General features: G+C 57.3%; 58 protein-coding genes and 1 tRNA gene (2 of these 59 only partly in view). 16 read left to right on the top strand and 43 right to left on the bottom strand.

The annotated features are described in order from the left end of the window. From QQG91_RS01130 to QQG91_RS01065, 14 genes are all read right to left on the bottom strand, one after another. On the bottom strand, window positions 1-491 hold the 5' portion of the coding sequence (locus QQG91_RS01130; RefSeq protein WP_285772298.1) for a DMT family transporter. 388 nt of this gene lie to the left of the window's left edge; only the first 491 of its 879 coding nucleotides appear in the window; it begins with the start codon at window positions 489-491; its stop codon lies off the left edge, out of view. Between the two features lie 127 nt (window positions 492-618). Next, window positions 619-4,845 (bottom strand): DNA-directed RNA polymerase subunit beta', encoded by a 4,227-nt coding sequence (gene rpoC / locus QQG91_RS01125; protein WP_285771149.1) that lies wholly within the window; start codon window positions 4,843-4,845, stop codon window positions 619-621. Window positions 4,846-4,893: 48 nt separating this feature from the next. After that, a complete protein-coding gene (rpoB, locus tag QQG91_RS01120) occupies window positions 4,894-9,033 on the bottom strand; it encodes a DNA-directed RNA polymerase subunit beta (protein WP_285772297.1) in 4,140 nt (1,379 codons plus the stop codon). Between the two features lie 238 nt (window positions 9,034-9,271). Continuing rightward, a complete protein-coding gene (gene rplL / locus QQG91_RS01115; protein WP_285771148.1) occupies window positions 9,272-9,646 on the bottom strand; it encodes a 50S ribosomal protein L7/L12 in 375 nt (124 codons plus the stop codon). A gap of 70 nt (window positions 9,647-9,716) precedes the next feature. Further along, window positions 9,717-10,229 carry a 50S ribosomal protein L10 gene (gene rplJ, locus QQG91_RS01110; protein WP_285771147.1) on the bottom strand — a complete coding sequence of 171 codons (513 nt, stop codon included), beginning with the start codon at window positions 10,227-10,229 and terminating at the stop codon, window positions 9,717-9,719. Window positions 10,230-10,677: 448 nt separating this feature from the next. Next, window positions 10,678-11,376, bottom strand: coding sequence for a 50S ribosomal protein L1 (gene rplA, locus QQG91_RS01105; RefSeq protein ID WP_285771146.1), 699 nt, complete (start codon window positions 11,374-11,376; stop codon window positions 10,678-10,680). A 1-nt stretch (window position 11,377) separates the two neighbouring features. Beyond that, window positions 11,378-11,803, bottom strand: coding sequence for a 50S ribosomal protein L11 (rplK, locus tag QQG91_RS01100; protein ID WP_285771145.1), 426 nt, complete (start codon window positions 11,801-11,803; stop codon window positions 11,378-11,380). Window positions 11,804-11,908: 105 nt separating this feature from the next. Beyond that, entirely contained in the window at window positions 11,909-12,442 is a 534-nt protein-coding gene (nusG, locus tag QQG91_RS01095; protein ID WP_285772296.1) for a transcription termination/antitermination protein NusG, read from the bottom strand. Window positions 12,443-12,654: 212 nt separating this feature from the next. Beyond that, complete coding sequence (gene secE / locus QQG91_RS01090) at window positions 12,655-12,855, bottom strand: preprotein translocase subunit SecE (RefSeq protein ID WP_285771144.1); 201 nt, start codon at window positions 12,853-12,855, stop codon at window positions 12,655-12,657. Between the two features lie 58 nt (window positions 12,856-12,913). After that, entirely contained in the window at window positions 12,914-13,756 is an 843-nt protein-coding gene (locus QQG91_RS01085; protein WP_285771143.1) for a hypothetical protein, read from the bottom strand. A 113-nt stretch (window positions 13,757-13,869) separates the two neighbouring features. Beyond that, window positions 13,870-13,945, bottom strand: a tRNA-Trp gene (locus tag QQG91_RS01080). A 139-nt stretch (window positions 13,946-14,084) separates the two neighbouring features. Further along, complete coding sequence (gene tuf, locus QQG91_RS01075) at window positions 14,085-15,260, bottom strand: elongation factor Tu (RefSeq protein WP_285771142.1); 1,176 nt, start codon at window positions 15,258-15,260, stop codon at window positions 14,085-14,087. Between the two features lie 91 nt (window positions 15,261-15,351). Further along, on the bottom strand, window positions 15,352-15,981 hold the full coding sequence (locus QQG91_RS01070; RefSeq protein ID WP_285771141.1) for a hypothetical protein: 630 nt from the start codon (window positions 15,979-15,981) through the stop codon (window positions 15,352-15,354). Window positions 15,982-16,055: 74 nt separating this feature from the next. Beyond that, a complete protein-coding gene (locus QQG91_RS01065; RefSeq protein WP_285771140.1) occupies window positions 16,056-18,380 on the bottom strand; it encodes a DNA topoisomerase IV subunit A in 2,325 nt (774 codons plus the stop codon). A 198-nt stretch (window positions 18,381-18,578) separates the two neighbouring features. Here QQG91_RS01065 and QQG91_RS01060 point away from each other — a divergent pair, with 198 nt between their 5' ends. The 6 genes from QQG91_RS01060 (at window position 18,579) to QQG91_RS01035 (ending at window position 22,729) form a co-directional block, all read left to right on the top strand. After that, a complete protein-coding gene (locus QQG91_RS01060; RefSeq protein ID WP_285771139.1) occupies window positions 18,579-19,136 on the top strand; it encodes an SH3 domain-containing protein in 558 nt (185 codons plus the stop codon). Window positions 19,137-19,172: 36 nt separating this feature from the next. After that, entirely contained in the window at window positions 19,173-20,000 is an 828-nt protein-coding gene (locus tag QQG91_RS01055) for an SDR family oxidoreductase (protein WP_285771138.1), read from the top strand. Window positions 20,001-20,061: 61 nt separating this feature from the next. Continuing rightward, complete coding sequence (locus QQG91_RS01050) at window positions 20,062-20,259, top strand: twin transmembrane helix small protein (RefSeq protein WP_285771137.1); 198 nt, start codon at window positions 20,062-20,064, stop codon at window positions 20,257-20,259. Between the two features lies 1 nt (window position 20,260). Continuing rightward, window positions 20,261-20,833, top strand: coding sequence for a cob(I)yrinic acid a,c-diamide adenosyltransferase (locus QQG91_RS01045; RefSeq protein ID WP_285771136.1), 573 nt, complete (start codon window positions 20,261-20,263; stop codon window positions 20,831-20,833). Window positions 20,834-21,044: 211 nt separating this feature from the next. Then, entirely contained in the window at window positions 21,045-21,803 is a 759-nt protein-coding gene (locus QQG91_RS01040) for an electron transfer flavoprotein subunit beta/FixA family protein (RefSeq protein WP_285771135.1), read from the top strand. Next, entirely contained in the window at window positions 21,803-22,729 is a 927-nt protein-coding gene (locus tag QQG91_RS01035) for an FAD-binding protein (RefSeq protein ID WP_285771134.1), read from the top strand. The genes QQG91_RS01040 and QQG91_RS01035 overlap by 1 nt, the downstream gene beginning before the upstream one ends. Before the next feature lie 5 nt (window positions 22,730-22,734). Here the strand turns inward: QQG91_RS01035 and QQG91_RS01030 are convergent, their stop codons facing one another. Next, entirely contained in the window at window positions 22,735-23,574 is an 840-nt protein-coding gene (locus QQG91_RS01030) for a DUF6473 family protein (RefSeq protein ID WP_285771133.1), read from the bottom strand. A gap of 160 nt (window positions 23,575-23,734) precedes the next feature. Between QQG91_RS01030 and QQG91_RS01025 the strand changes: the two genes are divergently transcribed. After that, window positions 23,735-24,610, top strand: a complete 876-nt coding sequence (locus QQG91_RS01025) for a 3-hydroxybutyryl-CoA dehydrogenase (RefSeq protein ID WP_285771132.1) — start codon at window positions 23,735-23,737, stop codon at window positions 24,608-24,610. 9 nt (window positions 24,611-24,619) lie between these two features. On the opposite strand, the gene QQG91_RS01020 is transcribed toward QQG91_RS01025, so the two are convergent. From QQG91_RS01020 to QQG91_RS00995, 6 genes are read right to left on the bottom strand one after another with little or no spacing between them, the layout of a single operon-like run. Continuing rightward, window positions 24,620-24,889 carry an HPr family phosphocarrier protein gene (locus QQG91_RS01020; protein WP_285771131.1) on the bottom strand — a complete coding sequence of 90 codons (270 nt, stop codon included), beginning with the start codon at window positions 24,887-24,889 and terminating at the stop codon, window positions 24,620-24,622. Next, complete coding sequence (locus tag QQG91_RS01015) at window positions 24,889-25,293, bottom strand: PTS sugar transporter subunit IIA (protein WP_285771130.1); 405 nt, start codon at window positions 25,291-25,293, stop codon at window positions 24,889-24,891. Before QQG91_RS01015 ends, QQG91_RS01020 begins: the two co-directional genes overlap by 1 nt. Beyond that, on the bottom strand, window positions 25,290-26,234 hold the full coding sequence (gene rapZ, locus QQG91_RS01010) for an RNase adapter RapZ (protein ID WP_502881582.1): 945 nt from the start codon (window positions 26,232-26,234) through the stop codon (window positions 25,290-25,292). Before rapZ ends, QQG91_RS01015 begins: the two co-directional genes overlap by 4 nt. Before the next feature lie 2 nt (window positions 26,235-26,236). Beyond that, a complete protein-coding gene (locus tag QQG91_RS01005; RefSeq protein ID WP_285771128.1) occupies window positions 26,237-26,653 on the bottom strand; it encodes an HPr kinase/phosphorylase in 417 nt (138 codons plus the stop codon). A gap of 17 nt (window positions 26,654-26,670) precedes the next feature. Then, window positions 26,671-28,389, bottom strand: a complete 1,719-nt coding sequence (locus QQG91_RS01000) for a sensor histidine kinase (RefSeq protein WP_285771127.1) — start codon at window positions 28,387-28,389, stop codon at window positions 26,671-26,673. Between the two features lie 3 nt (window positions 28,390-28,392). Beyond that, the gene (locus tag QQG91_RS00995) at window positions 28,393-29,094 is read right to left on the bottom strand and encodes a response regulator transcription factor (RefSeq protein WP_285771126.1); all 702 of its coding nucleotides are present in this window, start codon (window positions 29,092-29,094) and stop codon (window positions 28,393-28,395) included. 298 nt (window positions 29,095-29,392) lie between these two features. Here QQG91_RS00995 and QQG91_RS00990 point away from each other — a divergent pair, with 298 nt between their 5' ends. After that, a complete protein-coding gene (locus QQG91_RS00990; protein ID WP_285771125.1) occupies window positions 29,393-30,991 on the top strand; it encodes a phosphoenolpyruvate carboxykinase in 1,599 nt (532 codons plus the stop codon). 56 nt (window positions 30,992-31,047) lie between these two features. On the opposite strand, the gene QQG91_RS00985 is transcribed toward QQG91_RS00990, so the two are convergent. Then, on the bottom strand, window positions 31,048-31,815 hold the full coding sequence (locus tag QQG91_RS00985; RefSeq protein ID WP_285771124.1) for a sulfite exporter TauE/SafE family protein: 768 nt from the start codon (window positions 31,813-31,815) through the stop codon (window positions 31,048-31,050). Between the two features lie 145 nt (window positions 31,816-31,960). Here QQG91_RS00985 and QQG91_RS00980 point away from each other — a divergent pair, with 145 nt between their 5' ends. Continuing rightward, on the top strand, window positions 31,961-33,646 hold the full coding sequence (locus tag QQG91_RS00980; RefSeq protein WP_285771123.1) for an acyl-CoA dehydrogenase family protein: 1,686 nt from the start codon (window positions 31,961-31,963) through the stop codon (window positions 33,644-33,646). A 48-nt stretch (window positions 33,647-33,694) separates the two neighbouring features. Here QQG91_RS00980 and recO read toward each other — a convergent pair whose 3' ends face one another. From recO to folK, 12 genes are all read right to left on the bottom strand, one after another. After that, window positions 33,695-34,423 carry a DNA repair protein RecO gene (gene recO / locus QQG91_RS00975; RefSeq protein ID WP_285771122.1) on the bottom strand — a complete coding sequence of 243 codons (729 nt, stop codon included), beginning with the start codon at window positions 34,421-34,423 and terminating at the stop codon, window positions 33,695-33,697. Continuing rightward, complete coding sequence (locus QQG91_RS00970) at window positions 34,420-34,746, bottom strand: DUF1491 family protein (protein WP_285771121.1); 327 nt, start codon at window positions 34,744-34,746, stop codon at window positions 34,420-34,422. Before QQG91_RS00970 ends, recO begins: the two co-directional genes overlap by 4 nt. A gap of 61 nt (window positions 34,747-34,807) precedes the next feature. Then, the gene (era, locus tag QQG91_RS00965; protein ID WP_285771120.1) at window positions 34,808-35,722 is read right to left on the bottom strand and encodes a GTPase Era; all 915 of its coding nucleotides are present in this window, start codon (window positions 35,720-35,722) and stop codon (window positions 34,808-34,810) included. Beyond that, a complete protein-coding gene (rnc, locus tag QQG91_RS00960) occupies window positions 35,719-36,399 on the bottom strand; it encodes a ribonuclease III (RefSeq protein WP_285771119.1) in 681 nt (226 codons plus the stop codon). Before rnc ends, era begins: the two co-directional genes overlap by 4 nt. Next, window positions 36,396-37,436: a signal peptidase I gene (lepB, locus tag QQG91_RS00955; RefSeq protein ID WP_285771118.1), complete on the bottom strand. Its 1,041-nt coding sequence runs from the start codon at window positions 37,434-37,436 to the stop codon at window positions 36,396-36,398. Before lepB (QQG91_RS00955) ends, rnc begins: the two co-directional genes overlap by 4 nt. A 12-nt stretch (window positions 37,437-37,448) precedes the next feature. Then, a complete protein-coding gene (lepB, locus tag QQG91_RS00950; protein ID WP_285771117.1) occupies window positions 37,449-38,291 on the bottom strand; it encodes a signal peptidase I in 843 nt (280 codons plus the stop codon). Window positions 38,292-38,356: 65 nt separating this feature from the next. Beyond that, window positions 38,357-38,764, bottom strand: a complete 408-nt coding sequence (acpS, locus tag QQG91_RS00945; protein WP_285771116.1) for a holo-ACP synthase — start codon at window positions 38,762-38,764, stop codon at window positions 38,357-38,359. Between the two features lie 2 nt (window positions 38,765-38,766). Beyond that, a complete protein-coding gene (locus QQG91_RS00940) occupies window positions 38,767-39,513 on the bottom strand; it encodes a pyridoxine 5'-phosphate synthase (protein WP_285771115.1) in 747 nt (248 codons plus the stop codon). A 27-nt stretch (window positions 39,514-39,540) separates the two neighbouring features. Beyond that, complete coding sequence (locus tag QQG91_RS00935) at window positions 39,541-40,197, bottom strand: DUF2062 domain-containing protein (protein ID WP_285771114.1); 657 nt, start codon at window positions 40,195-40,197, stop codon at window positions 39,541-39,543. Window positions 40,198-40,212: 15 nt separating this feature from the next. Continuing rightward, window positions 40,213-42,339 (bottom strand): RelA/SpoT family protein, encoded by a 2,127-nt coding sequence (locus QQG91_RS00930; RefSeq protein ID WP_285771113.1) that lies wholly within the window; start codon window positions 42,337-42,339, stop codon window positions 40,213-40,215. Between the two features lie 33 nt (window positions 42,340-42,372). Then, a complete protein-coding gene (gene rpoZ, locus QQG91_RS00925) occupies window positions 42,373-42,726 on the bottom strand; it encodes a DNA-directed RNA polymerase subunit omega (RefSeq protein ID WP_285771112.1) in 354 nt (117 codons plus the stop codon). A gap of 98 nt (window positions 42,727-42,824) precedes the next feature. Next, window positions 42,825-43,409 carry a 2-amino-4-hydroxy-6-hydroxymethyldihydropteridine diphosphokinase gene (gene folK, locus QQG91_RS00920; protein ID WP_285771111.1) on the bottom strand — a complete coding sequence of 195 codons (585 nt, stop codon included), beginning with the start codon at window positions 43,407-43,409 and terminating at the stop codon, window positions 42,825-42,827. 94 nt (window positions 43,410-43,503) lie between these two features. Here folK and QQG91_RS00915 point away from each other — a divergent pair, with 94 nt between their 5' ends. Next, window positions 43,504-44,079, top strand: a complete 576-nt coding sequence (locus tag QQG91_RS00915; RefSeq protein WP_285771110.1) for a LabA-like NYN domain-containing protein — start codon at window positions 43,504-43,506, stop codon at window positions 44,077-44,079. A gap of 38 nt (window positions 44,080-44,117) precedes the next feature. On the opposite strand, the gene QQG91_RS00910 is transcribed toward QQG91_RS00915, so the two are convergent. After that, window positions 44,118-44,615, bottom strand: a complete 498-nt coding sequence (locus QQG91_RS00910) for an anthrone oxygenase family protein (RefSeq protein WP_285771109.1) — start codon at window positions 44,613-44,615, stop codon at window positions 44,118-44,120. 83 nt (window positions 44,616-44,698) lie between these two features. Between QQG91_RS00910 and QQG91_RS00905 the strand changes: the two genes are divergently transcribed. The 4 genes from QQG91_RS00905 to rnhA are packed head-to-tail and all read left to right on the top strand — an operon-like array spanning window position 44,699 to window position 47,174. Further along, a complete protein-coding gene (locus QQG91_RS00905) occupies window positions 44,699-45,262 on the top strand; it encodes a TetR/AcrR family transcriptional regulator (protein ID WP_285771108.1) in 564 nt (187 codons plus the stop codon). Next, window positions 45,259-45,702 carry a YqaA family protein gene (locus tag QQG91_RS00900; protein ID WP_285771107.1) on the top strand — a complete coding sequence of 148 codons (444 nt, stop codon included), beginning with the start codon at window positions 45,259-45,261 and terminating at the stop codon, window positions 45,700-45,702. Before QQG91_RS00905 ends, QQG91_RS00900 begins: the two co-directional genes overlap by 4 nt. A gap of 54 nt (window positions 45,703-45,756) precedes the next feature. Then, window positions 45,757-46,707, top strand: a complete 951-nt coding sequence (gene ispH / locus QQG91_RS00895; protein ID WP_285771106.1) for a 4-hydroxy-3-methylbut-2-enyl diphosphate reductase — start codon at window positions 45,757-45,759, stop codon at window positions 46,705-46,707. Then, window positions 46,704-47,174, top strand: coding sequence for a ribonuclease HI (gene rnhA, locus QQG91_RS00890; protein ID WP_285771105.1), 471 nt, complete (start codon window positions 46,704-46,706; stop codon window positions 47,172-47,174). The genes ispH and rnhA overlap by 4 nt, the downstream gene beginning before the upstream one ends. A 61-nt stretch (window positions 47,175-47,235) precedes the next feature. Here rnhA and xylA read toward each other — a convergent pair whose 3' ends face one another. Together xylA and xylB are read right to left on the bottom strand one after the other, a co-directional pair. After that, a complete protein-coding gene (gene xylA, locus QQG91_RS00885) occupies window positions 47,236-48,537 on the bottom strand; it encodes a xylose isomerase (protein ID WP_285771104.1) in 1,302 nt (433 codons plus the stop codon). Between the two features lie 22 nt (window positions 48,538-48,559). Then, complete coding sequence (gene xylB, locus QQG91_RS00880) at window positions 48,560-49,999, bottom strand: xylulokinase (RefSeq protein WP_285771103.1); 1,440 nt, start codon at window positions 49,997-49,999, stop codon at window positions 48,560-48,562. A 237-nt stretch (window positions 50,000-50,236) separates the two neighbouring features. Between xylB and QQG91_RS00875 the strand changes: the two genes are divergently transcribed. Then, window positions 50,237-51,502 carry an ROK family transcriptional regulator gene (locus QQG91_RS00875; protein ID WP_285771102.1) on the top strand — a complete coding sequence of 422 codons (1,266 nt, stop codon included), beginning with the start codon at window positions 50,237-50,239 and terminating at the stop codon, window positions 51,500-51,502. Here the strand turns inward: QQG91_RS00875 and fmt are convergent. From fmt to def (QQG91_RS00860), 3 genes are read right to left on the bottom strand one after another with little or no spacing between them, the layout of a single operon-like run. Then, window positions 51,499-52,398 carry a methionyl-tRNA formyltransferase gene (gene fmt / locus QQG91_RS00870; protein ID WP_285771101.1) on the bottom strand — a complete coding sequence of 300 codons (900 nt, stop codon included), beginning with the start codon at window positions 52,396-52,398 and terminating at the stop codon, window positions 51,499-51,501. The two genes, QQG91_RS00875 and fmt, sit on opposite strands and share 4 nt — an antisense overlap. Window positions 52,399-52,407: 9 nt before the next feature. Continuing rightward, a complete protein-coding gene (gene def, locus QQG91_RS00865) occupies window positions 52,408-52,905 on the bottom strand; it encodes a peptide deformylase (RefSeq protein ID WP_285771100.1) in 498 nt (165 codons plus the stop codon). 18 nt (window positions 52,906-52,923) lie between these two features. Continuing rightward, window positions 52,924-53,445 carry a peptide deformylase gene (gene def, locus QQG91_RS00860; protein ID WP_285771099.1) on the bottom strand — a complete coding sequence of 174 codons (522 nt, stop codon included), beginning with the start codon at window positions 53,443-53,445 and terminating at the stop codon, window positions 52,924-52,926. A gap of 110 nt (window positions 53,446-53,555) precedes the next feature. Between def (QQG91_RS00860) and QQG91_RS00855 the strand changes: the two genes are divergently transcribed. Further along, entirely contained in the window at window positions 53,556-54,725 is a 1,170-nt protein-coding gene (locus QQG91_RS00855; RefSeq protein ID WP_285771098.1) for a MalY/PatB family protein, read from the top strand. Here the strand turns inward: QQG91_RS00855 and QQG91_RS00850 are convergent, their stop codons facing one another. From QQG91_RS00850 to cobJ, 3 genes are all read right to left on the bottom strand, one after another. Further along, complete coding sequence (locus tag QQG91_RS00850; protein ID WP_285771097.1) at window positions 54,726-55,079, bottom strand: hypothetical protein; 354 nt, start codon at window positions 55,077-55,079, stop codon at window positions 54,726-54,728. It lies immediately after the preceding gene. Window positions 55,080-55,174: 95 nt separating this feature from the next. After that, window positions 55,175-55,948: a precorrin-4 C(11)-methyltransferase gene (gene cobM / locus QQG91_RS00845; RefSeq protein WP_285771096.1), complete on the bottom strand. Its 774-nt coding sequence runs from the start codon at window positions 55,946-55,948 to the stop codon at window positions 55,175-55,177. A 38-nt stretch (window positions 55,949-55,986) separates the two neighbouring features. Next, on the bottom strand, window positions 55,987-56,632 hold the final stretch of the coding sequence (cobJ, locus tag QQG91_RS00840) for a precorrin-3B C(17)-methyltransferase (RefSeq protein ID WP_285771095.1). 1,166 nt of this gene lie beyond the right edge of the window; the window shows 646 of its 1,812 coding nt (coding positions 1,167-1,812); the start codon falls outside the window, past its right edge; the stop codon is at window positions 55,987-55,989.

Genomic DNA, 56,632 nt, shown 5'->3' with positions numbered 1-56,632 from the left:
CGCGAGCAAAGATCACGGACGGCAACCGTGATTACCGTGGCGACGACCAAAAGGGAATAGATATTGAAGTCTTCCCCACCCGGCTGAATGATCATCATGACCCCGATGAAGCCGATGACGATTGCGATCATCCGCTTCCATCCTACTGCTTCTTTGAAGAAAAGCGCTCCTCCAAGTGTCACAGCCAGTGGAAGCGACTGCATGATCGCGCTCGCATTTGCGATCGACATTTTGAAAAGAGCCGGAAGGAACAAGAGCGCGGCAGCAAGCTCTGCAAAACTGCGGAGAGAAATCAGCTTCCATTCCCGACGCGGAAGATCGAACCGCAGGTGTCCTTGATGCGCGGCCAGCGCCACCATGGCCATCGTCACAACCACACCGCGCATGGCGATGATCTGCGAGAGGGCGAGCTTTTCACCCAGTATCTTGATGCATGTATCGTTGATGGTGAAAGCCACCATTGCGATAGACATCAGGACAGCGCCACGCATGTTGTCGGATAATTTGATCATAAGCCATCGGTATCAAGCGGCATTGACGCTTGCTAGATCAAATCCACACAGTAAACAAAAAGGCCCCCGAAATCGGGGGCCTCTTTTTATTTGTATGTCGCTCGGATTACTCGTCGCGGCTCTCGGGAATGTCCGAGAAAGACATATCCTGGCTTGCCGACGGAGCAGCGAGAGCCACTGCGGCTTCTGCTTCTTCGCGGCGCGCTTCGAGAACGACATTGTCGCGCTCTTGGGCGATGCGGCGAACCTTGCTCGTCGCGCCACCTGTACCGGCGGGGATAAGACGACCCACGATGACGTTCTCTTTGAGACCGACAAGTTTGTCGCGCTTGCCCTGAACCGACGCTTCGGTGAGCACACGGGTGGTTTCCTGGAACGACGCAGCCGAGATGAACGAACGGGTCTGGAGCGACGCCTTGGTGATACCAAGGAGGATCGGTTCGCCCGTTGCCGGACGGCCGCCGCGTGCCATTGCCTTTTCGTTGGCTTCGTCGAACTCGACTTTGTCAACGGTTTCGCCCTTGAGCAGCGTGGTGTCGCCCGAGTCCTGGATTTCCCACTTCTGGAGCATCTGGCGAACGATAACTTCGATGTGCTTATCGTTAATCTTCACGCCCTGAAGACGGTAAACGTCCTGAACCTCGTTGATCATGTAGTCAGCCAGCGCTTCTACACCCATGATCGCAAGGATGTCATGCGGCGCGGGGTTGCCGTCCATGATGTAATCGCCCTTCTGGACGAAGTCGCCTTCCTGAACAGGGATGTGCTTCCCTTTGGGCACCATGTACTCGACCTTGATGTCCGCATTCTCGGACGACTCGATCGTGATACGGCGCTTGTTCTTGTAGTCCTTGCCGAAGCGGACATAGCCATCGATCTCTGCGATGATAGCGTGGTCCTTCGGACGACGGGCTTCAAAGAGTTCAGCAACGCGGGGCAAACCACCGGTGATGTCCTTGGTCTTGGCGCCTTCACGCGGGATACGGGCAACAACGTCACCGGCCTGAATGTCCTGACCGTCCTCAACCGAGAGAATGGCGTCTACGGACATCGGATAGGTCACAGGGTTGCCGTCATCCTTGCGGACAGGCTCGCCATCTTCACCGACAACGATGATCTCGGGCTTGAGATCGCTACCGCGCGGCACAGAACGCCAGTCGGATACGATACGCTGGGTCATACCCGTTGCATCGTCGGTCTCTTCACGAACGGCGATGCCGTTCACGAGATCGACAAAGCGAACCTTACCGCCCTTTTCGGCGATGATCGGGAGGGTATAGGGGTCCCATTCGAACATCTTGTCGCCGCGGTTGATCGAAGCGCCATCCTTGAGGAAGACCTTGGAGCCGTAACCGACCTTGTGCTGAGCGCGCTCTTCACCGTTCTCATCGATGATCGCGAGAACCATGTTACGGCCCATAACGATCTGATCGCCGTTGGCGTTCGAGATGATCGATGCGTTCCGGAACTCGACCGTACCTGCTGCCGAAGCTTCGAGGAACGACTGCTGGCCACCCTGTGCAACGCCGCCGATGTGGAACGTACGCATGGTCAGCTGGGTTCCGGGTTCACCGATCGACTGGGCGGCGATGATACCGACAGCTTCGCCCTGGTTTACAAGCGTACCGCGTGCGAGGTCACGACCATAGCACATTGCGCAGACGCCATCATCAGCCTCACAGGTGAGCGGGCTGCGGATGCGCATCTTGGCAACGTTGGCTGCGTCGATGAGATCTGCGCGACGTTCGTCGATCAGTTCACCGGCGGCAACGATGACCTCGTCGGTGCCCGGCTTGAGCACGTCATCAGCCGAAACACGGCCCAGAACGCGTTCAGCGAGCGAAACGATGACTTCACCGTCGTTGACAGCGGCTTCTGCGGTAATCGCCTTGTCGGTTCCACAATCATGCGAACGCACGATGCAGTCCTGAGCAACGTCCACGAGACGACGGGTCAGGTAACCCGAGTTCGCGGTCTTCAGAGCGGTATCCGACAGACCCTTACGGGCACCGTGGGTCGAGTTGAAGTACTCGAGAACGGTCAGACCTTCTTTAAAGTTCGAGATGATCGGTGTTTCGATGATCTCGCCCGACGGCTTGGCCATAAGACCGCGCATACCGCCAAGCTGCTTCATCTGGGTGACCGAGCCACGCGCACCGGAGTGAGCCATCATGTAAACCGAGTTCGGTTCCTTGACGGCGCCATTCTCGTCGCGCTTTTCAGCCGAGATGGTGGACATCATGGCTTCGGTGACTTTGTCGTTACACTTCGACCAGGCGTCGACGACTTTGTTGTACTTTTCGCCCTGAGTGATCAGACCGTCCATGTACTGCTGTTCAAAGTCCTTGACCTGCTCGCGGGTCTCTTCAACGAGTTCCCACTTGGCATCCGGAACAACCATGTCGTCCTTGCCGAAGGAGATACCGGCGCGGAAGGCTTCTTTGAAGCCCATGGACATGATCTGGTCACAGAAGATGACCGACTCTTTCTGACCGCAATAACGGTAGACGGTGTCGATGACCTGCTGCACTTCCTTCTTGCGAAGCAGACGGTTGACGAGCTCGAAAGGAGCTTTGGCGTTGAGCGGAAGAAGCGACCCGAGACGCAGACGGCCCGGCGTGGTTTCAACGCGCTTGATAACCTCGTTCCCTTCGTCGTCGATCTGCTTGATGCGCGCAGTGATCTTGGCGTGCAGGTGGACTTCACCGGCAGCAAGTGCGTGCTCGATCTCGTCGAGGGTCGCGAAGGACATGCCCTCGCCTTTCATGCCGTCGCGCTGGATGGTCGTATAGTACAGACCCAAGATCATATCCTGCGAAGGAACGATGATCGGCGCGCCGTTTGCGGGCGAAAGAACGTTGTTGGTCGACATCATGAGCACGCGTGCTTCAAGCTGGGCTTCCAGCGAGAGCGGAACGTGCACAGCCATCTGGTCACCGTCGAAGTCGGCGTTGAATGCCGAACAAACGAGCGGGTGAAGCTGGATTGCCTTGCCTTCGATCAGAGTGGGTTCGAACGCCTGAATGCCGAGACGGTGCAGCGTCGGTGCACGGTTCAGCATGACGGGGTGTTCGCGGATCACTTCGTCGAGGATATCCCAAACTTCGGGACGCTCTTTTTCAACAAGCTTCTTCGCCTGCTTCACAGTGCTCGAAAGACCTTTGGCTTCGAGACGCGAGTAGATGAACGGCTTGAAGAGTTCGAGCGCCATCTTCTTGGGAAGACCGCACTGGTGCAACTTGAGTTCAGGACCCGTTACGATAACCGAACGGCCGGAGAAGTCGACGCGCTTACCCAGAAGGTTCTGACGGAAGCGACCCTGCTTACCCTTGAGCATGTCAGAGAGCGACTTGAGCGGACGCTTGTTCGCGCCGGTGATGACGCGGCCACGACGACCGTTGTCGAACAGCGCATCAACGGATTCCTGAAGCATACGCTTTTCGTTACGCACGATGATATCGGGCGCACGAAGTTCGATCAGACGCTTGAGACGGTTGTTACGGTTGATCACACGACGATAGAGGTCGTTGAGATCCGACGTCGCAAAACGGCCGCCGTCCAGCGGAACGAGCGGACGCAGTTCCGGCGGGATCACGGGGATCACGGTGAGGATCATCCATTCCGGACGGTTGCCGGATTCAATGAAATTCTCGACGATCTTGAGACGCTTGATGATCTTCTTGGGCTTGAGTTCGCCGGTTGCTTCCTTGAGTTCCTCGCGGAGCTGCTCGGCGGTGGCTTCAAGATCGATCATCGACAGCATTTCGCGGATCGCTTCAGCGCCGATGTTGGCGGTGAAGGCGTCCATGCCGTAGGTGTCCTGAGCGTCGAGGAATTCCTCTTCGGTCATCAGCTGGCCATAGCTCAGGTCGGTGAGACCCGGCTCGATCACAACGTAGTTTTCGAAGTAGAGAATACGCTCGAGATCACGGAGGGTCATGTCGAGCATGAGACCGATCCGGCTCGGGAGCGACTTGAGGAACCAGATGTGAGCGACAGGAGCAGCAAGCTCGATGTGGCCCATGCGCTCGCGGCGCACTTTCTGGAGAGTTACTTCAACGCCGCACTTTTCACAGACGACGCCGCGGTACTTCATGCGCTTGTATTTGCCGCAAAGGCATTCGTAGTCTTTGATCGGGCCAAAGATACGCGCACAGAAGAGACCGTCACGCTCGGGCTTGAACGTACGATAGTTGATGGTTTCCGGCTTTTTGATTTCGCCGTAGGACCACGAAAGAATGCGCTCGGGCGAGGCAAGCGAAACTTTGATCTCGTCAAAAGCTTTTGCCGGCGTAAGCGGATTAAACGGGTTGTTGGTCAGTTCCTGGTTCATCGGATGTCCTTACATTTCAGAGGGAGACTTGGGTGAGGCGCGAACGCCTCACTCATCGTCCTCCGCATCCAGGAGTTCCATATTGAGGCCGAGGCCCCGAACTTCTTTGACGAGAACGTTGAACGATTCCGGCACGCCGGCTTCGAAGTTGTCCTCGCCCTTGACGATCGACTCGTAGACCTTGGTACGGCCTGCGACGTCATCCGACTTCACGGTCAGCATTTCCTGCAGGGTGTAGGCGGCGCCATAGGCTTCAAGAGCCCAGACTTCCATTTCCCCGAAGCGCTGGCCGCCGAACTGCGCCTTACCACCGAGCGGCTGCTGGGTGACGAGCGAGTACGGTCCGGTCGAACGAGCGTGGATCTTGTCGTCGACGAGGTGGTGCAGTTTCAGAAGATACTTCACACCAACGGTCACGGGACGCGCGAACTGCTCGCCGGTGCGGCCGTCGAAGAGGATCGACTGACCGGACTCGTCGAGACCGGCTCGCTTGAGCGCGTCGTTGACGTCGCCTTCCTTGGCACCGTCGAAGACGGGCGTTGCGATCGGAACACCGTGAGTGACGTTACCCGCCATCTCGACAAGCATGTCTTCGTCCTGATCGGCAAAGCCTTCTTCATAGACCTCGGGACCGTATGCGATCTTGAGTGCATCACGAACCGGAGTGAGATCGCCCGAACGACGGTATTCTTCCAGCGCATCACCGATCTGGGCACCCAGACCACGCGACGCCCAACCCATATGGGTTTCAAGGATCTGACCGACGTTCATACGCGAGGGCACGCCGAGCGGGTTCAGAACGAAGTCAACCGGCGTACCGTCGGCAAGGAACGGCATGTCTTCCATCGGTACAACCTTGGAAATAACACCCTTGTTCCCGTGACGACCCGCCATCTTGTCGCCCGGCTGAAGCTTGCGCTTCACGGCAACAAAGACTTTGACCATCTTCATGACGCCCGGAGGAAGATCGTCGCCACGGCGGACTTTTTCGACCTTGTCTTCGAAACGTGCATCAAGGGCGCGCTTCTGGATCTCGTACTGCTCGTTGAGGGCTTCGACGATTTTCGCATCGTCTTCGTCCTTGAGAGCAAGCTGCCACCACTGACCACGGCTCAGTTCACCCAGAACTTCGTCGGTAACAATGGTGCCGGCCTTGAGACCTTTGGGGCCCTTAACAACTTCTTTGCCCATGATCATGGTCTTGAGACGGGCATAGATGTTGCGGTCGAGGATCGCGAGCTCGTCGTCGCGGTCGCGCGACAGACGCTCTACTTCTTCACGCTCGATCTGGAGCGCACGTTCGTCCTTTTCGACGCCGTGACGGTTGAAGACGCGAACTTCTACGATGGTGCCGAAGTCACCCGGCGGCAGACGGAGCGAGGTGTCGCGAACGTCCGATGCCTTTTCACCGAAGATGGCGCGGAGGAGTTTCTCTTCCGGCGTCATCGGGCTTTCGCCCTTGGGCGTGATCTTACCAACGAGAATGTCGCCCGGCCCTACCTCGGCACCGATGTAAACGATGCCGGCCTCGTCGAGGTTGCGCAGCGCTTCTTCACCGACGTTCGGGATATCGCGAGTGATTTCTTCCGGCCCGAGCTTGGTGTCACGGGCGGCGACTTCGAATTCCTCGATGTGGATCGAGGTGAAGACGTCGTCGCGCACGATACGCTCGGAGATCAGGATGGAGTCTTCGTAGTTATAACCGTTCCAAGGCATGAACGCGACGATGACGTTCTTACCGAGTGCGAGTTCGCCCATATCGGTCGAGGGACCATCGGCGATGACTTCGCCTTTGCCGACGGTGTCACCCACCTTCACCAGCGGGCGCTGGTTGATACAGGTGTTCTGGTTCGAACGCTGGAACTTGCGCAGACGATAGATGTCAACGCCGGGATCGCCGACTTCGAGATCTTCAGTCGCGCGCACAACGATACGGGTTGCATCGACCTGGTCGATGATACCGGCACGCTTTGCCATGATCGCAGCGCCCGAGTCGCGTGCCACAACGCCTTCGATACCGGTGCCGACGAGCGGCGCGGTCGCTTGGAGAAGCGGAACAGCCTGACGTTGCATGTTCGAGCCCATAAGAGCGCGGTTAGCGTCGTCGTTCTCAAGGAACGGGATAAGCGATGCTGCGACCGAAACAAGCTGCTTCGGCGAGACGTCGATGAGGTCGACCGACTCGCGCGGAGCGAGGGTGTATTCACCCGACTGACGCGTCGAGACGAACTCGTTCACAAAGTTGCCGCCCTCGTCGAGGGTAGCGTTGGCCTGAGCCACAGTGTGACGCATCTCTTCGGTGGCCGACATATAGGACACTTCATCCGTGACCTTACCGTCGATAACCTTGCGATACGGGGTTTCGATAAAGCCGTATTTGTTCACGCGCGCAAAAGTAGCGAGCGAGTTGATCAGACCGATGTTCGGACCTTCCGGCGTCTCGATCGGGCACATACGGCCATAGTGGGTCGGGTGAACGTCGCGGACTTCGAAGCCTGCGCGCTCGCGGGTCAGACCGCCCGGCCCGAGAGCCGAAAGACGACGCTTGTGCGTGACTTCGGAAAGCGGGTTGGTTTGGTCCATGAACTGCGAAAGCTGCGACGAACCGAAGAATTCGCGCACAGCGGCAGCAGCCGGCTTTGCGTTGATCAGATCCTGCGGCATCACGGTGTCGATCTCGACCGAGGACATACGCTCCTTGATCGCGCGCTCCATGCGCAGAAGACCGACGCGATACTGGTTTTCCATCAGTTCGCCGACAGAGCGGACACGACGGTTGCCGAGGTGGTCGATGTCGTCCACTTCGCCTTTGCCGTCGCGAAGCTCGACCAGTGCCTTGATGCAAGCCACGATGTCTTCGTTACGCAGGGTGCGCTGGGTATCGGCGGCATCGAGGTCAAGACGCATGTTCATCTTGACGCGACCAACAGCCGAAAGGTCATAGCGCTCGCTGTCGAAGAACAGGCTATCGAACAGGGTCGATGCTGCTTCAACCGTCGGCGGTTCACCCGGACGCATAACGCGATAGATATCCATGAGCGCGCCTTCGCGGTTCATGTTCTTGTCCGACGCCATGGTGCTGCGGATGTAGGGACCGACGTTGATGTTGTCGATGTCGAGAACCGGGATATCCGTTACGCCCGCATCCATAAGCTCTTTGATCGAGCCGCCGATGAGGGTGCCGTCCTTGTCCATCTCGACCGTGAGTTCGTCACCCGCTTCGACATAGATCGCGCCGTTCTCTTCGTTGATGATGTCCTGGGCGACATACTTGCCAACAATGTGATTGAACGGAACGAGAAGCGATTTGACCTTACCTTCGTCGATCAGCTTCTTGACAGCACGAGGCGTGACCTTCTCGCCGGCCTTGGCGATAACTTCGCCGGTCGCTGCATCAACAAGATCATAGGTCGGGCGCGTGCCACGAACGCGCTCGGGGAAGAACTTGGTGACCCAGGAGTTCGACTTTTTGTCGAGGCTGAAGTTCACAGTCTCGTAGTAGGCATTCATGATGCCTTCCTGATCCATGCCGAGAGCATAGAGCAGCGTCGTAACCGGCAGTTTGCGGCGACGGTCGATACGAGCGAACACGAGGTCCTTGGCGTCGAATTCGAAGTCGAGCCACGATCCGCGGTACGGAATGATACGGCAAGCGAACAGGAGCTTGCCCGACGAATGGGTCTTGCCCTTGTCGTGGTCGAAGAACACGCCCGGCGAGCGGTGCATCTGGGACACGATCACGCGCTCGGTGCCGTTGACGATGAACGTGCCGTTCGGCGTCATCAGGGGCATGTCGCCCATGAACACGTCTTGTTCCTTGATGTCTTTGACCGAACGTGCGCCGGTGTCCTCGTCGACATCGAACACGATGAGACGCAGGGTCACCTTGAGCGGCGCGCTATAGGTCAAGTCGCGCTGCATACATTCTTCGACGTCGAATTTCGGCTTTTCAAGCTCGTATTTCACAAACTCGAGCACTGCGGTTTCGTTGAAATCCTTGATCGGGAAAACCGATTGGAAAACACCCTTGATACCTTCGCCGTCAAGCGGCTGCTCTGCATCGCCGGAACGCAGGAAGAGGTCATAAGACGACTTCTGGACCTCGATGAGGTTCGGCATTTCAAGGACTTCACGGATTTTACCGTAATACTTGCGCAAGCGTTTCTGGCCTAGGAAGGACTGAGCCATATGCGTCATCACCTTTCAATCTCTGCAGGTCCAAGTCGCCGGGGCCGCGACATGAAACCCTTCTGAGAGGGGCGTTCCGGTCTATTCTTGGTTCCCTTCCCAAGGGGAACCGCCCGACCTTTGGAACCTACCCAAGGAGAAAGCAATGAATGCTTCCCGCTAAGACAGGTTCGGCTGGACCCGCAAATCGCGAGTCCAGCCTTGAAACCCGAGGCTCGATGAGCCCCAAGCAACGCAATTAGGCCAGTTCGACCGTTGCGCCAGCAGCTTCGAGCTTTGCCTTGATGTCGTCGGCTTCAGCTTTCGAAACGCCTTCTTTGATCTTGCCGCCGGCCTCAACGAGGTCCTTGGCTTCTTTGAGGCCCAGGCCGGTGATGGCGCGGACTTCTTTGATCACGTTGATTTTGCCTGCGCCTGCATCCTTGAGAACGACGTCGAATTCGGTCTTCTCTTCTGCAGCAGCACCAGCTTCAGCAGCCGGGCCAGCAACCATTACAGCGCCGCCAGCAGCGGGCTCGATACCATACTCGTCCTTGAGGATGGTTTTCAGTTCTTGTGCTTCGAGAAGGGTCAGACCTACGATCTCTTCAGCAAGTTTCTTCAGATCAGCCATTTTATGCTTTCCGTTCGTTTGATGTGTGTCCTAACGTCAGGGCTAGGCCCCGATGAGACATTCGAGTTGCTTAGGCAGCTTTCTCTTCGATGGTCGAGAGAATGCTTGCGATGTTCGAGGCAGGCGCGCCAATGGCACCAGCGATGTTCGAGGCAGGCGCACCGATGCACGATACGATCTGAGCGATGAGCTCTTCACGCGACGGCATTTGTGCGACGGCTTTGACACCGGCCGGATCCAGAGCCGAGTCACCCATAGCACCGCCGAGGATAACGAGCTTGTCGTTACCTTTGGCGAACTTATCCATGACCTTGGCCGCAGCCACAGGGTCTTCGGAATAGGAGAGCACGGTCATGCCCGTCAGGTAGGAAGCGATGCTTGCACAGGGCTTACCTTCGAGGGCGATTTTGGCGAGCTTGTTCTTGGCTACGCGTACAGCACCACCCGCATCACGCATTTGTGCGCGAAGGTCCTGCATTTCAGCAACTGTCATGCCTTCGTAGTGGGCAACCACTACGACGCCAGAGCTTTCAAAGATTTGGCCGAGTTCTTCGACCAGTTTCTCTTTCTGTGCTCTATCCACAGTTTTACTCCAAGTTTGGAAGGGTCTCCCCTTCCGGCTCATTTCCGCCAGCACAGACGTGCCAGCACGAAGTCCGTTACGGGGTAGCGCCAAAATCACCCGAGGTCACCCCGGGAGAAACTTGTCTCTTTCCCGTCTCAGGCAGGAATTATTGAGGCTCTTGCATCGCATGCGCGATAGCTCCAGACACTCAACCCGCCATCTTGGACGAAACACAAAGCAGCGCACGACGAATCGCACGCTGATTGCAAGGGATCATTTATCTGGGAAGCCACAAGCACGCAAGAACCGATTGCGGAAAACGGTCCGCTCGCGTGAATGTGTTTGAATGAGCATGCCATAAGGTCGCGCATTTGACAACGAAATCACACGGGACACCCAAGAAAGGTCCAAAAACAAAAGCGGGCCCCGAGAGGCCCGCTTCGTTCTCACCCTTGCGAGTTAAGACTTAGTTGCCGGTTGCGGAAGCAACGTCAACCGAAACGCCTGGGCCCATAGTGGAGCTGAGCGCTACTTTTTTCATATAGGTGCCCTTTGCACCGGCGGGCTTGGCTTTCTGGACTGCGTCGATGAAAGCAAGCAGGTTTTCTTCGAGCTTGGCAGCGTCGAAAGAAGCCTTGCCGATACCAGCGTGGACAACACCGGCCTTTTCGACCTTGAACTGGACCTGACCGCCTTTAGCAGCTTCTACAGCTTCTTTAACGTCTACGGTCACAGTGCCGATCTTGGGGTTCGGCATGAGGTTACGGGGGCCGAGAACCTTACCCAGACGGCCGACGATCGGCATCATGTCCGGGGTCGCGATGCAACGATCGAAGTCGATCTTGCCCGACTGGATGGTCTCCATCAGGTCTTCTGCACCAACGATGTCTGCGCCAGCAGCTTTTGCTTCGTCGGCCTTGTCGCCACGAGCGAAAACAGCAACGCGAACAGTCTTACCCGTGCCGTTCGGCAGGTTGACAGTGCCACGAACCATCTGGTCTGCGTGACGGGGGTCAACACCGAGGCAAACCGCAACTTCGACGGTTTCGTCGAATTTGGCGGATGCGTTGGCTTTGACAAGAGCGACTGCTTCGTTGACCGAAACGTTCTCTTTGCCTTCGAATGCAGCGCGAGCTGCGGTAATACGCTTACCTGCTTTAGCCATCTTACTTTACCTCGATGCCCATGGAGCGAGCGGAGCCGAGGATGATTTGCATCGCAGCTTCGATCGAGTTGGCGTTGAGGTCCTTCATCTTGGCCTCGGCGATTTCCTTAACCTGAGCAACGGTCACGGAACCTGCAGTCTCTTTACCGGGCTTCTTGGCGCCCGACTGGAGCTTTGCAGCTTTCTTCAAGTAGTAAGAAGCCGGCGGCGTCTTGATCTCGAAGGTGAACGACTTGTCCTGGTAGTAGGTAATCACGGTCGGGCAAGGAGCCCCGACTTCCATGTCCGCGGTCTTCGCGTTGAAAGCCTTGGTGAATTCCATGATGTTGATGCCGCGCTGACCGAGTGCAGGGCCGACGGGCGGGGAGGGGTTTGCTTTACCTGCAGGAACCTGCAGCTTCAGCGTTCCCATTACTTTCTTGGCCATAGGGCCTCTCCTTTTTCCAACTCCCGACACACGCGAGTGCCGAGACTTTTGTTGTGTGGTCCGATTTGCAAGGCGCGCCCGACAAACCTCCCACGCTTACACCACTCAGGCCCCTTTGGTGACCTGCGTGTATTCCAGTTCGACCGGGGTAGCCCGACCGAAGATCGAAACGGTGACCTTGAGACGCTGGTTGTCTTCGTCGACCTCTTCGACCATGCCATCGAAGCCCTCGAACGGACCATCGTTGACTTTGACCTTTTCGCCGATCTCGAACGAAATCAGCTGACGCGGCGCCTCTTGACCTTCTTCGACACGACCAAGGATTGCCTGAACTTCTGCATCGCGCATCGGCATCGGACGACCCTGCGGGCCGAGGAAGCCGGTCACGCGGTTGATCGAGTTCACAAGATGATAGCCCTCATCCGACATTTCCATGTGAACAAGAACATAGCCCGGCATGAAGCGACGCTCGGCCGAAACTTTCTTGCCGCGACGGACTTCGATCACTTCTTCGGTGGGAACAAGCACTTCGTCGATTTGCTCTTCGAGTCCTTGCTCAGCCACTTTGGTGCGAATCTGTTCCGCGATCTTCTTTTCGAAGTTCGAAAGAACACTCACCGAATACCAACGCTTGGCCATCTTTTTCGATACCTCGTCGCACTCGACCACACGGGCCGAAAATTCCAATTTCATCGGCACTTAGCCGACAGTGTCCTGAAAAAGAAAATCGGCGCGCAACTCGATTCGCCGCACGCCTTTTCAGGAATTTGGTGGCACATACCCCTCTATCCCAATGGATTCAAGGGTCTTAGGCCACTTTTCCCCCGCCTTGAGCAGAGGCGCTTTCGACCTTAGGAGCCGAAATACGTCAGCACGCCCTGAAGACCGCCGCGAATGAGCAGGTCGACAAGCGAGAAAAACAGCGCAAGCAAGACAGTCATGAAGAAAATCATGACGGTCGTCAGGACAACTTCGCGACGGGTCGGCCAGACGACCTTGCCGATTTCGGCGCGAGCTTGCTGAAAGAATTGGACTGGGTTGGTCCGGGCCATAGTAGCTACCTCTCAAGTATCCGTGGCGAGATACGAAACAAATGCGGGCTTTTCAAGCCTAGCTCGTGACTTGATCGCGCAAGCGGTTCGGAAGCTCGACAAGTTGGATCCCGTTCTTCTCGCGGATTTCGTCTATTTGGGTGCCATACCAAGCCGCCGCAGCTTCCGACACCTCTTTAGAAAACAGACGGAATTTGGGGTATGCGTCCGAAACAGGGTATTTCTTGCGGGCCTCCGCAGCGATGTCGCCTTTTCGTCCTGCGGCGTGCCACTCAAGGATTTGGTCGAGCGCAGCCGACGAGAGCCCCTGATGCACGCGATCCGTCTTAACCTCGAGCCTGCGCGCGAATCCCCACCCCATCATCGGCCGCGTCAGTGGTCGCAACAAAAGTTGATAGGCCTCATACTGCCACACAAAGAGCCCGTCGTGATCGGGGGTGGCGTTGATCCGGTCCAAGAGCTCTACCCAGTCGACCTCTTCGATCGGATTGCGCCGACGAAAGCTCTCGGGAGAAAGAAAGGTGCCCGCCAGAAGCGCTTGGCTATAGGCGGATTGAAGGAAGGCATCAGGACGCCGGATCGAAAAGAAAAGTCGCAGCGGCACATTCGGGAGCCGTTCCCGAAAGGCCAAGAGCCGCGGGCCCGCTTCGGCGTAGAGCGGCAAAGAGACATGCCCTTTTCCATCATGCAGCGGGCCGATGAAATTCTCCTCGGAGAAGACCACATGGTGAGCGCCTTTGGCGAGAAAGGCCAACTGTTCTTCTGGAGTGCGTTTGTTGAGCTCTCGGGCACGCTCATGGATGCCGAACATCTTTTCAAGAGTGCGCTCGCGGAACCTGAGATATTCGGGACCGTAGAACCGAACGCCGCCTGCGATCAACATTTCCCGATTGTGACGCATTGTCGATTGAAAATGCGTAGTGGCCGTCTTGTGCGGCCCGATATGAAGGGAAATTTTAATATCTTCCGCCAATAATTCCAACCTCTTCGGTGGCTGCGGATCACATATTGAAATGGCAGGGGCAGCAGGGTTCGAACCCGCGACCTACGGTTTTGGAGACCGTCGCTCTACCAGCTGAGCTATACCCCTAAGGCCGAGCCATGGGTTACAAAAGCGCCGAAACCTTTGCAAGACGGAAAAGTCATTTCGCTGCGGAATTCTTTTTAAATTCCAAAAAGCAAAAGGGCCGCCTCTTGGCGACCCTTTCGATTTGGCGTGAAGGTGTCGATTACTCGACGATCTTCGATACAACGCCTGCGCCTACGGTGCGGCCGCCTTCGCGGATAGCGAAGCGAAGACCGTCTTCCATAGCGATCGGTGCGATCAGCTCAACGTTGAACTTGAGGTTGTCGCCCGGCATCACCATCTCGGTGCCTTCCGGCAGGATTACCGTGCCGGTGACGTCGGTGGTGCGGAAGTAGAACTGCGGACGGTAGTTCGCGAAGAACGGGGTGTGACGACCGCCTTCTTCCTTGGTGAGGATGTAGGCCTCAGCTTCGAACTTGGTGTGCGGCTTGACCGAACCGGGCTTGCAGAGAACCTGGCCACGCTCAACGCCGTCACGGTCAACACCGCGAAGCAGCGCGCCGATGTTGTCGCCGGCTTCACCGCGGTCAAGCAGCTTGCGGAACATTTCAACGCCGGTACAGGTCGTGGTCTTGGTGTCGCGGATACCAACGATTTCGATCGAGTCGCCAACGTTGATCACGCCGCGCTCAACACGACCGGTCACAACAGTACCACGGCCCGAGATCGAGAACACGTCTTCGATCGGCATCAGGAACGGCAGGTCAACTGCACGTGCCGGGGTCGGGATGTAGCTGTCGACAGCTTCCATCAGAGCGCGGATCGAGCTCTCGCCGATCTCGGGATCACGGCCTTCCATAGCGGCAAGTGCCGAACCCTTGACGATCGGAATATCGTCACCGGGGTAGTCGTAGGACGACAGAAGTTCACGGATTTCCATTTCGACGAGCTCGAGGAGTTCCTCGTCGTCAACCTGGTCAACCTTGTTCATGTAAACGACCATGTAGGGGATGCCTACCTGACGGCCGAGAAGGATGTGCTCGCGGGTCTGCGGCATCGGGCCGTCAGCTGCGTTCACAACGAGGATCGCGCCGTCCATCTGCGCAGCACCCGTGATCATGTTCTTAACATAGTCAGCGTGGCCGGGGCAGTCGACGTGGGCGTAGTGACGGCCTTCGGTCTCGTACTCGACGTGTGCGGTCGAAATCGTGATGCCGCGAGCTTTCTCTTCCGGTGCGCCGTCGATCTGGTCGTATGCGCGGAAGTCACCAAAGTACTTGGTGATTGCAGCGGTCAGAGTGGTCTTGCCGTGGTCAACGTGGCCAATCGTGCCGATGTTGACGTGCGGTTTGGAACGTTCAAACTTTTCCTTAGCCATTTCGCAGGCGCCTCATGCATTCGGGGGCCACTTTTGGCCCGTTTCAAAACATCGCGGGCGATGTATTGGCATTTCCCTCGGAAATCAAGCGTCAGTTGGCTGTTTCTTCGGTATTTGCTGTTGCCTGTCGATCCAGCGGGTTGCCGACGATGATCGTATCGTCTTCGGGGAGCACTTCATTTTCACCGCCGAACCACTCGGCGTTTTCGCGCATCACCCGCTCGATCGCCTTGGCCGCGTTGAAAGCAAGACCTTCAAGCTGCTGCTCTCGGCTCTTGGTCAGGCCCGATCCGACCAAGGGGATCGAACAGCAGGGCTCGAAAACGGTAAGCTGGATCGGCTCGGGATTGAGTTGTTTCTGGGTGGCGTCTTCAAAGAAAACGACTGTGAACATCAAAACGGACTGGGGCGCATACACGACGGGAATGCCGGGCTGCGCCAGAACATAGGCCTGAACCGTTGTGCCGATGTGGAAATAGGCGTTTCCATCGAACCGCTGGCTGCCCAGACGGTCATCCACCGCCTGCTTGATCGCCTCTTTCCATTCCTCGTTGGACGCTTCTCGCGAGAAAGGACCTTTTTGGGGTTCTTTCGAGACAACAATGTTGTGACCCAAAAGAAAGTTTCCAAGCGGCTTGGGGGCCTTGGCGAGGTCGTCCCGGAACCCGCCGCAGGCCGTCAGCGCAGCAAGGGAAAGGATGGCAACAGCTGTCTTGAACATGAAACGTCCTCAAATAAGATGAATACCATCGTTAAAAGACCGAAGGGCGGCACGCAACCGCTGCCGCCCTTGAATCAGGATGTGAACTTGTTGTCGCGCGGAAATCCGCGTGGGGCCATTCGTCCGGTCCCCGCCCGTTTGCCCAACCACTCTTCAAGCTGGGTTTCGGTTCGGGTGCGCCCCGCCGGATCGAGCCAGCTCAAGCCATCGGCCAAGTTGAACGTCGTGGCGTCGGAAAGACCGCCGTCCTTGTATTTCTGGAGACGGACGCCCTTGCCCCTGTTCATTTCAGGAAGCTCAGCGATATCGAAAACGAGCACTTTGCGGTTCTCGCCGACGACAGCGACATGATCACCCACGACGGGTTTTACGACCTGTGTCACAACGCCGTCTTTGACATTCAGGACCTGTTTACCGGTCCGTGTCTGGGCAAGGACTTCTTCTTCGGCAACAAGGAAACCATCCCCCGCAGAAGAGGCGACAAGCAGCTTGCGTCCTGCCCGATGGGCAAAGATGTCGACGATCTCGGCCTCGTTCGGCAGGTCGATCATAAGGCGGAGAGGTTCGCCCATACCGCGCCCACCCGGAAGGCTCGCTGCGCTAAGCGTGTAGAAACGCCCGTTTGCCCCGACCACAATAAGGCGATCGGTGGTTTCGGCATGGAACATAAAGCGCGGGCCGTCGCCATCCTTGAATTTGACATCGGCATCAAGCGCCTGATGACCCTTCATCGCGCGAATCCAGCCCATGGTCGAACAGATCACGGTGATGGGTTCGCGCTCGATCATCGCTTCAAGCGGAACCTCTTCAACCTCGGCTGCGTCGGCAAAAGCACTGCGACGCGCACCGCCCACAGAATCGCGGCCGAACTGTTTGCGTGTTTCGCGGAGTTGTTCGGAAATACGCGCCCACTGGAGACCTTCGTCGGTCAAGAGATCCTGAAGACCGGCGCGTTCCTCCATGAGGGCATCGCGCTCGCGGACAAGCTCCATCTCTTCGAGACGCCGCAAAGATCGCAGGCGCATGTTGAGGATGGCTTCGGCCTGAACTTCGGACAGGGTGAGTTCCGCGTCTTCGGCAGCGCCGATAAGCGGAGAAACATAATCCTTTTCCGATGTGGCGCGGGCGTGGTCTTTACCCCAATTCTCGATCATCAAGGCGCGCTTGGGATCGTCGTCATAGCGGATGATATCAATCACGCGGTCCAGATTGAGGAAGGCGATGATAAGACCTTCGAGAACCTCGAGACGATGATCGATCTTTTCCATGCGGTGCTCGGACCGACGGATAAGAACATCACGGCGATGGTCGAGAAAGGCTCGCAAAACCTCTTTCATCGAGCAGACCTTGGGCGTCACGCCGTCGATCAGCACGTTCATGTTGAGGCTGAACCGCACTTCGAGATCGGAGTTTCGGAACAGCATCCCCATGAGCATATCGGGTTCGACCGTGCGTGCGCGAGGCTCGAGGATGATACGAACATCCTCGGCGCTTTCGTCACGCACGTCGGCAAGAAGCGGGACCTTTTTGGTCTGGATGACCTCGGCCAGCTTTTCGATCAGCTTGGATTTTTGCACCTGATAGGGAATTTCGGTGACCACGACCTGCCACTGCCCGCGACCGAGATCCTCGACCTCCCATTTGGCACGAAGACGGAACGAGCCACGTCCTGTGCGATAGGCTTCGGCAATGTTTTCCTTGGGTTCGACGATCACGCCGCCCGTCGGAAAGTCGGGACCGGGGACATATTGCAAAAGCGTCTCGTCCCGCGCATCGGGCGCTTTGATCAGATGCAGACAGGCGTCGATCAACTCGTGGATGTTGTGCGGCGGAATATTGGTCGCCATCCCGACCGCGATCCCGCTTGCGCCGTTCGCCAAGAGGTTCGGAAAAGCGGCAGGAAGAACAACAGGCTCTTCAAGCGTGCCGTCATAGTTCGGACGAAAATCGACTGCGTTCTCGTTGAGACCTTCGAGCAAGGCCTCGGCCGCGGCGGTCATGCGCGCTTCGGTGTAGCGGCTCGCTGCGGGGTTGTCTCCGTCGATATTGCCAAAGTTTCCTTGGCCATCGACGAGAGGGTAACGCACGTTGAAGTCCTGCGCGAGGCGGGCCATCGCATCATAAATCGCGGCATCACCATGCGGGTGATAGTTGCCCATGACGTCGCCGCTGATCTTGGCGGACTTGCGAAAGCCCCCCGTCGAGGCAAGACGCAGTTCGCGCATCGCATAAAGAATGCGGCGATGCACGGGCTTGAGCCCATCGCGGGCGTCGGGAAGCGCACGGTGCATGATCGTCGAAAGCGCATAGGTCAGATAGCGCTCGCCAATCGCACGCCGAAGCGTTTCGGTCAGATTTTGGCTGCTCTCGCCGGATTCAGTATCGGAAATATCACTCATATTTCGGGTTTAGCGACAACCTGCCCGACGATCCAGTGGGATTTGAGGAGAACCGTTTTCAACACGGTCTGTTCGCGGATCGCCCCAAAACAAAAAGCACATGACATCGCGAGCCCAAAGGTCCATGGAGCCCAAATTCGAATGCAATTTATAAGCGAATCGTATTAACCTTGGATTGAATGCACATGGGGGTGTGTCATGAAGTCGTATATTTGGGTCACATTTGGTTTCCTCGCTTTGGCGTTTTACCAACTTTCGGGCGGCGCGGCGTTCGAACCCGAGACGCGTGTAACCAACCCGACAAGGGTCGCCTTCGGGCCGAGCGTCGCGAAACGTTCGTCCGATGTTGCGCCTGTTGCGACCCGCACGGTTACAGACACCCTGACGGTCGCTCCCGTCATCGTCACTGCAACCGACTCGATCCAAGCCAGTGTGATCGCGGCCTCGTTGACCGATGCGCCCGCCGCTGCACCGAAGAGTGCGGCCGAGGCTCTCGCGCTCCTCGCATCCCAAGACAGCACGAGCAAGCTTGACGGGAGCCTCGTTTCGCCGAGCGCAGATATTCGTACCGTCGCCGGCTCTCGGGTCAATATGCGTCAGGGTCCGAGCACGCGATACGGTGTCGTCACGACCTTGACCCAAGGCACAGAGGCAGAAGTGCTGGAAACGACAAACGGTTGGGCGCGCATCCGCGTGGTGGAAACAGGCAAGATGGGCTGGATGGCGGAAAGTTTGCTTCGCGAGGCAAATGGTTGAGCTTGCAACTCGGCGCATGCTGAGCAACATCGCGGCATGACACAGCGCAGCGTTCTGATCACAGGGTCTTCAAGCGGGATCGGCTATGATGCCGCTCACGCCCTCCGCAATCGAGGCTGGCGGGTCTTTGCCACTTGCCGCAAACAAGAGGACGTGGATAGGCTGAGGGCCGAAGGGCTCGAAAGCTTTGTTCTCGACCTCACCGATACGGGGTCGATCTCCAAAGCACTGGACGACATCCTTGCACTGACGAACGGTCGGCTTGATGCGCTTTACAACAACGGGGCCTTTGCCTGTCCCGGTGCCGTCGAAGATTTACCCACCGATGCCCTGCGCGCGATCTTCGAGACGAATGTCTTCGGCTGGCACGAACTCACGCGTCGGGTCATCCCCGTTATGCGCAGCCAAGGACACGGGCGCATCGTGAATTGCTCTTCGGTCTTGGGGCTCGTGCCTTTCGGGTGGCGCGGTGCATATGTTTCGACAAAATTCGCAATTGAAGGTCTCTCCGATGTCCTTCGCCTCGAACTGCGCGGCTCGGGTATCAAAGTCTGTCTGATCGAACCCGGACCGATCACATCGAAAATCCGCGAAAATGCGATCCCGCATTTCGAAAAATGGATCGACTGGAAAAATTCGGTGCGTAGATCGGATTATGAACGGCTTATGGATCGGCTCTACCTCGACCGCGGCAAAGACCGTTTCGAACTCCCCGCCAGCGCAGTTTCCGCCAAGCTTATCCATGCTTTGGAGGCTGCGAATCCAAAGCCGCGCTACTATGTCACAACCGCGACCTATCTGATGGGTAACCTCAAGCGTTTACTCCCAACTCGCGCCCTCGATTGGCTCATTGCCAAGGGCTAGGCCCTTTCTTTTCGGGTCAGGGCTGCTACATCGGGGATAACCGCAAACCACGAGGTCCGTGATGAGAGACGATCCCCTATTCTATGTTGTCGCATTTGCATGTCTGGCCGTGGCCGGAATCCTGTTATGGGGGGTCGGGTCTTTTGGTCGTGGCGGCGAATACAATGCACGCAACGCCAACAAGATCATGCGTTATCGGATCATCGCACAGGCAATTGCAGTTGCTCTGATCCTCCTCTTTGTATGGGTTCGTCGCTGATATGGTCGTCTTGAATAAAATCTACACCCGCACCGGTGACAAAGGTGAAACCGCGCTCGGAAACGGGGATCGCGTTGCAAAATATTCGGCGCGCGTTGACGCCTATGGCACGGTTGATGAAACCAATGCCACGGTCGGATTGGCCCGCTTGCATGCGAGCGGCGTGATGGCAGACAGGCTTGCTGCAATCCAGAACGACCTTTTCGATCTCGGCGCTGATCTATGTCGCCCCGACATGGAAAAGGACAACGAGGCCCCCTACCCCGTTTTGCGCATGCTCGACACTCAGGTCACACGTCTTGAAACCGAAATCGACGAGATGAACGCAGACCTCGAACCACTTCGCAGCTTCATCTTGCCTGGGGGATCGGCTCTCGCGGCGCAACTCCACCTCTGCCGAACCGTTTCTCGGCGCGCCGAACGTCTTTGCGTCGAACTTGCCTCCATGGAATCAGTCAATCCTGCCGCGGTGAAGTATCTCAACCGTCTTTCCGACTGGTTCTTTGTCGCGTCCCGAGTCGCGAATGATAGCGGTAAAGCCGATATTCTCTGGGTTCCCGGCGCAAACCGATAACGTTAACCCTACGCCATGCCCAAGGGCCGCAGCCGCACCGCTGCGGCCCTTATTTTATGGGTTGCGCGCCCGAGATGACCCGAAAGTCTTAGGCAAACGTGGCGTCTCCGGTGCAAACCGCGTCGATTTTACACTGTTTTCCTATTGCTGCGCTTGCTAACAACCTCGCGAACGGGTGCGTCTGCGCCACTTATGAGGGAGAACTACGCCAATGAAGGTCTTGGTGCCGGTCAAGCGCGTGATTGACTACAACGTAAAGGTTCGTGTGAAAGCGGACGGAACGGGTGTTGATCTTGCGAACGTTAAAATGTCGATGAACCCCTTTGACGAGATCGCGGTCGAAGAAGCCATCCGCCTCAAGGAAGCAGGCAAGGCCGAAGAGATCGTCGTTGTTTCGATCGGCGTCAAACAAGCCCAGGAAACGCTGCGCACCGCGCTTGCGATGGGGGCTGACCGTGCGATCCTAGTGACCGCTGCCGACGACGTGCACACCGATATCGAGCCTCTCGCCGTGGCGAAAATCCTTGCCAAAGTGGTCGAGGAAGAGCAGCCCGGCCTCGTGCTCTGCGGCAAGCAGGCCATCGACAACGACATGAATGCGACGGGCCAGATGCTCGCCGCGCTCCTCGGCTGGAGCCAGGCAACCTTCGCCTCCAAGGTCGAGATCGACGGCGGTGCAGCGGTCGTCACCCGCGAGGTCGACGGCGGCCTTCAGACCATCAAGAGCGCGCTTCCCGCCGTTATCTCGGTGGACCTGCGCCTCAACGAGCCCCGCTATGCGTCGCTGCCGAACATCATGAAGGCCAAGAAAAAGCCGCTCGATGAAAAGACCGCAGCAGATTACGGCGTCGACGTGAGCCCGCGCCTTGCGATCGTCAAAACCTCTGAACCCGCCGTGCGTCAGGCCGGCATCAAAGTCGGTTCGGTGGACGAGCTTGTTTCGAAACTCAAAGAAGTAGGAGCGATCTGATGGCTGTTCTTCTCCTTGCCGAAGTCGTGAACGGCCAGCTGGCCCTTGACGCCGTGTCCAAGTCGGTCAGCGCAGTCGCCGCGCTTGGCGACGTGCATGTGCTTGTTGCAGGTCAGGGCGGTGATGCCGCCGCCGCAGAAGCCGCGACCCTCGCAGGCGTATCCAAGGTGCTCTTTGCGGGCGACCACGGTTTTTGCCACACTCTGGCCGAGCCTGTCGCCGCTCTGATCGTTTCGCTTTCGGGCGGCTATTCGCATATCGCTGCGGCCGCCACCTCGGATGCCAAAAACGTGCTGCCGCGCGTTGCGGCCCTCCTTGACGTGATGATCCTCTCGGATGTGACCGCCGTGATCGACGCCGACACCTTCGAGCGTCCGATCTATGCGGGCAACGCGATCCAGACCGTCAAATCGTCGGACGGCATCAAGGTCTTCACCATCCGCACCACCTCGTTCGAGGCGGCGGCTGGCGGTAACTCGGCGCCGGTCGAGGCACTCGGCACTGCTGCTGAAACGGGCAAATCCGAATGGATCGAGGACAAGGTCGCAGCCAGCGATCGTCCTGAACTCACCTCTGCGGGGATCGTCGTCTCGGGCGGCCGCGGCGTCGGTTCGGAAGAGAGCTTTGCGCTCATCGAAGGTCTTGCCGACAAGCTCGGCGCGGCGGTCGGTGCGTCCCGTGCGGCGGTCGACTCGGGCTATGCCCCGAACGACTGGCAGGTCGGTCAAACCGGCAAAGTCGTAGCCCCGCAGCTTTATGTGGCTGTCGGTATCTCGGGCGCGATCCAGCACCTTGCCGGCATGAAGGATTCGAAGATCATCGTCGCCATCAACAAGGACGAAGAAGCCCCGATCTTCCAGGTCGCCGACTTCGGCCTCGTCGCCGACCTCTTCGACGCTGTGCCCGAGCTCACAAGCAAGCTCTGATCCTTTCACACCCCTCCAGAGGCCCGCGCAAAAACTGTGCGGGCCTTTTTTATTTGAAGCCTCGGCAAAAGCTTCGACGCGACAGCCTCGCAAATTTCGGCATGGATACGCGGGTTGGGAAAGCAGAGCGCTTGGTCCCGCTCCACCGCAGAGCATTCCATCCCTTCGGTGGTATTCGCGGTTACAGGCGTAACCTCGACAATGTCGCGAGCGATGTCTTTGAATCCTGACAAAAGCGTGGAAGTCACCTCGATGCTGCCCGACGTGCGCTGCATCGGCGGGACGGACACGATGACGGCCCGATCCCCGAAATGGGACAAGAGAGTGCGCATGCGCGCGGTCCATGCTTGCGACAGCTCCGCCTCGACGATGCCGAATTTTTCGGGTGCCGCGCTCCGCAAACGCGCAAGCAAATGACGGGTAAAGTCGAACTCGGTGAAATCTATGTTCGGAAAGAGCACCTTGAGAACAGAGGAGGCCGCGAGAAAGCGGTCGTTGCGTCGCGGGTGGACACGATAAAAACGGTTCGACATGTTCTGGACTTCCGACACCTGTAGAACCACGGCATCCGCGCCCTCACAGATCGACATGACGGAGGCATCTTTGACAAAAGCGTCGATGCCCGCATGTGGGATGCCGAGATTGACGCATTTTCTACCAAGCTCTTGTTCCAGCATCGCAGGAAAAGGCGTGCGAACAAACTTTCCATAAGTCGCCCCATCACCAATGCAGGCGATATAACCCTGATCCAGCGACCGCTTTGGCCCCCGAAAGTTCAGTTTGGAATGTGCATATCGACAAGGAGCATAGTTCACGCCCAAAGCGCCGAAGGACTCGTGCTTCATTTTTCCACCACTCGTATTTTCACTCACCTGAAAGAAGATTCGCCCAAATTCCTTGCCAAGTTGCTAAATTTCGAATTTGAACCAACTCTGATAAGCGGCGTGTCTTGATGAAGCCAAATCTTCAGGACTAAGGTGCCCTAGAATAGCGAGAGGCAAGATTATGGATATCCAGCATGTTGGAATCGTTGGCGCAGGTCAGATGGGGAACGGTATCGCCCATGTATTTGCTCTTGCCGGATTTGATGTCCTGCTCACCGACGTCAGCGCCGAGGCCATGAGCAAGGCGCTTGGCTTGATCGATAAAAATCTTGAGCGTCAGGTCGGAAAAGGCGTGATTTCCGCCGAGCAAAAAGCCGAAGCCATGGCGCGCATCAAGACGACCACCACATTGGCCGATCTTGGGCAGACCGATCTTGTCATCGAGGCGGCAACCGAGCGAGAGACGATCAAGCAAGCCATCTTCGAGGATTTGCTCCCGCACCTCAAGCCGACCACCATTCTGGCTTCGAACACCTCTTCGATCTCGATTACCCGATTGGGAAGCCGAACGGATCGCCCCGAGAAGTTCATCGGGTTCCACTTTATGAACCCCGTGCCGGTGATGCAGCTGGTCGAGCTGATCCGCGGCATTGCCACCGATGAAGAGACATTCCAAGCCTGTCACGCAGTTGTCGAAAAACTTGGAAAAACATCCGCTGCGGCCGAGGATTTCCCCGCATTCATCGTGAACCGCATCCTTATGCCGATGATCAACGAGGCGATTTATACGCTCTACGAAGGTGTCGGCTCGGTCGAATCTATCGACACATCGATGAAACTCGGTGCGAACCATCCAATGGGCCCGCTCGAGCTTGCCGACTTTATCGGGCTCGATACCTGTCTGGCGATTATGAACGTGCTCCATGACGGTCTTGCCGACACGAAATACCGCCCCTGCCCGCTCTTGACCAAATATGTCGAAGCGGGTTGGCTCGGGCGCAAAACCCAGCGCGGTTTCTATGATTATCGTGGAGAAAAGCCTGTTCCGACCCGCTAAAGGGTCGGATCAGTTGCCTTCGCCGAATTTGTCGGCAACGAGAGCCTCGATTGCGGCGGCAAGTTCCTCGGCCTGAGCACCGTTCGTTTCGACTTCGATATAGGTGCCAATCGATGCTGCGAGCATCAGGAGCCCCATGATGCTGTCTCCTCCCGCGGATTCACCGTCCTTGGACACAGTGGCGGTCGCATCGAACCTTTCGCAAAGCTCGGACAATTTTGCCGAGGCCCGTGCGTGCAGCCCCTTCACGTTTACAATCTTGAGTTTGCGATAGGCCATCAATCAAAGTCCATGTCCGAGGTGACAGCGTGGCTGTCGATATACTTTCGTCCCGCAGTCAAGGCGGCATTGACGGCGTCCGGCACTGTACGGCCCCGACATTTCGCCAACTTGATCAACATGGGCAAATTGGTCCCATAGAGGATGCGTCGGTCCGTGAGACTACAGGCCCGCAGTGAAAGATTTGAAGGAGAGCCCCCGAACAGATCGGTGCAGAGCACAACGCCGTTGCCCGTATCGACTTCGTTCGCAGCGCGACAGATTTCGTCTTGCTTGGCTTCTCGATCATCTTCGGGACCGATGGCGATGGCGCGCATGCCCTCTTGTTTGCCGACGACATGTTCAACTGCGGCAAGGTATTCCTGCGCCAGCCCCCCATGTGCGACAATCACAATCCCGATCAATGCGCAGTTCCCTTGCTTGGCGCAGAGTCACCTTCGCGCCGTTCCAATTCTCGGTGACGTTTAGATACCTGCAATCCTTTTTCTGCAAGTGCATCCGTTACGATTTCGGTCATCGCAACCGATCTATGTTGCCCGCCCGTGCATCCAAATGCGATCGAGAGATGGGACTTCCCGCTATTCTTGAACAAAGGCACCGTCAATTCCATCAAGGAGAGCACATTTTGCAAGAATTGTTCAAAGTCGGGATCAGCCTTCACATAGTCTGCGACCCCTTTTTCGCGTCCGTCATTCGCCCTCAAGCTCGGCTCCCAGTGAGGATTGCGGAGAAAGCGGCAGTCGAACACAAAATCCACACCGCGCGGGATGCCCCTGCGATAGGAGAAAGACTGCACCGACAACAACATGTTCTTGCGGCTATCAATACCGAACGCCGCTTCGATTTCGACACGAAGATCGTGGGGCGAAAGACCTGTCGTGTCGATCAAAATGTCGGCTTTGTTGCGGATCGGCACAAGCAAGGCGCGCTCTTGGCTGATCCCGATGATCGGCGCTTGATCCGGCAGAAGCGGGTGCTTGCGGCGGGTTTCCGAATAGCGACGGATAAGCTCGTCTTCGGCACAATCGAGATAGAGCAACTGAACCTCAATACTCGGATCGCGCGTAAGTGTGTCGATCACCCGCAAGAACGCATCCACAGAAAAATCGCGGTTACGGACATCGATCCCCAGAACGATCGGACGATCAAGCTTGGGTCCGGTAAGCAAGCGATCCAAGAGGGACAAAGGTAGGTTGTCTATCACCTCGTAGCCAAAGTCCTCGAGCGCGCGAACAGTGGTGGTGCGGCCCGCACCTGAAGGGCCCGTCACCAAGATGACGCGCACAATCTGACTATCGATATCTCTCCCCGCCTGTGGGGGCGGGCCCTCTTCGCTCTGAACCATGCTCAATCTCTCCGACCGCCTCGCAGAACCTGCAAAAGCAGTGCCGGAAAACTTGGATTATCGACCTTGTGAACTAATGGGAGTGTGACGCCCGCAAGTGTCATCGTCAATTGCTCAGGCAAACGTTTCGGTGATTTCCGACCAAGATCCACAATCACGTCGATCGAAGCAAAAGGCGCAAAGTCGGCATTCAGAATGCCGATCCCGCGCGCCTCGATCTGGCCGGCAATCGTAGCAGGGGGAGAGACAAAGAGCTTGTCGTCCTGCACCTGAATCAAACAGCGGTCATCGGCCACAAGCGTTGCTCCGCGCGCCATCATTTCAAGCGCCAAGGAAGATTTGCCGCTTCCCGAGGGGCCGAGAATAAGAAGTCCTTTGCCGTCCAGAACGATAGCCGAGGCGTGAATTGTGTCACCCACATCCGGCCCCGACATGTTTAGACGGGAAGCCCGACAACAAACCGCGCACCAAGTGGCTCCGAGGAAATATCAGCCTCGGTCGGGCGAATGTTCTCGGCCCAGATAACGCCGCCATGCGCTTCCACAATTTGCTTGGAAATCGCGAGCCCAAGGCCCGAGTTATTGCCGAACTGGCCTGCGGGACGCTCGGAGTAAAACCGTTTGAAGATTTTGGTCAGGGCTGTGTCGGGAATGCCCGGACCTGTGTCCTCGACCACGACAAGGACACGGTTGTCACGGCGACGAACCCATACCCGTATGGCATCACCCTCTTCACAAAAGGAGATCGCATTGGTGATCAGGTTGACGAAAACTTGGGCCAAACGCCCCTCTAGACCCGAAATCCTGATCGGAACGTTCGGCATGTCGGTCAGGTAATCGATACCCTTTTCGCGGGCTTGGCCACCCAAGAATTCATTCAGGTTGCCGACCATTTTGATAAGGTCGAACTCTTCCTCTTCTTCCTTCACCAATTCGCTGTCGAGACGGGAGGCATTGGAAATATCGCTCACAAGACGATCGAGTCGCACGACGTCATGTTCGATCACCTCGAGAAGACGCTCGCGCTGATCGTCCCGTTTTGCAACGCGGAGTGTGCCGACCGCGGAGCGGAGAGACGCAAGCGGATTCTTGATCTCGTGCGCGACGTCGGCCGCGAATTGCTCGTTGTTCTCGATCCGCTCATAGAGCGCTGCGACCATACCGCGGAGCGCCGCCGAAAGACGGCCGATCTCATCGGGACGTGCTGTCAGATCGGGAATGCGAATGCGACCGGGGTTCATCTTGCGCGCGTTGCGATCACGCCCCAACTCGGCCGCAGCGGCAAGATCGGCAAGCGGATTTGCGATCGTCGAAGCAAGCACAAGTGACATCGCAATCGACACGACGACCCCGATAATCAACATCTGGAGCACCTGCTCGCGTTCCTGACGGACAAGCTGATCAAGCTCGCCATCCGCACTCAGCACGGCAACCGCGCCGATGGCCGCATTATTCTGAAGGATCGGCGTCGCCACGGAAAAGACTGTTCCACCATCAGCGCCCAGACTGATCTGGGCTTCGTTCCCCGACCCCACGGCCTCGACTGCGGTGGTGCGGGCACGATCAATGTCGGAAAGGATGACGCGTTTCGACGTCGAGGGGCCAAAAATCTGCGAAAGCGCGTTCCACCCCCGATACAACAGATCGGTCAGAACCGTGCTCCCGTTCGTGAAAGTGGTATTCGCCTCGGCTTCGCGCTCGGCGATGAGTACGCCTGTGGGATCAAAGATAAAAACCTTGACCCCGCCCCGAATATCAAGACCACCGAGCACGAGATCCGCCTCGATCCCGTCGCTTGTCGCAAGGTTCACCGGAGCCCCTGCGGGCAAGGTCGCCTCGAACACATCAGCGATGAGCTCTGCTTCACGAACAAGCCCTTGGGTCCGCTGAAAGGCCAAATTCTCGCGCGAGGGGTTCAGAAAAAGAACGCCTGCCACAAGAATGATGATCGACAAGAGGTTAAAGGTGATGATCTTGCGAGCAAGAGGCGAGCTTTTGACCGTAAAAAGCCGCTTTTTCCCGTGCTGTTCACGATATTCGCGATCCATCACGGAATCTGGCGTGAGGTAGTCGTCGCCCAAAACCACATCGGATTCCCGAGCGGCCTTTCGCACCGAACGGAGATCACGAACGTCGATATTGGGCGATGCGGTCATTCTTTATTCTTCGTTATAGCGATAGCCGATGCCATACAGCGTCTCGATTGCCGTAAACTCATCATCCGCTTGGCGCATTTTCTTGCGCAGACGTTTGATGTGGCTGTCGATCGTGCGGTCATCCACATAGACCTGATCATCATAGGCCACATCCATCAGCTGGTCACGGCTTTTGACAAAACCGGGGCGCTGCGCGAGGGCTTGCAGAAGGAGGAATTCGGTTACCGTAAGAGATACGTCCTTACCCTTCCACGTCACGGCATGACGAAGCGGATCCATCTTGAGATTGCCGCGCTCGATCACTTTGTTTTCTTCAGTCTCTTCGACAGGAGCACCGTTGATCGCATCCTGACGGCGGAGAAGTGCGCGGATACGCTCGACCAGAAGACGCTGGGAAAACGGCTTTTTCACATAATCGTCGGCCCCCATGCGAAGACCGAGCACTTCGTCGATCTCGTCATCTTTGGACGTGAGGAAAATGACCGGCATCGTGGTTTTTTGACGAAGCCGTTGCAGAAGATCCATGCCGTCCATGCGTGGCATTTTGATATCCAGCACCGCCATGTCGGGAAGCTTCTTGTTGAAGGCGTCAAGCGCCGCCTGTCCGTCGTTATATGTCTCGACCTCGAAACCTTCGGCCTCGAGTGTCATGGCGACCGAAGTAAGAATATTCCGATCGTCGTCTACCAACGCGATTTTTTGCATCGGGTTAACCCCTTTTGTGACTGCTCTTGTTATTGCCCATTTTAATAGTGTTTTTCCTCCTTTTGAGAAAACGAATCAATCCTAAAGTGTCACTCCGACTGTTTGCGGCAACATTTTGGAACATGAATCCTCAAAGGATGACTAATTTGCCATACCCGACTATGGTCGCGCTAAATGGTTGCGCTAACACGAAAATGTTCGCGCTAACTGTGTAAATGTGTCCTTTTCTTGAGAAAAATCTTGCTGCTATGTGAAGGTCTACAGGCCACTCAAGGCCGGTCACATTAGGAGAGAGACAATGGACCACGGACGGGTCAACCCAACCATGAAGCTTGAAGATCAGGGCATCCATGGACTGGGTTATGTCTATTACAACCTGATCGAACCGGATCTTGTGCAGGCCGCGATCAAAGCCGAAGAAGGCACGCTGGGCCAAGGCGGATCGCTTTTGGTGACCACGGGCAAGCACACCGGCCGTTCGCCCAAAGACAAATTCGTCGTCAAAACACCCGAAGTCGAAAACACCATCTGGTGGGAAAACAACCCGCCGATGGATGCGGGCAAGTTCGATGTTCTTTACGCCGACATGCTCGAGCACATGAAGGGCAAAACCTACCACGTTCAGGATCTTTTCGGGGGCGCCGATCCGGCACACCGTCTGGACGTGCGCGTGGTAACCGAGCTTGCGTGGCACGGTCTGTTCATCCGCCACTTGCTTCGCCGCCCCGAGCGCGCCGAGCTGGACACCTTCACGCCGGAATGGACTATCATCAACTGCCCGACCTTCAAGGCCGATCCTGAAAAGCACGGCTGCCGCACCGAAACCGTCATCACCCTGAACTTTGCCAAAAAGATCATCCTGATCGGTGGCACAGAATACGCAGGCGAGAACAAGAAGTCGGTCTTTACCCTCCTCAACTACCTGCTCCCCGAAGAGGGCATCATGCCGATGCACTGCTCGGCCAACCATGCGCCGGGCAACCCCGTCGATACGGCGGTGTTCTTCGGCCTTTCGGGGACGGGCAAGACCACGCTTTCGGCTGACCCGTCGCGTGTTCTTATCGGCGATGACGAGCATGGCTGGTCGGATCGCGGCACCTTCAACTTCGAAGGCGGCTGCTACGCCAAGACCATCAACCTCTCGGCCGAAGCCGAGCCTGAAATCTACGCCACCACCAAGAAGTTCGCGACCGTGATCGAGAACATGGTGTTCGACGAAGAGACCAAAGAGCTCGACTTCAACGACGACAGCCTGACCGCAAACATGCGTTGCGCCTACCCGCTCGACTATATCTCGAACGCGTCGGACACCGCACTTGGCGGTCACCCCAAGAACATCATCATGCTCACCTGTGACGCTTTCGGCGTTCTTCCTCCGATTGCACGTCTGACACCCGCTCAGGCGATGTATCACTTCCTTTCGGGCTTCACCTCCAAGGTGGCCGGCACCGAGCGTGGCGTGACCGAACCCGAACCGACCTTCTCGACCTGCTTTGGCGCACCCTTCATGCCGCGCCGCCCCGAGGTTTATGGCAAGCTGCTTCAGGAAAAGATCGCATCGCACGGCGCAACCTGCTGGCTGGTGAACACTGGCTGGACCGGCGGGGCCTACGGCACAGGCTCGCGTATGCCGATCAAAGCGACCCGTGCGCTGCTGACCGCTGCGCTCGACGGCACGCTGATCGAGTCCACCTTCCGTAAGGACCCGAACTTCGGCTTCGAAGTTCCGACAGCTGTTGAAGGCGTTGATGCCGGTCTTCTCGATCCGCGCAGCACTTGGGCCGACAAGGCCGCCTATGACGCACAGGCCAACAAGCTGGTTGAAATGTTCTCGGCCAACTTTGAAAAATACGTCCCCTTCATCGACGAGGACGTGAAAGCCGCCGCAATCGGCTAAGGCTCTTGCCAAACAAAGAGATGGGGGCAGAACTTCGGTTCTGCCCTTTTTCGTTTCTAGATCAAACCGCGACGCACAAGGTTGAGTCCCGCAATCAAAAGCACCCAAAGCGTTACTTTGCGGAATGCGTCTTGGTCGATGCGATCCTGGATCAGGAAACCGATCCGCATCCCGAGGAAAGCGGGGATCAGAAGAAGCGCCGAGAGCGGCCAAGTTTCCGCATTCATCACGCCCGACTTCAGATGCCCCATCAAGAGCATCACCGAGCCGAGACCATAAACAACACCCTGAACCACGATCTGTCGTGCCTTGGGCGTCTCGACCGCGACGAGGTAAAGCACGGTTGTCGGGCCCCAAGTCCCCGCAAGACCGCCGAGCGCCCCGGAAAGGAACCCTGCGATCACCGCGGATACGCCTCGGCGATTCTCAGGAATGGTAAACCGGACCCCCGCAATCTGGATCGCACAGAGGATTGTGACTGGAATCCCCAGCACAAGGAACATCGTTTCAGTGGGAATAACCGTCAGGAATTGAGCCGAGACAAGGATCATCACACAGACGATCGACACATAAACAGCGTAATCCTTGAGCGCTTGTCTCGCCTCTCCAAAGCCCGCCTTTGCCACCTGTAGAAAGTTCGACATCACAATCGGAAAGATGATCGCGGCAACAACCACTTTGGGGTCTATTGCGATTCCCATTCCCGAGATCATGATCAATGGCATCGCAAACCCTACGGCACCTTTGACAACACCCGCAACGAGAGTGACACCAAAGGCAAAAACGATGAGCTCAAGAGGGAGAGAACTAAAAAGCGTATCCATTCCTATGGTTTAGCGGTATTCATTCAAACCTACACGCAAAATCGGTCGCGACACTTTAGTATGATTTTTAATAATTTTACGAACTAATATTGCGCTGCGACTGCGAAAGGGCTATTTCTGCACAAGCAAAAAAGGAGCCCTTCACATGCCCCATGACGGACAGGACGTATTCATGAAAGCCAACCCGCTTCTCGATAACCTTCTGGAGTTGACGGCGGCAGCCGTTCCTGCAGCCGATGCCGTTCTGTCCAGCGCTACCGAAGTGCTCAAGTCGCTTGTAACGAAGGACGGACGCGTTTCAGGCAAACTTGTCGAAGAGAACCAGAGCGCCGCCCATGGTCTTGCGTGGCTTGCCACCTATGTCGAAGCACTTCGCCAGATGGACGGCTGGGCAAGCACGCTGAGAACCGAGGGGAAATTCGGCGAGATCGAACAGCTCCTTCTCCAGATCGCTTTCGGCGAATACCTGAACCATATCTCCGGCGGCATCCCGATGTCCCAAGGCGAAATGTTCCGTATGAGCGAGCTTGGTCTCGAGGACGCGCTGAACGGCTTCCGCAATGACGCTGTTTCGACGCTGATGGTGCGCGGCAATACCCAATCCGCCCGGACTCGCCTTGTTGAACTGATGCAGGAGCAGTCTGCAAACATCACCGTCGGAGCGACGGGCCTTGACGACGAGCTCGAGATGATCCGCGAGCAATTCCGTCGCTACGCCGTGGAGAAGGTAGAGCCTTTCGCCCACGAATGGCACCTCAAGGACGAGCTGATCCCGATGAGCGTGATCGAAGAGCTTGCCGAAATGGGCGTCTTCGGCCTTACCATTCCTGAAGAATTCGGCGGCTTCGGCCTCCCCAAATCCGCAATGGTCGTCGTCTCGGAAGAGCTTTCGCGCGGGTATATCGGCGTTGGCTCACTCGGCACCCGCTCTGAAATTGCGGCTGAACTTATCCTTTGTGGCGGCACCCAAGAGCAAAAGGAAAAGTGGCTTCCCCGTCTTTCGTCGGGTGAAACGCTCCCGACTGCCGTGTTCACCGAACCCAATACGGGTTCCGACCTCGGCTCTCTGCGCACCCGCGCTGTCAAGGACGAGAACGGTGACTACAAAGTAACGGGCAACAAAACGTGGATCACCCATGCGGCCCGCACCCATGTCATGACGCTCCTCGCCCGCACTGACCCTGCGACAAGCGACTACAAAGGCCTGTCGATGTTCCTTGCCGAAAAGACACCCGGCACAGACGAGCATCCCTTCCCGACCGAGGGGATGACGGGTGGCGAGATCGAAGTGCTCGGGTATCGCGGGATGAAAGAATACGAACTCGGCTTTGATAACTTCCACGTCAAAGGCGAAAACCTCCTCGGCGGCGAGGAAGGGAACGGCTTCAAACAACTGATGCAAACCTTTGAAAGCGCGCGGATCCAGACCGCCGCCCGCGCCATCGGTGTTGCACAATCGGCTCTCGATGTTGCAATGCAATACGCGAACGACCGCAAGCAGTTCGGCCAATCGCTGATCAACTTCCCGCGCGTCTCAGGCAAGCTAGCGATGATGGCCGTCGAGATCATGATTGCGCGTCAGCTGACTTATTTCTCGGCGCGGGAAAAGGATGCCGATCGCCGCTGCGACCTTGAAGCGGGGATGGCGAAACTCTTGGGGGCCCGCGTTGCTTGGGCGGCTGCGGACAACGGTCTTCAGATCCACGGCGGCAATGGCTTTGCGCTGGAATACAAAATCAGCCGCATCCTTTGCGACGCCCGCATTCTCAACATTTTCGAGGGTGCCGCAGAAATTCAGGCGCAGGTCATCGCTCGGCGCTTGCTGGGTTAAATCCTACCGTCTGGAAAGTAAAAGGCCGGCGCTCCCCCGCCGGCCTTTTTATTGCAAGGATGCGATCAGATCCCTAAGCCGCGAACGTGCGGGCGGCATGGGCCGTCCCGACAAATTCGCAAGGACTTTATGCTCGAAAAAATAGCCTGTCGTCGCGAGCGCCTTGGCGATTTCGGGTCCCGAGGCATCTCCCTCGCCTTTAAGAACGGGCGGTAAATCAAGCATACGGTGCGCCCATTCTCCCGCCCCCTGACGGCTCACGGCGCGCCCTGACTTCGGCGAGATGAAGCAAAGCTCTTCATTCACACCCGTTGCGGCACAAGCCGACAAATCAAGGCCAAATCCCAATTCTTCCAGAAGCGCCATTTCCCATTGAAGATAGGCCAATGGCCAGACATCGCTTTGCCCCAGAAGATCGAGAAGCGCGATGCTTTTTGCATAGAGGATCGGGTGCGGCTCGCGTTCCGGCAAAGTCGCCGAAAGCAGCGCGCAAACCGCATTAAGCCCCCCAAGCGCAAGACGGTCATTCATGACCTGCGCGGCACGAGACCGCAACGGCTCGACGCTGAAGCTTCCAAGGTGATCATCGAGACGCGCCTTCCAGGTCACATCAAGCTGTGTTCCGGGCTGAAGGTTTGCAACCTGCTTGCGACTGGCGCCACCACGAACAACACCTGCGTGACGACCATGTGTCTCGGTAAAGACCTCGACGATGACGGATGTTTCTCCGTGCGGACGCGCCGCGATCAAAGCGCCCTGATCCCGCCACTCGATCATTCGAGACCGGGCTCGTCAAGCATATGGCGGCCCTGCCTGCTCTCGACTTCGATGACCCAAAGATCGGGATCGAAGTTGCGCTGCTTGTTGATCGAGGCATCGACCTCGGTCTCGGGGCCCGAACTCAGGGCAACCCAAGCGCGCTCTCCCGACATCAGATCAAAGCTTCGCTGGTAACAGGTCGCGCGCCCGTCGAGTGTGTTGAGCTTGATAAGCACTGCACCCGCAGTCACATCGCCCTTTTTGACGACGAACGCAGGTATGTCCTCGGTGCGCAAACGCATGAGATAGGCCGAAACCCAGATTTCCGACGTAAGCCGCATGTCTTCTCCAACTCGCCCCACGACAAAGAAGCAAGAGACGGGACTCAAATCAAGTCTGGCGTCAGTTACCGTCTTTGAAATCAAGGCCCATTTCGGAATAACGCTCGGATTCTTCGAGCCAGTTTTCTCGGACTTTCACCTGAAGGAACAAGTGCACCTTGCGGCCGAGGAACTCTTCGATTTCTTCGCGCGCGGCGCGGCCGACAGACTTGATGGTCTCGCCTTTGTGGCCGAGCAAGATCCCCTTGTGACCATCACGCGACACATAAATCATCTGATCGATCCGCGCAGACCCGTCGGGGCGTTCTTGCCAGCTCTCGGTTTCGACGGTGAGCTGATAAGGAAGCTCCTGATGAAGCCGCAACGTGAGCTTTTCACGGGTCATCTCGGCGGCAATCATACGCATCGGCAGGTCGGCAATCTGGTCTTCGGGATAGAGCCACGGACCGGCAGGAACCTCCTTGGCCAACCAGTGCTTGAGTGCATCGCACCCGTGCCCGCGCTCGGCCGAAATGAGGAAGGTTTCGACAAAGGGATAAGCCTCGTTCATCGCCTTGGTGAGCGCCAGAAGCTCTTCGGCCTTCACCCGATCGATCTTGTTGATGGCAAGGGCGACTGGAACTTGCCCGACACGCTCGCTCAAGGCCTCCAGAATGGCTTTGACACCATCGGTCTGACCGCGATGCGCCTCGATCAAAAGAACAACGACATCGGCATCAGCGGCACCACCCCAAGCGGCTGCGACCATTGCGCGGTCAAGACGACGACGGGGGCGGAACAGACCCGGTGTGTCCACAAAAACGATCTGGCTGTCGCCATCCAGAGCGACCCCGCGAATACGGGCCCGTGTGGTCTGGACCTTGTGGGTCACAATCGAAACCTTGGCTCCGACCATACGATTGAGCAAAGTCGACTTGCCTGCATTCGGCTCGCCAATAAGGGCCACAAAGCCCGCGCGGGTATTCTCTTCGGTCATGATGTTACCTTGCTCAAAAGAGCCTTGGCCGCAGCTTGTTCAGCTTGGCGTTTGGAACCGGCGCTTGCCCTTTCGGAAGCACCCGAGGCCAGTTGGACCTCGATGGTAAAGATTGGCTGATGATCAGGGCCAGAGCGCCCGATCTCGGTATAGACGGGTGGCGTTTCTCCGCGGGCCTGCGCCCACTCTTGAAGCGAGGTCTTGGGGTCGCGCGCGTCCTCTTCGACCTGGTCGATCCGATCGCCCCAAAGTCGCAGCACCACGTCGCTTGCCGCCTTGAAGCCGCCGTCAAGATAAACCGCCGCGATCAAAGCTTCCATGGCATCGCCCAAAAGCGCTTGTTTGCGGCGGCCACCTGATTTCATTTCGGACCGCCCCAGACGGAGCACCGAGCCAAGCTCCACCTGACGGGCGACATCTGCGCAGGTTTCCTTGCGGACGAGCGCGTTGAAACGCGGCGCAAGCACACCCTCGCTCGCCCCCATGTCCGCGCGAAAAAGAGCCTCTGCCATCACAAGGCCGAGCACGCGGTCGCCCAAAAACTCGAGACGCTGGTTGTTGTCACGATGCGGCGAGGACATCGAGGGATGCGTCATGGCACGCACAAGCAATTCCGGCTTGTTGAACTGATATCCAATCCGTTCGCAGAATGCTGTGAGTTCGACCGACAGTTTCATTCGATTCCTACGAAAATTCTATTCACGCGCATCGTCCAGATCGCCCAAGGCCAAGCGGACGACACCGAATAGAGCACAAACAACGGATGGCCAATCAGATTTTCGACCGGAACAAATCCCGTTCCGCCTGCACCAACGGCGATCCTGCTGTCTGCTGCGTTATCACGATTATCGCCAAGCACAAAGACATGGCCTTCGGGAACCGTGAACTCGCCCGTTTGATCGAGCGCGGTCTTTCCGATGTTCAGGATCGGATAGCCAACCCCGTTCGACAGAGTTTCTCTCTCTTGGGTCTTCCTGCAATTCGCGAACTGCCCCACGGCTCCGTTGGTGCATCTGGGAAGTAGTCCAAGAGGTCCCTGTGGTTCCATCACCTCGTCAAAAAAGCCATCCGAAGCCGTTTCTGCCTCGACCCCGTTGATCCAGAGAGTGCCGCCTCGCATCTGGACGCTGTCACCCTCGATCCCGATCACACGGCTCACCGTCGGGATACCGGAAACAGGATGCCGAAAGACGGTCATCTCACCAACTTCGGGGTCGGTCGTGAACACGGTCGTGATCACATAGTCCCCGACGAGCAGGTTGGGCTTCATCGCACCCGAAATGACGAAATAGGGGCGCCAGAACACACCCGTCAACATCACAAGCGCAACGACCGCCGTAGCCACCTGTCCCACAAGACGCCAAAGCGTGGAATAGATGGGACGCTTGTAGCCCCTCGACTTGAACAAAAGCACAAGAAGAAAGACAAAGGCCACATAGGGCACGACGACAAGCCAGACCAGCCAGCCATTCCAACCAAGATCATTGATGCGGCGCACAAGGTGCCCCACCAGCGGAATGAAAAAAAGCGCAGCGAACAAGATAAGAAGGCTGCGCGCCCAGAGCGCGTCATAGCCTATGTATCCGAGCAGAGCCGAGATCGAAGAAGGCAAAATTCCCGAGAACAGAACAATCCCGAGTTGCCGCCGAGAGGTTCGACCATTCCAGTCGAACCCGTCGAGGAACAGTTTGATCGGGTTGAGGGAAAAATACATTGCTGCTCTGGTTTACTCGACAACCTCGAAAAAGCGATCCATGCGCCACGTCCAGAACGCAAGCATGGAACGGCCTGCAGAACTAAAGATGATGCGATCCGCGCGCCCGACCAAATTCTCTGCGGGCACGAATTCTACGCCACCTTCGCTCTGCGGGAAGCGGCTGTCGACCGAGTTATCACGGTTGTCACCCATAAAGAAATAATGACCCTCGGGAACCGTATAGACACCCGTATCATCGGCACGCTGCACCGCAATATTGAGGATCGAGTGCTTTGCACCGTTCGGCAAGGTCTCGATATAGCGTTCTTTGATACAGGTATCGCCTTGGCTCGTGACGGTGTTTGCACAACGCGGGATACTGTTTTGTGCACCCTGCGGTGCATAGGGTTCTTCAAAGTCGGCAACGCGTTCCAGCTCGACGGGCGAACCATTGATGTGAAGAACGCTGTCGATCATCTGGATACGATCACCGGGCTTGCCGATAAGACGCTTTACGAAATCAACACCCGTGACCGGATGGCGAAAGACGATCACATCCCCAACCTCAGGCTCGGACCCGAGGAAACGCTTTTCCGCTCCTTTGAAGACACCGCAGAAATCTTCTGCATCAATGTCGACACCGAGCGAGGGGATCTTGATCGACGGGCAAGAGGCATAGGAGTAACCATAGGCCATCTTGTTCACAAAGAGGAAGTCACCGATCAGAAGGGTGTCCTTCATAGAACCGGACGGGATCCAAAACGGCTGAAAGAACAGCGTGCGGAACGTGCCCGCAATCAGCAGAGCATAGACGATCGTCTTGACGGTTTCTTTAACACTCGCCCAAACGCCTGATTCAAGTTCTTCGCTCATACTCTGGTCCTCTAAAATATCCTGCGCTTCATGCGTGGCGCCCTGCTAGGTGTCAAGTCGGTCCCCTATTGCTCGGGGATCGGCCTTGCTTCGATGACGACAAAGGCCTGAGCCCAAGGGTGGTCATCGGTAAGCGTGACGTGAATGATTGCTTCATGCCCTTCGGGGGTCATCGCGTCGAGCCTGTCTTTGGCCCAGCCAGTCACCTTCATGACGGGTTGACCCGAAGGAAGATTGGACACCGCCATATCTTTCCATGAAATCCCCATCGCTAGACCCGTGCCCAGCGCTTTGGAACAGGCCTCTTTAGCGGCCCACCTTTTGGCATAGGTTCCGGCCACGTCCTTGCGACGTTCTGCTTTGGCCTGTTCGATTTCGGTGAAAACGCGATTGCGAAAACGATCGCCAAAGCGATCCAGAGTGCCCTGGATACGCTCGATATTCGCAAGATCGCTGCCTATTCCGAGTATCACGTTCAGGCCCGTGCTTCGTCCATCAACCGGCGCATTTCCTTGATCGTCGGTCCGAGCCCACTAAAAATCGACTCTCCGATGATGAAATGGCCGATGTTGAGTTCCATCACTTCGGGCAGAGCCGCGATCGGCTGCACCGTCTCGAAGGTGAGCCCATGACCCGCGTGCACCTCGAGCCCGAGACCATGGGCAAAACGCGCCATCTCACGAAGCCGCGCAAGTTCTGCATCGCGCGCGTCAAAACGACCTTCGGCGTGGAAATCGCAATAGGCACCGGTATGAAGTTCGATCACCTGTGCACCGATACGATGTGCCGCCTCGATCTGGTCTTGATCGGCACCAATAAAGATCGAAACGCGGCATCCTGCTTCGCGCAGCGGGGCAATGAAATCGGCAAGACGACTTTCCTCGCGCACAACTTCGAGCCCGCCTTCGGTCGTGCGTTCTTCGCGCTTTTCGGGGACGATGCACACGGCATGGGGTTTGTGACGAAGAGCAATCGCCTGCATTTCCGATGTCGCAGCCATTTCGAAATTGAGAGGCGTGGTCAAAGCCGCCATCAAGCCATCGATATCGGCATCCGAAATATGACGACGATCTTCGCGAAGGTGCGCGGTAATGCCGTCGGCCCCTGCCTCTTCGGCAAGTTTCGCAGCGCGGACCGGATCGGGATAGGCGCTCCCTCGGGCATTTCGCACGGTTGCGACATGGTCGATGTTGACCCCCAAACGCAGTTTTCCGTTCGTCATGGCAATTGCCTCCTCGTCGTGTCGATCCTACCCGCTTAGCGATTGATCGTCAGGTGTTTTGCGCGCGGTTTTGGAAAGCTGTTCAAGCTTGGCGCGAAGCTTGCGCGTTCTGCTGTTCTGATAGGCCCGAATGACGGGAACCGAGAGATAATAAACAAAAGTGGCAACGATCACTCCAGGAATGATCCCGCCGACCATAAAGGGCAGGAACACATCATCGTAAAAAAGTTGCAAGCGCGACCATTCCATTGCCTCAGGCGTAAAGATCGCCTTGAAGTTATGAAGGAGATCCCGCGCGGCGCCATCGAATTTCTGGGACAATGACTTTTCGAAACCGTGTTGTGGACGTGTGCCCAAAAGAAAGTGACCCGTCGTCAAGGACGTGACCGCAATCGGAACATAAGTCAGCGGATTTCCGAAGAATGTGCCCAGCAATGCCGCGAGAATGTTTCCGCGCACGACCCGCGCGATCAGATAGGCGGTTATGAAGTGGAACCCGAAGAACGGCGTAAAGGTCGTAAAGACCCCCGCCCAAACGCCGCGGGCGATTTTCTCGGGTGTATCGGGCAATCTACGAACGCGGTGCTTTACATAGCCAAAGGCCCGCAGCCATCCACCACGCGGATAAAAGAACTCGGCCAGAGCGCGTGCAATTGGTCGCCGATCTCGCCGTTTGAATATCAAGCCCTTGTCCTTGTTCTAATTCGTAGTGGCCAGAGAAGGGTCCCTACGGCGCGAAATGGAGGAAACATTGTTTTCAGCTTCGAGTGCGGTTTGGACGCGATGGAGATGTTCGACATCCCTCAGGTCGACATCAACCATCAAACGGTAAAAATCAGGTTTCCGATCCAAGAAGTTCAAGTCCGAGATATTGGCGTTCTGCTCGCCGATCAAGGTGCATATTCTCCCCAGGACGCCCGCGTCATTGCTGATCGTGAGGTCAAAGGTAACCGTGTTCTTGGCCGAGTGCTTGCCGTCTTGCCATGTCAGATCGACCCAACGCTCGGGTTGTTCCTCGAAATCGGCCAAAGCTTCGCAATCAATCGCGTGCACCACAACGCCTTGGCCGCGATAGGTGATCCCGATGATCCGTTCACCCGGAACAGGTTGGCAGCACGAGGCGCGGCGGAACGACTGGTCAGGCCCGAGCCCGACAACAGCACGGTTGGTCTCGATTTCCTCGCCGCCTTTTTCGGCAAGCTCGGGATAAATCGCCCGCACCACTTCGCGTGCGGTGAGCTCTGCGCTGCCCAATCGGGCCAGAAGCTCGTCCACGCTTTCCACCGCGAGCGTCTTGGCCGCGGTGCGTAGTGCCTTTTCCGTCGCCTTTTTGCCGACGTTCTCGAAGGCAACCCGCGCGAGTTCGGCGCCAAGCTTGATGAACCTCTCGCGGTCCTCTTCACGCAACGCGCGTCGGATGGCGGTTTTGGCGCGACCCGTCACGGCAATATCGATCCATGTGGCCTGAGGGGTCTGACCCTCGGCGGTGATCACTTCGACAGACTGGCCGTTCTTGAGGCGGGTCCAGAGCGGAACCCGAAGCCCGTCCACCTTGGCCCCGACGCAGGCCGCACCGATGCGCGTGTGGATCGCATAGGCAAAGTCGATGGGCGTTGCCCCACGTGGGAGCTTGATCACATCCCCCTTGGGGGTGAAACAGAACACTTGGTCCTGATACATCTCGAGCTTGACGGCCTCGAGGAATTCATCGTGATCGCTCTCGTCGTCAAGCCGCTCGGTCAGCGAGGAAATCCAGCGCACGGGATCAACAGCAAAGCGGTTCTCGACGCGCTCGCCGTTCTTATAAGACCAATGCGCTGCGACCCCTGTTTCTGCAACCTCGTGCATCTCGCGGGTGCGGATCTGGACTTCGACCCTCTTGCCATCACGGCCCGAAACTGTGGTGTGGATCGAGCGATAGCCGTTCGACTTGGGCTGGCTGATATAGTCTTTGAAACGACCAGGCACCGCGCGCCATCGTTGGTGCACCGCGCCGAGCACGCGATAACAGTCGGCTTCGGTTTTGGTGATGATGCGGAAACCGTAGATATCGGACAGGCGGCTAAAGCCCTGATCCTTTTCCTGCATCTTGCGCCAGATCGAATAGGGACGCTTGGCGCGGCCATACACGTCGGCCACAATACCCACAGCCTCCAACTCGATCCGCATGTCGGCGGTGATCTTTTCGATCACATCGCCCGTTTCCTTCTGTAGCGTGATAAAGCGGCGGATGATCGAATTGCGCGCTTCGGGGTTGAGGACGCGGAACGCGAGATCCTCAAGCTCTTCGCGCATCCATTGCATACCCATGCGTCCCGCAAGTGGGGCAAAGATATCCATGGTTTCGCGGGCTTTCTGGGCCTGTTTTTCAGGGCGCATCGACTTGATCGTGCGCATATTGTGCAGTCGGTCGGCAAGCTTGACGAGCATAACGCGCAGATCCCGCGACATCGCCATGAAAAGCTTGCGGAAATTCTCGGCCTGCTTCGAATGCGCAGAGGTCAGCTGGATATTGGTGAGCTTTGTCACACCGTCGACAAGTTCAGCGATCTCGCGACCGAACCGACGCTCCACCTCGGCGAACGAGGCTTTGGTGTCCTCGATCGTGTCGTGCAGCAATGCAGTGACCAGCGTTGCATCATCCATCTGTTGATCCGCAAGGATCATCGTAACGGCAACGGGATGCGTAAAATAAGGCTCGCCGGAATGGCGAAACTGCCCCGTGTGCATTTCCTCGCCAAAGGCAAATGCATCCCGAAGCAGCTTTTCATTTGTTCTGGGATTGTAGGCGCGGACCAGTGAAACCAGATCGTCTGCGGTCGTCATCTGATCCTTCGCCCTCAGAACAGGGAGCGGCGCTTAGCGCTGCCCCTGAGCTTCCATAAGTTGGCGAAGAAGACGCTCTTCGGACATATCGTCCTCGGCAGGCTTGTCCATTTCGGCGCCCATCAGCAGAGCCATCGCGTCGTCCTCGGGCTCATCGACCTCGATCTGGGTCTGGAGAGCCTCGATCTGGCGCTCGCGAAGATCGTCTGCCAGCTGGGTTTCATCTGCAATTTCACGAAGTGCAACGACGGGGTTCTTGTCGTTGTCACGCGATACAGTCAGCGACGAACCGGCCGAGATTTCACGGGCACGATGCGCGGCAAGCATTACCAACTCGAAACGGTTCGGAACCTTGTCGACACAATCTTCTACGGTCACGCGGGCCATCAGCGCACTCCAATATCTCTGAACTACAGTCCTAGGAAGCCCTCGACATACGCGCAACAATAGGGATTGACAAGGGGAAAGCTGTCACAGTTGGGCGATCAAATCGCTCTTATTTCTGCTTTTTCGCTTTCCGAAAGGGCATCCAGCATCTCCGTTACGGTCAAACCGAGAATCGGGTGACGCCAATCAGGAGCAATCTCGGCCCAAGGCACGAGAACAAAAGCCCGATCCTGAAGTCTCGGATGCGGCAGCAAGAGCTCGCTTGGCGCTTCGGACATTTGACGCTCCATCGGCAGGTCGATCCAGGTCCGCACAGTTTCCACATCGGGAAGAACACAGCCCTCTGTCGCGACGAGATCGAGGTCAAGGGTTCGCTGCCCCCAACGCACCTCTCGGACACGACCGAAATCGGCCTCGATCAGGTGCAAACCGGTTAGAAGATCACGCGGTTCAAGGTCGCTGCGCACAGCGATAACCGCATTGACGTAATCGGGGCCCGCGCCCGCAGGAAAACAGGGCGTCTGGTAAAAACTACTCGTTACATCAACAAAACACAATCTTTCGGATATTGCGGAAATCGCCTTTTGAAGTATGCTTGTTGAACTTTCGTCCATAGTGACCGCATTACTGCCTAGGGCGATGTAGCTAATTAGTGTTTTTCTACCAGTCTGTTTTCTTTCCACTTTTCAACACCACCTTTATTTTATTGCAGGCCCTTCGGATCGAAACACGAGAGTGACGCTCGCGCCGCTGGGTCGTTTTTGAAAGGACTTTTTAATGTTTTACCGCGACGAGCGCCTCGCTCTTTTTATCGACGGATCGAACCTTTATGCCGCTGCAAAGGCACTCGGTTTCGATATCGACTACAAACTCCTGAGGCAAGAATTCATGCGCCGTGGCAAATTGCTGCGCGCCTTCTATTACACCGCACTTCTCGAGAATGACGAGTATTCGCCCATCCGCCCGCTGGTGGACTGGTTGAACTACAACGGCTTCACGATGGTGACAAAACCCGCCAAAGAGTTCACCGACTCGATGGGACGCCGCAAGGTCAAAGGCAACATGGACATCGAACTCACTGTCGATGCGATGGAGCTAGCACCCTATGTCGACCACGTCGTGCTTTTCTCGGGCGACGGCGACTTCCGTCCGCTGGTCGAGGCCCTGCAGCGCAAAGGCGTGCGCGTCTCGGTCGTCTCGACGATCCGCAGCCAGCCACCGATGATCGCAGACGAACTTCGCAGACAAGCCGATAACTTTATCGACCTCGACGAACTCCGCGATGTCGTCGGACGCCCGCCGCGCGAGAGCGGCGATGACCGTAGGCCGGTCTCTGAAATGGTCGAAGAATAATCAGGGGCGCCTTGTGGCGCCCTTACTTTTTGCCGCTATCACTTTCGTGCAAGCTCGAAAATGCCGATGCCGACAAGGATAAGAACGACACCGGAAACCAGCGTCCTGATTTGGTTGAAAACCTGCCACCGATCAGAGTAATCGGACCATATTTCGCGCGCAGATGCGATATCCTCTGGCACGATCAGTGCTCCAAGAGCTTCATTCATCGGAACATTGACAACCATCGTCAAAACCATTCCGCCAAGCGTATAAAGCAAACCACCCGAAACGAACCACTTTGCCGCACTTCGGTTTTGCGAGCGAAACGCGAAAACACCCACGAGCAGAAGCACCGGCCCCGTTCCAAAGAATGCAGGCGCAAAGATAGCGTTCCGCACGCTAGCGTTCATCGCCTGCATAGCTGCGATCGCCACCCGCGGATCGGCGGCATCGAGCCCCCACATGGTGGAACAAACCCAAGCATAAAAGAACCCGAAGATCGCTCCTGAGAGGACCAACCCCAGAAAAGCCGTTCCGAAAGTAAGTCTCGACATAATCACTCCTTAAAACTGTAATTCAAATTACGGATTGTCATTTGCGTAATTTAGATTACGGATTCGAGCAAGGAGAAAATCGAATGCGTGATGAAGCCCGAGAGAAACGACGCGACGAGATCGAGAAGGCAGCCTATCAGATCCTTGAGCAAAAGGGATTTGCAGGGCTGTCGATCCTTGCGGTTGCCAAAGCCGCCAAAACCTCGAACGAGACGATCTATCGCTGGTATGGCGACAAAATCGGCTTGTTCCGCGCTCTTATTGACCGCAACGCCGATGTGATCGCCGACCGCATTTCCGACAAAGCCGATCTTGTATCCTTGGGGATCACCTTGCTTGCCACGCTTACAGGTCCAAGAGCGATCGCACTCAATCGCGCCGCCGCTGCCGACCCGAGCGGAGGACTAGGGCGCGCAATTGCCGAAGGTGGACGCGCACGGATCATGCCAAAGATCGCCTCTGTGACCGAGCGTACAAGCCTGAGCGGAAACCCTTCGGAAATCGCCGAGATTTGGATTTCGCTTCTGCTTGGCGATTTGCAGGTAAGACGCACCAACGGCTCACTTGATCCCCTTACCGATGACGAGCACAAGGCGAGAAGCGCGCGCGCTTTCGCTATTATTACAAAACTATATGGCGGCGAATGATGGTCGAGCTTGGGCTCTTTGGAATGTTCATCGCCGCCTTGGCGGCCGCAACGGTTCTGCCCCTTCAATCCGAGGTCGTCTTTGCCGCTCTTCAGATCGCGGGCAATCAACCGCTTTGGCTTTTGGTTGTGGTGGCAAGTGTCGGAAATACGCTCGGTTCGGTCATTACATGCGCGATGGGACGCGGGATCGAGCGCTTCCGCGAGCAGTCATGGTTCCCCGTCTCGCCCGAGCAACTTGACCGCGCACAGGCGGTCTATCGTAAATGGGGCCTCTGGTCCTTGCTCTTCACATGGGCTCCTCTCGGGGATGCCATCGCGCTGATCGCGGGTATCATGCGCACCCCTTGGACGATCTTCATCGCACTTGTCGCGCTCGCCAAAACGGGTCGCTACATCGTTCTGGCCCTCATTACCGAGGGTGTAATCTCTGCGCTCTAGTCTGGACGAAACCAGCCCGCTGTCTTACTTGTCCCTCAGCAAGGAGACGTCCCTATGACCAAGCCCCCTCTCACCCTCTATCTCGCCGCACCACGCGGATTTTGCGCCGGCGTTGATCGCGCGATAAAAATCGTCGAGATGGCGCTCGAGAAATGGGGCGCGCCCGTCTACGTCCGCCACGAAATCGTGCACAACAAATTTGTCGTGGACAGCCTCAAGAACAAAGGCGCTGTCTTTGTTGAAGAGCTTGACGAATGTCCGACGGATCGGCCCGTGATTTTCTCGGCGCATGGCGTCCCCAAATCCGTCCCCGCAGAGGCGGCGCGTCGCGAGATGATCTATGTCGATGCGACCTGCCCGCTTGTCTCCAAAGTCCATATCGAGGCCGCGCGTCACGCCGAAGAAGGTCTCCAGATGATCATGATCGGCCACGAAGGCCACCCCGAAACCATCGGAACCATGGGCCAGCTTCCCGAGGGTGAAGTGCTCCTTGTCGAAACCGTGGAAGACGTCGCCAAAGTTGCGGTCCGTGACCCCACTCGCCTTGCCTATGTGACCCAGACCACGCTTTCGGTCGATGACACCAAGGACATCGTCGCAGCGCTTAATGAACGTTTTCCCGCAATCGTCGGTCCGCACAAAGAAGACATTTGCTATGCCACCACAAACCGTCAGGAAGCGGTAAAGGCGATCGCACCCAAATGCGAAGCGCTCTTGGTGGTCGGCGCCCCCAATTCATCCAACTCCAAACGCCTTGTCGAAGTCGCCGCAAAAAACGGCTGCTCCTATGCCCAGCTTGTGCAACGGGCCGACGACATCGACTGGCGTGCAATCGGAACGATCAATTCGGTAGGCATCACGGCGGGCGCCTCTGCTCCCGAAGTTCTCATCAACGAGGTGATCGACGCCTTTCGGAGCCGTTTCGACGTGACGGTCGAGCAGGTCGTCACAGCCGAGGAAAACGTCGAGTTCAAAGTGCCCCGTGTCCTAAGAGACCCCGCATGAGGCTCTTTGCCTATACAGACGGTGCCTGCTCGGGAAATCCCGGACCGGGCGGTTGGGGCGCACTCCTGATCGCACGCGAAGGAGACGAGATCCTCAAAGAGCGCGAACTCTACGGCGGCGAGCAGGAAACCACCAATAACCGCATGGAGCTTTTGGCCGCGATCACCGCGCTCGAAACGCTCGAACGCCCCTCGACGCTCACCGTGATCACGGACAGTGCCTATGTCAAAGACGGCATTTCGTCTTGGCTCTTCGGCTGGAAGAAAAAAGGCTGGAAGACCGCCGCAGGCAAACCCGTCAAGAACGAAGACCTTTGGCGACGGCTCGACGAGGCCACCAAACGGCACACCATAACTTGGGAATGGGTCAAAGGACACGCGGGACATCCCGAGAACGAACGCGCCGATGAACTCGCACGGCGAGGCATGGCCCCCTTCAAAGAGCTGCGCGACTCCGCCGCCAAATAGACCCGAAAACGAACAAGGGGCGCATAATGCGCCCCTTTCCTTTGAAATCCGCGGTCTGCCGTCAGAGATAGCGGTTCACCAGATTTTCAAGACGTTCCTGACGACCCGAACGCGGTTCGGGGTTGATGTTCTCGGCAAGAACTTTCGCATGGATGCTTTCGAGATCGCTGGACAAGAGCGCCTTGCCCGCCTCGGTATCCCAGCCTGCATAGCGGGCGCTGCGTGCCTCTTCGAGCTTGCCGTCTTCCAGCATCCGCGCAGCCGCCTTGAGCCCTGCGGCACACACGTCCATGCCGCCCACATGCCCGAGAATGAGGTCTTCTGCATCGAGCGACTGGCGACGGAGTTTGGCGTCGAAATTGGTGCCCCCCGTGGTGAAACCGCCCGCTTTGAGGATCTCGTAATAGGCCAGCGCCGTTTCGGGCACATTGTTCGGGAACTGGTCGGTATCCCAACCCGACTGATAGTCGTTGCGGTTCATATCGATCGACCCGAGGATGCCTAGCTCGCGCGCAAGAGCAAGCTCGTGCTCGAAGGAGTGCCCCGCAAGGATTGCGTGCCCCTGCTCGATGTTGAGCTTCACTTCTTTTTCAAGGCCGAAGTCCTTGAGGAAGCCATAGACCGTGGCAACGTCGTAATCATACTGGTGCTTGGTCGGCTCCTGCGGTTTGGGCTCGATCAGGATTGTGCCTTTAAAGCCGATCTTGTGCTTGTAATCGACCACCATCTGGAGCATGCGGCCCGCTTGCTGACGTTCGCGGCCCATATCCGTGTTCAGAAGGGTCTCGTAGCCTTCACGCCCACCCCAAAGCACATAGTTCGCGCCGCCCAGTTTATGCGTCGCATCCATGTTGGATTTGATCGTTGCCGCCGAGAAAGCAAAGACCTCGGGATCGGGGTTCGTCGCAGCACCCGACATGAAGCGCCGATGCGAGAAGAGGTTAGCGGTGCCCCACAAGAGCTTGGTCTTGCTGTTTTCCATCTTGGCGGCAAAATAATCGACGATCTCGTCAAGGTTCCGCTGGTTCTCTGCGAAAGTGGCTCCCTCGGGGCGCACATCGGCATCATGGAAGCAGAAGAACGGTGCATCGAGGATCTCGTACATCTCGAAAGCAACATCGGCCTTGAGCTTTGCAAGATCCATCGCACTCCCGAACCAAGGCCGGTCAAAGGTGCGGCCGCCGAACGGATCGCCGCCTTCCCAAGCAAACGAGTGCCAATAGGCGATGGCGAACCGAAGGTGCTCCTTCATGGTTTTGCCAAGGATCACCTCATCGGGGTTATAGTGGCGGAATGCGAAATCATTGTCCGTTTCGGGACCTTCGTATTTGATCTGCGGAATGCCTTTGAAGAAATCGGTCATTGGGCTCCCCCCTTTTTACCTGTTAATTCAGCGCTTTGATGGCCTGATAGGCCGCGCGATATTTCGAATGTGCTTCAAGGAACGCATCAGAGAGCCCGACAACAGGCTCGATCATACGTTCGATTTTCGGGGCGGTCGCAGCGCTGCTTCCCGCGCCCGTTGCCGCCATGAGCCCAAGACGCGCGGCGCCGAATGCTCCGCCATAATCGCCAGCAACGGGCAAACCGATTGGCAGTCCGAGCGTCGTCGCAATCGCTTGCACCCAGTAATCGGACTTGGACCCACCGCCCACGGCGATCAGACGCTCGATCCTGGTCCCTGTCGAGCTGAGTGCGTCAAAGCTGTCGCGCACCGCAAAAGTGACCCCCTCCAGAACGGAACGCGTCATGGAAATACGGTCCGAGGCGTGGTCGAGGTGTAGGAACGATGCCCGAACTTTTGCGTCGTTATGCGGCGTCCGCTCCCCCCCAAGATAAGGAAGGAACAGGGTGCGGCTCGGCGCCTGAAGCGGCCCAAGCGCACTTGTGAGATCGGAAGGCTTGGCCTCCAGCACCTTGGCAAACCAGTTCATCGCGTCCGCTGCCGCCAGAATGACCCCCATCTGGTGCCACGTGCTAGGCAACGCATGACAGAACGTGTGCACAGCGCTCGCCGCATCGGGGGTATAGGCATCACAGGCCGCAAAGAGCACCCCCGATGTTCCGAGACTGACAAAGGCATCGCCCTCTTGAACTACGCCGACGCCCACCGCACTCGCGGCATTGTCTCCGCCGCCGCCCGCAACGACCACAGACGAGCTCATCCCCCAAGCAGACGCGAGGTCAGGACGGAGCGTGCCTGAAACCTCGGACCCCTCCACCAGTCGCGGCATGTGCGACCTATCCATATCGGTTGCAGCCAAAAGCGTATCCGACCAATCACGCTGCCCGACATCAAGCCACGAGGTCCCCGCGGCATCGGACATTTCCGCCACATGTTCGCCCGTGAGCCAAAGTCGGAGATAATCCTTGGGCAAAAGCACCTTGGCGAGCTTTGAGAAAATTTCGGGTTCGTTGTTCTTGACCCAAGCCAATTTGGGCGCTGTGAAACCCGGAAACACGATATTCCCCGTCAGCTTGCGGAACATGGGATCTGCATCGAGTTCCGCCGCTTCAACTGCGGACCGCGTATCGTTCCACAAAATGCAAGGCCGAAGCACTTCGTCAGATTTGCCCAAAAGGGTTGCACCATGCATGTGCCCCGAAAGCCCGATGGCTTTCACCGCACCAAGATCGATCTTGCTCCGAAGCGCAGAAATCACCGCCTCGGCCGCAACGATCCAATCGGCAGGCGCTTGCTCGGACCAACCGTCATGCGGTCGGCTTACATCCAAAGGGGCCGTCGCTTCGGCGAGGATGTCCTGATCATCATTGATGACGATCCCCTTGAGCCCCGAGGTGCCAAGATCCAATCCAATATACATTCGCCTCTGCGCTCCATTCGCGTGCGGCGCCTTGTGGCAGCCGATTAGTCACAGCCCGTTCCCGACTCAGCATCACGCTGTTCGAACTTGCGCGCACAGTGTTGCGTTAATTAATTTGATTGTCAAAATAAAATGGAGTGAAATCCCTCCTTCCCTTCTGGACACATCAGTATTTATCGTGAAAAATGTCGCTGGATGGTGCGTATTCCCGCATTTATAATTCAAGGAATGAATTATATGGCTTCTGGCACGCTTCAAGATGGTGTCATCGACCCGCAAAACGGCTTTGGACCCGTTCAATCTGTCGCGGGACGCGACGGCAAACCTCTGCGCCAACAGATTTTCGAGCAGGTCCGCGCTCATGCCCTTATCCCGCGCTCCGAACTCGCCAAGAGCCTGAACATCAGCCCCGCGACAGTAACGGCTCTTACTGCCGATCTCATTGCCGAAGGTTTGCTCCGCGAAGTTTCGGGGGCCCAGCGCGAAACAGGTCGCGGAAGGCCGCCAGTCGCTCTCGAAGTGATTTCCGAAGCACGCTACACAATCGGGATCAAGATCTCGGAAGAGGCGCATTCAGCGGTGCTCTGTGATCTCTCGGGCAATGTGGTTGCAAAAGCCAAGCTCCAGACCCCAAGTCTTCGCAAGCCGTTGGCGGAGCTGGTGCAGGAGTGCCGCACCTTGGCAGAACAGCTCTTGCAACAGGCAGGTAAGTCGCTTGACGATGTCTCGATTGTTTCGGCGGGTATTGCGGGGATCGTCGACCACAACACGGGCATCGTGACATGGTCCCCCACTTTGACGGAACGGGACGCCAACCTCAAAGCGGCGCTTTCGGTGTCTTTCGGCAAACCCTGCACAATCGACAACGATGCCAATATGCTGACGCTCGCGGAACTCTGGTTCGGCATCGGACGCACGAGACCCGACTTTGTCGTCGTCACGATCGAACATGGCGTAGGTATGGGCATTGTGATGAACAGCCAGCTTTTCCGAGGCACACGCGGACTTGGCACCGAATTCGGCCACACCAAGGTGCAGCTCGACGGCGCTCTCTGCCGCTGTGGACGACGCGGATGCCTCGAGGCGTATCTCGCCGATTATGCGCTCGCACGCGAAGCCTCTACCGCGCTGGGAACTTCGCGCCTGAGCCCGATGAGTCTGCCCGATATGCTCGAAACGCTTTATGAACAGGCCAAAGCGGGGAATAAGGGCGCGCAGACGATTTTCCGCCGCGCAGGCCGCTATCTGGCTGTGGGACTATCGAACATCATCAATCTGATCGACCCTGAGATGATCATTCTGTCGGGCGAGAAAATGCGCTTTGATTATCTCTATGCGGACGAGGTTTTTGCCGAAACGCAAGCGCTGGCGCTTGACCAATCCCGTGCCCCCTGCCTCATCGAGATGCAGACGTGGGATCAATATGTCTGGGCGCGCGGCGCTGCTGCGCTCGCTCTGGGTGAACTGACCGACCGGATTTTCTCCGAAGCCAGAACCGCCTAGCCGATCTTGGGGGGCAGCGTCATCCCGCGCAGCGCATCTTCGGCGCTGACAGCCGTTTTGCCCGCACGCTGGAGCCGTGTGACCTCGATTGCGCCGTCACCACAGGCAATCGTCCAGCCGCCAAGCACTTGGCCTGCGTCACCCGCTCCCTCTGCCAATCTGGACGAGAGCAGCTTGACCCGCTCGCCCTCCGCCTCGCACCATGCACCGGGAAACGGCGAGAGGCCGCGAATTTGGCGATCCACCTCGACCGCAGGGCGGGTCCAGTTGATCCGCGCCTCGGCTTTGTCGATCTTGTGGGCATAGGTCACACCCTCTTCGGGCTGAACCTCGGGGGTCAACTCGGGAAGTTTGGCGAGCGCCTCGACGATCAGCTTTGCCCCCATATCGGCAAGCCAATCATGCAGAACACCGGTGGTTTCCTCTGCGCCGATCGACGTCGCCTGTCGCAGCAGGACGGGTCCGGTATCAAGCCCCGCTTCCATCTGCATGATACACACACCCGTTTCAGCATCACCCGCCATAATCGCGCGGTGGATCGGTGCAGCACCACGCCAGCGCGGCAAAAGCGAGGCATGGATATTCAGGCAACCATGCTTTGGTGCATCCAGCACCTCTTGCGGAAGGATCAAACCATAGGCGACAACGACCGCGATATCGGCATTCAATGCCGCAAAGGCCGCGCGATCCTCTTCGGACTTGAAATTCAGCGGATGGCGCACATCCAGCCCAAGCTCCAGCGCACGGGCGTGAACGGGTGAGGGACGCTCTTTCTTGCCGCGACCTGCTGGACGGGGCGGCTGGGAATAGACGGCGGCCACCTCGTGGCCCGCTTCGACCAGCGCGTTCAAAGCCGAAACCGAAAAATCCGGCGTGCCCATGAATACGATACGCATCGCGGTCTCCTATCGGTTCAGCTTTTGAGCTTTGCGAAGCAGCATGTCGCGCTTCATCTTGCTCAGACGGTCGAAATACATTCTGCCGTTCAGATGGTCTATCTGGTGCTGCACGCTCGTGGCCCAAAGGCCGACAAAATCACGCTCTTCGATCTCGCCATTTTCATTGAGGAATTTGACGGTCACGGCGCGGGGGCGCGTCACCTTTGCCGATACACCGGGAAGATTGGGCGAGGCTTCTTCGTGATCCCGCGGTTGGACACTCGCATGGAGCACTTCGGGATTTGCCATCCGCACGACTTTGCCGCGCTCTTCGGAGCAATCGACAACGGCCAACCTCTGCATGATCCCGAGTTGGACCGCAGCAAGCCCTACCCCCGGCATCTCTTCCATCGCGGTGATCATCTCGTCCCAGATCGCACGGGTTTCGTCGGTAATCGCCGCGACGGGCTCGGCAGGCGTGCGAAGTCGCTTGTCAGGCCACATGACAAAGGGACGATGGGGCATCAGGAAACCTCCGAAGGATCAGCCGCGCGCGCGGTCACGCTTGAGCTTTTGCATCTTGCGGGTGATCATCTGGCGCTTGAGCGGCTTGAGATAATCAATAAAGAGGGTGCCGTTGAGATGATCGATCTCGTGCTGGACACAAGTCGCCCAAAGCTCGTCGAACTCCTCCTCGACCGTCTTGCCATCAAGATCGAGCCAGCGCACGCGCACCATCTTGGGGCGCTCGACCTCGGCGTATTGCTCGGGGATCGACAGACACCCTTCCTCGTAGACGTTGCGCTCTTCGGATTCCCAGATCACCTCGGGGTTCACCAAAACCATCGGGTTTGGCTTGGCCTCGGGGTCGCGCTGAGCATCCATCACGATCAGTCGGTTGAGAATACCGATCTGTGGGGCAGCAAGGCCGATCCCGGGCGCATCATACATCGTCTCGAGCATATCATCGGCTTGACGGCGAATAGCGCTCGAAACCTCTGCAATAGGGTCTGCAACCTTCTTGAGGCGCGGGTCGGGGTGAATGAGAATAGGTTTGATGGTCATGAGCGCGATGTAGCCATTTGTAGGCGCTCCCGCAAGAACCAGTCGTTTTGACCTTGCGCCTTGCCGATCAAACCGCAACCTTGCGCAAACAGGAACAAAGGAGGCTCCTCATGAATTTTGATGAAGTGGTCGATCGCCACGGCACCCATTGCGTCAAATGGGATATGATGGAGCAACTCTACGGCGTGCCCGAAGCAGACGGCCTTGCGATGTGGGTCGCGGATATGGACTTCAAAGCGCCCGACTGCGTCCAGAAAGCGATCAAGGCGCAACTCGATCACGGCATCTATGGGTATTTCGGCGACGAAGGCCCCTATCGCGCTGCCATTCAGTGGTGGATGAAAGAGCGCCACGGCTGGGACATCGACCCCACTTGGATTTTCACCACGCATGGTTTGGTGAACGGCACGGCGCTCTGTATCGACGCCTTTACTCGGGAAGGGGACGGCGTTGTGCTCTTCACGCCCGTCTATCATGCTTTTGCCCGTGTGATTAACGCCTCGAGCCGTCAAGTCGTGGAATGCGAACTGGTGAACAACAACGGGCGATACGAATTCGACTTCGACGCCTATGACAAGCAGATGCTCGGGAACGAGCGGATGCTGATCCTGTGTTCACCGCACAATCCGGGCGGTCGCGTCTGGACACGACAAGAGCTTGAAGAGGTCGTCGCCTTTGCTGCCCGCCACGATCTCGTTATCGTGTCGGACGAGATACATCAGGACCTCACGATGCCGGGGATCAAACATATCCCGACCGCACTTGTCGCGCACACCCGCGAACGGCTTGTCACGATGACCGCAACGACCAAGACCTTCAACATCGCAGGGAGCCATTCGGGCAACGTTATCATCGAAGACCCCGATCTTCGTGATCGTTTTGCTCGGCGTATCGCCGCTTTGGGCATCTCGGCGAATTCGTTCGGACTGTTTATGGCGACAGCCGCCTATTCCCCCGAAGGCGCAGCTTGGGTCGATGCACTTCGCGACTACCTAGACGCCAATCGCCGTCTTTTCGACGAAGGCGTCAATGCCATTCCCGGGGTCAAGTCGATGGCGATGGAGTCCACCTATCTGGCGTGGGTGAATTTCGAGGACACGGGCCTTTCCGTGCAAGAGGTCCAACAGCGCGTCGAGAAGGATGCAAAGATTGCAGCCAACCACGGCATCACCTTCGGCAAAGGCGGCGAGACCTATCTTCGGTTCAACTTTGCGACACCTCGCGTCCGCGTCGAGGAGGCGGTCAAACGCCTCCAAGCCGCGCTCGGCGATCTTCAATGATCAGAAGCTATACCCCAAAAGACCGGCAGGAGCCTCGCGCTCCTGCACATAGTCGAGCGCAGGCCGATCCGAGACAGGTGTGTTCCATTTGAACTCGAAAAGCATCTCGCCTGATTCTTCGGTCGAAGCCACGATCAGACAGCGAGAGACGTGCCGCATACCGTCATAAATCTCGACCTGACCGCGCAAATGGGGCGCGTCTTCGGCGTCCATTGAAAAGCCGGTGTCCCACATCTTGTTGATGCGATAGACCTCGTCCCCCACATGCACGCAGAGACGCGACGAACGACGCAGAGCCGCCTTGCGCGCATCTTCAAGACCTTTGCGAACTGCCTCAGGAAGATATTCCGACATTTTCACCTCCACCGTGTAAGGCCAGCTTGAAGGAGAACCTAAACGATTCAAGCTAACCTTTGGTATTAACGGAGGTATTTCGGAAAATGTTCCTCTCAAGCACCAGTTTTTACGCGCGGGCGTAGAACGTGCGGCTTGGCTGCATCATAGAGGGCCGAGTCGGGAAAGCCGTGATTGTCCGACAGAGCAGGACCCACAAGGACTAGCGCCGTGCGGGTGATCTTGGCCTCTCGAACCTTGGCGTGAATGTCCGAAAGCGACCCGCGAATGATCGCCTGATCGGGCCAACCCACACGATAGACCACTGCGACAGGACAGTCTGCACCGTAGAAGGGAGCAAGCTGACGCTCGATTTCGCGGAGGGCACGGATACCGAGGTGAATGGCAAGCGTCGCCCCCGTGCGGCCAAAGTTTTCAAGCGTCTCGCCTGCGGGCATGGAGGTCGACTTCATCGACATACGAGTCAGGATGATCGACTGCGCAACTTCGGGAATGGTCAGTTCCTGCCCTAGAGCCGCTGCAGCCGCCGCGTAAGCAGGCACCCCCGGAATGATCTGGTAATCGATCCCGTCCGCTTTGAGTCTACGGATCTGCTCGGCGATCGCCCCGTAAAGTGATGGATCCCCCGAGTGCACACGCGCAACGTTCTCGCCGCGCTTGTGCGCCGCGAGGATTTCACCGTGGGTGTCGTCGAGCGTCATCGGCGCGGTGTCGAGAACACGGGCCCCTTCGGGCGCACATGCCACGACTTCTTCGGGGACCAGAGAGCCTGCATAGAGGCAAACAGGGCATTCGCCGATGATCCGACGCGCCTTGAGGGTCAGAAGCTCGGGATCGCCGGGGCCTGCTCCGATAAAGAAAACTGTCATGGCATGGCCTTTCTGTCAGACTGCCGAAAAATTGGAACTTAGGACTTGCCGCTCAGATCGCCGTCGATCTTTCGCGCATAGCCGCGCGGCGTGAACATACGCGGCCCTTCACCAAGCTGCGCAAGCCGCGAGTTGGACGAACCGACAAGCACAACGGTCAGCATATCGACCTCGTCGACCTCGAGCTCATCTAGTCGGCGATAGCGCACATATTCCTCGGGACGACCAAGCGATGACGCTAGCATAACGGGCGTATCTGCGGGGCGATGCTCCAGAAGGATATCGCGCGCTTCAGCCAAGAGAGTGCGGCGGGTTTTGCTTACGGGATTATAGAAGGCGATGACAAAGTCACCTTCGGCAGCGGCCTTGAGGCGACGCAGAATATCCGCACGCGGGGTCAAAAGGTCCGACAGCGAGATGGTACAGAAGTCATGCCCGAGCGGTGCGCCCGCACGTGCAGCAGCGCCTTGAAGCGCCGAAACACCGGGGGAACAGACGACTTCGACGCGGTGCGCGGCATCGCTCACGCCCATCTGGTCGGGGGCACGGTCGAGAAGCTCGAACACCAAAGCGCCCATTGCATAGATACCGGCATCGCCCGAACAGACGAGAGCCACATTGCGTCCTTCGGCAGCGCGCTCCAGCGCATAGCGACAGCGGTCCTCTTCACCGCCCAGCGGGAAA

Origin of the sequence: Marivivens sp. LCG002 (assembly GCF_030264275.1) — a bacterium.
Classification (GTDB): domain Bacteria; phylum Pseudomonadota; class Alphaproteobacteria; order Rhodobacterales; family Rhodobacteraceae; genus Marivivens.
This window is presented reverse-complemented; position numbering and strand designations above follow the sequence as displayed.

Coding starts and splice junctions, on each gene's coding strand:
- rpoC (WP_285771149.1), bottom strand. CDS start 4,845: ATGAACCAGGAACTGACCAACAACCCGTTTAATCCGCTTACGCCGGCA.
- rpoB (WP_285772297.1), bottom strand. CDS start 9,033: ATGGCTCAGTCCTTCCTAGGCCAGAAACGCTTGCGCAAGTATTACGGT.
- rplL (WP_285771148.1), bottom strand. CDS start 9,646: ATGGCTGATCTGAAGAAACTTGCTGAAGAGATCGTAGGTCTGACCCTT.
- rplA (WP_285771146.1), bottom strand. CDS start 11,376: ATGGCTAAAGCAGGTAAGCGTATTACCGCAGCTCGCGCTGCATTCGAA.
- rplK (WP_285771145.1), bottom strand. CDS start 11,803: ATGGCCAAGAAAGTAATGGGAACGCTGAAGCTGCAGGTTCCTGCAGGT.
- nusG (WP_285772296.1), bottom strand. CDS start 12,442: ATGGCCAAGCGTTGGTATTCGGTGAGTGTTCTTTCGAACTTCGAAAAG.
- secE (WP_285771144.1), bottom strand. CDS start 12,855: ATGGCCCGGACCAACCCAGTCCAATTCTTTCAGCAAGCTCGCGCCGAA.
- QQG91_RS01085 (WP_285771143.1), bottom strand. CDS start 13,756: ATGCGTCACAATCGGGAAATGTTGATCGCAGGCGGCGTTCGGTTCTAC.
- tuf (WP_285771142.1), bottom strand. CDS start 15,260: ATGGCTAAGGAAAAGTTTGAACGTTCCAAACCGCACGTCAACATCGGC.
- QQG91_RS01070 (WP_285771141.1), bottom strand. CDS start 15,981: ATGTTCAAGACAGCTGTTGCCATCCTTTCCCTTGCTGCGCTGACGGCC.
- QQG91_RS01065 (WP_285771140.1), bottom strand. CDS start 18,380: ATGAGTGATATTTCCGATACTGAATCCGGCGAGAGCAGCCAAAATCTG.
- QQG91_RS01060 (WP_285771139.1), top strand. CDS start 18,579: ATGAAGTCGTATATTTGGGTCACATTTGGTTTCCTCGCTTTGGCGTTT.
- QQG91_RS01055 (WP_285771138.1), top strand. CDS start 19,173: ATGACACAGCGCAGCGTTCTGATCACAGGGTCTTCAAGCGGGATCGGC.
- QQG91_RS01050 (WP_285771137.1), top strand. CDS start 20,062: ATGAGAGACGATCCCCTATTCTATGTTGTCGCATTTGCATGTCTGGCC.
- QQG91_RS01045 (WP_285771136.1), top strand. CDS start 20,261: ATGGTCGTCTTGAATAAAATCTACACCCGCACCGGTGACAAAGGTGAA.
- QQG91_RS01040 (WP_285771135.1), top strand. CDS start 21,045: ATGAAGGTCTTGGTGCCGGTCAAGCGCGTGATTGACTACAACGTAAAG.
- QQG91_RS01035 (WP_285771134.1), top strand. CDS start 21,803: ATGGCTGTTCTTCTCCTTGCCGAAGTCGTGAACGGCCAGCTGGCCCTT.
- QQG91_RS01030 (WP_285771133.1), bottom strand. CDS start 23,574: ATGAAGCACGAGTCCTTCGGCGCTTTGGGCGTGAACTATGCTCCTTGT.
- QQG91_RS01025 (WP_285771132.1), top strand. CDS start 23,735: ATGGATATCCAGCATGTTGGAATCGTTGGCGCAGGTCAGATGGGGAAC.
- QQG91_RS01020 (WP_285771131.1), bottom strand. CDS start 24,889: ATGGCCTATCGCAAACTCAAGATTGTAAACGTGAAGGGGCTGCACGCA.
- rapZ (WP_502881582.1), bottom strand. CDS start 26,234: ATGGTTCAGAGCGAAGAGGGCCCGCCCCCACAGGCGGGGAGAGATATC.
- QQG91_RS01000 (WP_285771127.1), bottom strand. CDS start 28,389: ATGACCGCATCGCCCAATATCGACGTTCGTGATCTCCGTTCGGTGCGA.
- QQG91_RS00995 (WP_285771126.1), bottom strand. CDS start 29,094: ATGCAAAAAATCGCGTTGGTAGACGACGATCGGAATATTCTTACTTCG.
- QQG91_RS00990 (WP_285771125.1), top strand. CDS start 29,393: ATGGACCACGGACGGGTCAACCCAACCATGAAGCTTGAAGATCAGGGC.
- QQG91_RS00985 (WP_285771124.1), bottom strand. CDS start 31,815: ATGGATACGCTTTTTAGTTCTCTCCCTCTTGAGCTCATCGTTTTTGCC.
- QQG91_RS00980 (WP_285771123.1), top strand. CDS start 31,961: ATGCCCCATGACGGACAGGACGTATTCATGAAAGCCAACCCGCTTCTC.
- recO (WP_285771122.1), bottom strand. CDS start 34,423: ATGATCGAGTGGCGGGATCAGGGCGCTTTGATCGCGGCGCGTCCGCAC.
- QQG91_RS00970 (WP_285771121.1), bottom strand. CDS start 34,746: ATGCGGCTTACGTCGGAAATCTGGGTTTCGGCCTATCTCATGCGTTTG.
- era (WP_285771120.1), bottom strand. CDS start 35,722: ATGACCGAAGAGAATACCCGCGCGGGCTTTGTGGCCCTTATTGGCGAG.
- rnc (WP_285771119.1), bottom strand. CDS start 36,399: ATGAAACTGTCGGTCGAACTCACAGCATTCTGCGAACGGATTGGATAT.
- lepB (WP_285771118.1), bottom strand. CDS start 37,436: ATGTATTTTTCCCTCAACCCGATCAAACTGTTCCTCGACGGGTTCGAC.
- lepB (WP_285771117.1), bottom strand. CDS start 38,291: ATGAGCGAAGAACTTGAATCAGGCGTTTGGGCGAGTGTTAAAGAAACC.
- QQG91_RS00940 (WP_285771115.1), bottom strand. CDS start 39,513: ATGACGAACGGAAAACTGCGTTTGGGGGTCAACATCGACCATGTCGCA.
- QQG91_RS00930 (WP_285771113.1), bottom strand. CDS start 42,339: ATGACGACCGCAGACGATCTGGTTTCACTGGTCCGCGCCTACAATCCC.
- rpoZ (WP_285771112.1), bottom strand. CDS start 42,726: ATGGCCCGCGTGACCGTAGAAGATTGTGTCGACAAGGTTCCGAACCGT.
- QQG91_RS00915 (WP_285771110.1), top strand. CDS start 43,504: ATGTTTTACCGCGACGAGCGCCTCGCTCTTTTTATCGACGGATCGAAC.
- QQG91_RS00910 (WP_285771109.1), bottom strand. CDS start 44,615: ATGTCGAGACTTACTTTCGGAACGGCTTTTCTGGGGTTGGTCCTCTCA.
- QQG91_RS00905 (WP_285771108.1), top strand. CDS start 44,699: ATGCGTGATGAAGCCCGAGAGAAACGACGCGACGAGATCGAGAAGGCA.
- QQG91_RS00900 (WP_285771107.1), top strand. CDS start 45,259: ATGATGGTCGAGCTTGGGCTCTTTGGAATGTTCATCGCCGCCTTGGCG.
- ispH (WP_285771106.1), top strand. CDS start 45,757: ATGACCAAGCCCCCTCTCACCCTCTATCTCGCCGCACCACGCGGATTT.
- rnhA (WP_285771105.1), top strand. CDS start 46,704: ATGAGGCTCTTTGCCTATACAGACGGTGCCTGCTCGGGAAATCCCGGA.
- xylA (WP_285771104.1), bottom strand. CDS start 48,537: ATGACCGATTTCTTCAAAGGCATTCCGCAGATCAAATACGAAGGTCCC.
- xylB (WP_285771103.1), bottom strand. CDS start 49,999: ATGTATATTGGATTGGATCTTGGCACCTCGGGGCTCAAGGGGATCGTC.
- QQG91_RS00875 (WP_285771102.1), top strand. CDS start 50,237: ATGGCTTCTGGCACGCTTCAAGATGGTGTCATCGACCCGCAAAACGGC.
- fmt (WP_285771101.1), bottom strand. CDS start 52,398: ATGCGTATCGTATTCATGGGCACGCCGGATTTTTCGGTTTCGGCTTTG.
- def (WP_285771100.1), bottom strand. CDS start 52,905: ATGCCCCATCGTCCCTTTGTCATGTGGCCTGACAAGCGACTTCGCACG.
- def (WP_285771099.1), bottom strand. CDS start 53,445: ATGACCATCAAACCTATTCTCATTCACCCCGACCCGCGCCTCAAGAAG.
- QQG91_RS00855 (WP_285771098.1), top strand. CDS start 53,556: ATGAATTTTGATGAAGTGGTCGATCGCCACGGCACCCATTGCGTCAAA.
- QQG91_RS00850 (WP_285771097.1), bottom strand. CDS start 55,079: ATGTCGGAATATCTTCCTGAGGCAGTTCGCAAAGGTCTTGAAGATGCG.
- cobM (WP_285771096.1), bottom strand. CDS start 55,948: ATGACAGTTTTCTTTATCGGAGCAGGCCCCGGCGATCCCGAGCTTCTG.